Annotated in this window: 53 protein-coding genes, 1 tRNA gene and 2 pseudogenes (2 of these 56 running past the window's edge); 22 read left to right on the top strand and 34 right to left on the bottom strand. The window is 59.4% G+C overall.

The window, feature by feature from the left end:
• Together FS804_RS19900 and FS804_RS19895 are read left to right on the top strand one after the other, a co-directional pair.
• Positions 1-552: the 3' portion of a hypothetical protein gene (locus tag FS804_RS19900; protein WP_144578615.1), read on the top strand. It extends 147 nt beyond the left edge of the window; only the last 552 of its 699 coding nucleotides appear in the window; the start codon falls outside the window, past its left edge; it ends in the stop codon at positions 550-552.
• Positions 553-751: 199 nt separating this feature from the next.
• Entirely contained in the window at positions 752-1,327 is a 576-nt protein-coding gene (locus FS804_RS19895; protein WP_144578614.1) for a DUF1349 domain-containing protein, read from the top strand.
• A 355-nt stretch (positions 1,328-1,682) separates the two neighbouring features.
• Here FS804_RS19895 and FS804_RS25200 read toward each other — a convergent pair whose 3' ends face one another.
• The 6 genes and pseudogenes from FS804_RS25200 to FS804_RS19885 all read right to left on the bottom strand — a co-directional run bounded on the left by FS804_RS25200 (position 1,683) and on the right by FS804_RS19885 (position 6,209).
• Positions 1,683-2,018 (bottom strand): hypothetical protein, encoded by a 336-nt coding sequence (locus tag FS804_RS25200; protein WP_246665910.1) that lies wholly within the window; start codon positions 2,016-2,018, stop codon positions 1,683-1,685.
• On the bottom strand, positions 2,015-3,523 hold the full coding sequence (locus FS804_RS25025; RefSeq protein WP_186376918.1) for a hypothetical protein: 1,509 nt from the start codon (positions 3,521-3,523) through the stop codon (positions 2,015-2,017). Before FS804_RS25025 ends, FS804_RS25200 begins: the two co-directional genes overlap by 4 nt.
• Positions 3,524-3,553: 30 nt before the next feature.
• Positions 3,554-3,628 (bottom strand): annotated as a pseudogene (locus FS804_RS25195) (hypothetical protein); the annotation flags it as partial.
• Positions 3,629-3,653: 25 nt separating this feature from the next.
• Positions 3,654-4,565: pseudogene (locus FS804_RS25020) on the bottom strand (ice nucleation-like protein); the annotation flags it as partial.
• 104 nt (positions 4,566-4,669) lie between these two features.
• The gene (locus FS804_RS25015) at positions 4,670-5,164 is read right to left on the bottom strand and encodes a hypothetical protein (protein ID WP_186376916.1); all 495 of its coding nucleotides are present in this window, start codon (positions 5,162-5,164) and stop codon (positions 4,670-4,672) included.
• Between the two features lie 145 nt (positions 5,165-5,309).
• Entirely contained in the window at positions 5,310-6,209 is a 900-nt protein-coding gene (locus tag FS804_RS19885; protein ID WP_063947063.1) for a LysR family transcriptional regulator, read from the bottom strand.
• Between the two features lie 119 nt (positions 6,210-6,328).
• Here FS804_RS19885 and FS804_RS19880 point away from each other — a divergent pair, with 119 nt between their 5' ends.
• From FS804_RS19880 to FS804_RS19855, 6 genes are all read left to right on the top strand, one after another.
• On the top strand, positions 6,329-7,261 hold the full coding sequence (locus tag FS804_RS19880) for a ring-cleaving dioxygenase (protein ID WP_144578637.1): 933 nt from the start codon (positions 6,329-6,331) through the stop codon (positions 7,259-7,261).
• A gap of 140 nt (positions 7,262-7,401) precedes the next feature.
• Positions 7,402-8,094, top strand: coding sequence for a hydrolase (locus FS804_RS19875; RefSeq protein ID WP_063947064.1), 693 nt, complete (start codon positions 7,402-7,404; stop codon positions 8,092-8,094).
• Positions 8,095-8,164: 70 nt separating this feature from the next.
• The gene (locus FS804_RS19870) at positions 8,165-8,455 is read left to right on the top strand and encodes a XapX domain-containing protein (RefSeq protein ID WP_144578613.1); all 291 of its coding nucleotides are present in this window, start codon (positions 8,165-8,167) and stop codon (positions 8,453-8,455) included.
• On the top strand, positions 8,455-10,437 hold the full coding sequence (locus tag FS804_RS19865; RefSeq protein ID WP_144578612.1) for an amidohydrolase: 1,983 nt from the start codon (positions 8,455-8,457) through the stop codon (positions 10,435-10,437). The genes FS804_RS19870 and FS804_RS19865 overlap by 1 nt, the downstream gene beginning before the upstream one ends.
• Positions 10,438-10,647: 210 nt before the next feature.
• Positions 10,648-11,088, top strand: a complete 441-nt coding sequence (locus tag FS804_RS19860; protein ID WP_144578611.1) for a DoxX family protein — start codon at positions 10,648-10,650, stop codon at positions 11,086-11,088.
• A complete protein-coding gene (locus FS804_RS19855) occupies positions 11,085-12,683 on the top strand; it encodes an MFS transporter (protein ID WP_144578610.1) in 1,599 nt (532 codons plus the stop codon). Before FS804_RS19860 ends, FS804_RS19855 begins: the two co-directional genes overlap by 4 nt.
• A gap of 49 nt (positions 12,684-12,732) precedes the next feature.
• Here the strand turns inward: FS804_RS19855 and FS804_RS19850 are convergent, their stop codons facing one another.
• Positions 12,733-13,515, bottom strand: coding sequence for a pyrroline-5-carboxylate reductase (locus FS804_RS19850; protein ID WP_144578609.1), 783 nt, complete (start codon positions 13,513-13,515; stop codon positions 12,733-12,735).
• Between the two features lie 119 nt (positions 13,516-13,634).
• A complete protein-coding gene (locus tag FS804_RS19845; RefSeq protein WP_186376927.1) occupies positions 13,635-14,486 on the bottom strand; it encodes a LysR family transcriptional regulator in 852 nt (283 codons plus the stop codon).
• 158 nt (positions 14,487-14,644) lie between these two features.
• Between FS804_RS19845 and FS804_RS19840 the strand changes: the two genes are divergently transcribed.
• Entirely contained in the window at positions 14,645-16,138 is a 1,494-nt protein-coding gene (locus tag FS804_RS19840) for an MFS transporter (protein ID WP_371417896.1), read from the top strand.
• A 24-nt stretch (positions 16,139-16,162) separates the two neighbouring features.
• On the opposite strand, the gene FS804_RS19835 is transcribed toward FS804_RS19840, so the two are convergent.
• The 9 genes from FS804_RS19835 to FS804_RS19795 form a co-directional block, all read right to left on the bottom strand.
• Positions 16,163-17,455: a hypothetical protein gene (locus tag FS804_RS19835; protein ID WP_144578606.1), complete on the bottom strand. Its 1,293-nt coding sequence runs from the start codon at positions 17,453-17,455 to the stop codon at positions 16,163-16,165.
• Between the two features lie 22 nt (positions 17,456-17,477).
• Complete coding sequence (hutC, locus tag FS804_RS19830; protein ID WP_063947072.1) at positions 17,478-18,209, bottom strand: histidine utilization repressor; 732 nt, start codon at positions 18,207-18,209, stop codon at positions 17,478-17,480.
• 58 nt (positions 18,210-18,267) lie between these two features.
• Complete coding sequence (locus FS804_RS19825; RefSeq protein WP_144578636.1) at positions 18,268-19,281, bottom strand: zinc-binding dehydrogenase; 1,014 nt, start codon at positions 19,279-19,281, stop codon at positions 18,268-18,270.
• A 4-nt stretch (positions 19,282-19,285) separates the two neighbouring features.
• Positions 19,286-20,614, bottom strand: coding sequence for a histidinol dehydrogenase (gene hisD / locus FS804_RS19820; protein ID WP_144578605.1), 1,329 nt, complete (start codon positions 20,612-20,614; stop codon positions 19,286-19,288).
• A 37-nt stretch (positions 20,615-20,651) separates the two neighbouring features.
• On the bottom strand, positions 20,652-21,452 hold the full coding sequence (locus tag FS804_RS19815; RefSeq protein WP_063947075.1) for an ABC transporter permease: 801 nt from the start codon (positions 21,450-21,452) through the stop codon (positions 20,652-20,654).
• Positions 21,449-22,393: an ABC transporter permease gene (locus FS804_RS19810; protein ID WP_063947076.1), complete on the bottom strand. Its 945-nt coding sequence runs from the start codon at positions 22,391-22,393 to the stop codon at positions 21,449-21,451. The genes FS804_RS19815 and FS804_RS19810 overlap by 4 nt, the downstream gene beginning before the upstream one ends.
• A 126-nt stretch (positions 22,394-22,519) precedes the next feature.
• Entirely contained in the window at positions 22,520-23,635 is a 1,116-nt protein-coding gene (locus FS804_RS19805; protein WP_063947077.1) for a PotD/PotF family extracellular solute-binding protein, read from the bottom strand.
• Positions 23,636-23,668: 33 nt separating this feature from the next.
• A complete protein-coding gene (locus FS804_RS19800; RefSeq protein WP_144578604.1) occupies positions 23,669-24,799 on the bottom strand; it encodes an ABC transporter ATP-binding protein in 1,131 nt (376 codons plus the stop codon).
• A 296-nt stretch (positions 24,800-25,095) separates the two neighbouring features.
• Entirely contained in the window at positions 25,096-25,863 is a 768-nt protein-coding gene (locus FS804_RS19795) for an SDR family NAD(P)-dependent oxidoreductase (RefSeq protein WP_063947079.1), read from the bottom strand.
• 122 nt (positions 25,864-25,985) lie between these two features.
• Here FS804_RS19795 and FS804_RS19790 point away from each other — a divergent pair, with 122 nt between their 5' ends.
• Positions 25,986-27,095, top strand: a complete 1,110-nt coding sequence (locus FS804_RS19790) for a histidinol-phosphate transaminase (RefSeq protein ID WP_144578603.1) — start codon at positions 25,986-25,988, stop codon at positions 27,093-27,095.
• A gap of 103 nt (positions 27,096-27,198) precedes the next feature.
• On the opposite strand, the gene FS804_RS19785 is transcribed toward FS804_RS19790, so the two are convergent.
• From FS804_RS19785 to FS804_RS19760, 6 genes are all read right to left on the bottom strand, one after another.
• Positions 27,199-27,483 carry a copper-binding protein gene (locus FS804_RS19785; protein ID WP_144578602.1) on the bottom strand — a complete coding sequence of 95 codons (285 nt, stop codon included), beginning with the start codon at positions 27,481-27,483 and terminating at the stop codon, positions 27,199-27,201.
• Between the two features lie 23 nt (positions 27,484-27,506).
• Complete coding sequence (locus FS804_RS19780; protein WP_144578601.1) at positions 27,507-27,983, bottom strand: plastocyanin/azurin family copper-binding protein; 477 nt, start codon at positions 27,981-27,983, stop codon at positions 27,507-27,509.
• A gap of 44 nt (positions 27,984-28,027) precedes the next feature.
• A complete protein-coding gene (locus FS804_RS19775) occupies positions 28,028-29,377 on the bottom strand; it encodes a multicopper oxidase family protein (protein WP_063947083.1) in 1,350 nt (449 codons plus the stop codon).
• 15 nt (positions 29,378-29,392) lie between these two features.
• Complete coding sequence (locus FS804_RS19770) at positions 29,393-30,868, bottom strand: TolC family protein (RefSeq protein WP_144578600.1); 1,476 nt, start codon at positions 30,866-30,868, stop codon at positions 29,393-29,395.
• Positions 30,865-31,095 (bottom strand): hypothetical protein, encoded by a 231-nt coding sequence (locus FS804_RS19765; protein WP_144578599.1) that lies wholly within the window; start codon positions 31,093-31,095, stop codon positions 30,865-30,867. Before FS804_RS19765 ends, FS804_RS19770 begins: the two co-directional genes overlap by 4 nt.
• 87 nt (positions 31,096-31,182) lie before the next feature.
• A complete protein-coding gene (locus tag FS804_RS19760; protein ID WP_144578598.1) occupies positions 31,183-31,593 on the bottom strand; it encodes a hypothetical protein in 411 nt (136 codons plus the stop codon).
• Between the two features lie 277 nt (positions 31,594-31,870).
• On the opposite strand from FS804_RS19760, the gene bioB reads away from it, so the two are divergent.
• The 5 genes from bioB to FS804_RS19735 all read left to right on the top strand — a co-directional run bounded on the left by bioB (position 31,871) and on the right by FS804_RS19735 (position 37,013).
• On the top strand, positions 31,871-32,905 hold the full coding sequence (bioB, locus tag FS804_RS19755; protein WP_144578597.1) for a biotin synthase BioB: 1,035 nt from the start codon (positions 31,871-31,873) through the stop codon (positions 32,903-32,905).
• Entirely contained in the window at positions 32,896-34,047 is a 1,152-nt protein-coding gene (locus tag FS804_RS19750) for an 8-amino-7-oxononanoate synthase (RefSeq protein WP_186376926.1), read from the top strand. Before bioB ends, FS804_RS19750 begins: the two co-directional genes overlap by 10 nt.
• Positions 34,044-34,682 carry a dethiobiotin synthase gene (gene bioD, locus FS804_RS19745; RefSeq protein WP_144578595.1) on the top strand — a complete coding sequence of 213 codons (639 nt, stop codon included), beginning with the start codon at positions 34,044-34,046 and terminating at the stop codon, positions 34,680-34,682. Before FS804_RS19750 ends, bioD begins: the two co-directional genes overlap by 4 nt.
• A complete protein-coding gene (locus FS804_RS19740) occupies positions 34,679-35,944 on the top strand; it encodes an adenosylmethionine--8-amino-7-oxononanoate transaminase (RefSeq protein WP_144578594.1) in 1,266 nt (421 codons plus the stop codon). Before bioD ends, FS804_RS19740 begins: the two co-directional genes overlap by 4 nt.
• 82 nt (positions 35,945-36,026) lie before the next feature.
• Complete coding sequence (locus tag FS804_RS19735; RefSeq protein WP_144578593.1) at positions 36,027-37,013, top strand: beta-ketoacyl-ACP synthase III; 987 nt, start codon at positions 36,027-36,029, stop codon at positions 37,011-37,013.
• Positions 37,014-37,081: 68 nt separating this feature from the next.
• Here FS804_RS19735 and FS804_RS19730 read toward each other — a convergent pair.
• Positions 37,082-37,155: transfer RNA gene (locus FS804_RS19730), tRNA-Gln, on the bottom strand.
• A gap of 120 nt (positions 37,156-37,275) precedes the next feature.
• Positions 37,276-37,713, bottom strand: coding sequence for an Lrp/AsnC family transcriptional regulator (locus FS804_RS19725; protein WP_063947091.1), 438 nt, complete (start codon positions 37,711-37,713; stop codon positions 37,276-37,278).
• A gap of 128 nt (positions 37,714-37,841) precedes the next feature.
• Here FS804_RS19725 and rocF point away from each other — a divergent pair, with 128 nt between their 5' ends.
• Together rocF and FS804_RS19715 are read left to right on the top strand one after the other, a co-directional pair.
• Entirely contained in the window at positions 37,842-38,762 is a 921-nt protein-coding gene (gene rocF, locus FS804_RS19720) for an arginase (RefSeq protein ID WP_144578592.1), read from the top strand.
• 13 nt (positions 38,763-38,775) lie between these two features.
• Positions 38,776-39,831 carry an ornithine cyclodeaminase gene (locus FS804_RS19715; protein ID WP_144578591.1) on the top strand — a complete coding sequence of 352 codons (1,056 nt, stop codon included), beginning with the start codon at positions 38,776-38,778 and terminating at the stop codon, positions 39,829-39,831.
• Positions 39,832-39,860: 29 nt separating this feature from the next.
• On the opposite strand, the gene FS804_RS19710 is transcribed toward FS804_RS19715, so the two are convergent.
• A complete protein-coding gene (locus FS804_RS19710; protein WP_144578590.1) occupies positions 39,861-40,742 on the bottom strand; it encodes a DMT family transporter in 882 nt (293 codons plus the stop codon).
• Between the two features lie 44 nt (positions 40,743-40,786).
• On the opposite strand from FS804_RS19710, the gene FS804_RS19705 reads away from it, so the two are divergent.
• Positions 40,787-41,032, top strand: coding sequence for a hypothetical protein (locus tag FS804_RS19705; protein WP_144578589.1), 246 nt, complete (start codon positions 40,787-40,789; stop codon positions 41,030-41,032).
• A gap of 14 nt (positions 41,033-41,046) precedes the next feature.
• Here FS804_RS19705 and iolG read toward each other — a convergent pair whose 3' ends face one another.
• The 4 genes from iolG to FS804_RS19680 all read right to left on the bottom strand — a co-directional run bounded on the left by iolG (position 41,047) and on the right by FS804_RS19680 (position 45,315).
• Positions 41,047-42,039, bottom strand: coding sequence for an inositol 2-dehydrogenase (gene iolG, locus FS804_RS19700; protein WP_144578588.1), 993 nt, complete (start codon positions 42,037-42,039; stop codon positions 41,047-41,049).
• A 240-nt stretch (positions 42,040-42,279) separates the two neighbouring features.
• Positions 42,280-43,524, bottom strand: a complete 1,245-nt coding sequence (locus FS804_RS19690; protein ID WP_144578586.1) for an adenylate/guanylate cyclase domain-containing protein — start codon at positions 43,522-43,524, stop codon at positions 42,280-42,282.
• A 229-nt stretch (positions 43,525-43,753) separates the two neighbouring features.
• A complete protein-coding gene (locus FS804_RS19685) occupies positions 43,754-43,984 on the bottom strand; it encodes a helix-turn-helix domain-containing protein (protein ID WP_063947097.1) in 231 nt (76 codons plus the stop codon).
• A gap of 227 nt (positions 43,985-44,211) precedes the next feature.
• Entirely contained in the window at positions 44,212-45,315 is a 1,104-nt protein-coding gene (locus tag FS804_RS19680) for an RHE_PE00001 family protein (protein WP_144578585.1), read from the bottom strand.
• 291 nt (positions 45,316-45,606) lie between these two features.
• Here FS804_RS19680 and FS804_RS19675 point away from each other — a divergent pair, with 291 nt between their 5' ends.
• Positions 45,607-46,911, top strand: coding sequence for an MFS transporter (locus FS804_RS19675; RefSeq protein ID WP_186376924.1), 1,305 nt, complete (start codon positions 45,607-45,609; stop codon positions 46,909-46,911).
• A 54-nt stretch (positions 46,912-46,965) separates the two neighbouring features.
• Here FS804_RS19675 and FS804_RS19670 read toward each other — a convergent pair whose 3' ends face one another.
• The 4 genes from FS804_RS19670 to FS804_RS19655 all read right to left on the bottom strand — a co-directional run bounded on the left by FS804_RS19670 (position 46,966) and on the right by FS804_RS19655 (position 51,919).
• Positions 46,966-48,303, bottom strand: a complete 1,338-nt coding sequence (locus FS804_RS19670; RefSeq protein ID WP_144578583.1) for a HAMP domain-containing sensor histidine kinase — start codon at positions 48,301-48,303, stop codon at positions 46,966-46,968.
• A 20-nt stretch (positions 48,304-48,323) separates the two neighbouring features.
• The gene (locus tag FS804_RS19665) at positions 48,324-48,977 is read right to left on the bottom strand and encodes a response regulator transcription factor (protein WP_144578582.1); all 654 of its coding nucleotides are present in this window, start codon (positions 48,975-48,977) and stop codon (positions 48,324-48,326) included.
• 65 nt (positions 48,978-49,042) lie between these two features.
• A complete protein-coding gene (locus tag FS804_RS19660; protein ID WP_144578581.1) occupies positions 49,043-50,710 on the bottom strand; it encodes a phosphoethanolamine transferase in 1,668 nt (555 codons plus the stop codon).
• A 237-nt stretch (positions 50,711-50,947) separates the two neighbouring features.
• Positions 50,948-51,919, bottom strand: coding sequence for a LysR family transcriptional regulator (locus FS804_RS19655; protein ID WP_186376915.1), 972 nt, complete (start codon positions 51,917-51,919; stop codon positions 50,948-50,950).
• An 88-nt stretch (positions 51,920-52,007) separates the two neighbouring features.
• Here FS804_RS19655 and FS804_RS19650 point away from each other — a divergent pair, with 88 nt between their 5' ends.
• The 3 genes in view from FS804_RS19650 to fhuB are tightly spaced (at most 29 nt apart) and all read left to right on the top strand, a layout consistent with a single transcriptional unit that may run on beyond the window.
• The gene (locus tag FS804_RS19650; RefSeq protein WP_186376914.1) at positions 52,008-54,176 is read left to right on the top strand and encodes a TonB-dependent siderophore receptor; all 2,169 of its coding nucleotides are present in this window, start codon (positions 52,008-52,010) and stop codon (positions 54,174-54,176) included.
• Between the two features lie 29 nt (positions 54,177-54,205).
• On the top strand, positions 54,206-55,108 hold the full coding sequence (locus FS804_RS19645) for an iron-siderophore ABC transporter substrate-binding protein (RefSeq protein ID WP_186376913.1): 903 nt from the start codon (positions 54,206-54,208) through the stop codon (positions 55,106-55,108).
• Positions 55,105-56,928 carry the 5' portion of a Fe(3+)-hydroxamate ABC transporter permease FhuB gene (gene fhuB / locus FS804_RS19640; protein WP_144578577.1) on the top strand. The gene runs 141 nt beyond the window's last position, so the window shows 1,824 of its 1,965 coding nt (coding positions 1-1,824); its start codon is at positions 55,105-55,107; its stop codon lies beyond the right edge, outside the window. Before FS804_RS19645 ends, fhuB begins: the two co-directional genes overlap by 4 nt.

Genomic DNA, 56,928 nt, shown 5'->3' with positions numbered 1-56,928 from the left:
CCGTGCGTCTTTCTTTTCTGTCTCACACCCATTTTCGCCGTAAATCGTCGGGCATCCACCTTCATGGCAAATCGTATAACTTTTGAAGCCAGACCAGATTTACCGGATGTCCGGATGTCGAATGGCCTGGCCGCGGTCTTCATCGACGTCCTTGTTCTCGCGGGGTCGTCTCTGGCTCAGACGGTTCGGGAGCAGGCGCTGACGGCCTGGATAGCCTCGAGAGATCAAACGGTTCTCGGTATAGGCGCGGCGGGCTTCGATATCGCTCAAATCCCATGGAGTTTCGCTGATTATGCCGCGGATCGGACGTTCTTTTTCCGCATGATCAAGGCAGCGAAATCGAAAACGGCGTGGGAAAAGCTTGACTATCTGCCAAATGAACAAGTGCTGATGCCATGCCTGCACTGCTTTCAGACATTGCTGGCCGCCTTCACACTGGAAGATATTCCCGCCTACGAGCCGATTTCATCGTTCACCGTCGACTTTGAACGCTGCCAGAAACACGGCATCATCAAGCACGCCCATGGATGCGTTCTCTGCAATGGGCAATGACTGGACGATCTACCCGCGCCATCACCCTTGGCGAATGTGATGCGGCACGATGATATAACGACCGCCTTGGTCTAGCTGATCCGGATCGACGAGGGCCTTTTCGTTCGCGCGCCGTAAGATATCGCATATATCTGTTCGCTGGTAAGGACCTTACAGGTCACATATAACATCCGTCCCTTCGAATGAGGATAGGATGCCCATGTTCAAGAGTTGTGTCTGGCACAATGAACCGCAGCAATGGTCGCTTGACGATCATGCCCTCAACGTTACGACCAACAAGGGCTCTGATTTCTGGCGCGAGACCTATTACGGTTTCACGCGCGACAGCGGCCATTTCTTCGGCATGCAATGTCAGGGCGATTTTACGGCGTCGTTGCGGATAGAGGCGCGTTATGAGGAACTCTATGATCAGGCGGGCATCATGGTTCGCATCGATGAGCGGCACTGGATCAAAGCGGGTATCGAGCTGTCGGATGGTGCCGCCTGCATTGGCAATGTCCTGACGCTTGGTCGTTCCGACTGGTCGACCACGACCTATGCCGGGGACCCATCCGATCTCTATCTCCGTGTCACTGTTGCCGACGGCGTGCTGCGTATCCAGACATCCGCGGACAGGCTCCGGTGGCCGCTTCTGAAACTTTGCCCCTTCCCGAAAGCGCAGTACTATCAGGTCGGCCCCATGTGTTGCACACCGGAACGCGAGGGGCTTGAGGTCCGGTTTTCTGAGTTCCGTGTCGAGCCTCCCCTCGGCAAGGCCCTTCATGACCTCACCTGAGCGACGTTGCAACGGTCAGACGTTGAGGTAGGCCCGGATGGTCGCAGCAACGTCTGCCGATGCCTGCCTCTCGCTGGAAGCCATCGGTGATGCAGAAGCACCCGATGTGGTGGGCTGGCCGCTGATGTCTGCGCTGCCGTGGAGATGAAGGAGGCGATATCCTGCACTGAACCGTTCGTGGTTTTGGCGCTGTTCAGCGCGGAAACCTGCGCGGTCGTCATGCCTCCGACCTGGCCTGGTGTGAAGGCTGACGCTTGAGATGCCTTCAGGGCTGCGAGCGTGCCGGTGCTCAAGCCAGAGACGGCGCTCGAACTCAAGCTGATGATCTGCTCTTGGAAAACGCCATGAGATCGTCTCAGCCAAGCGCCGCTGCGTGCACGGCGTTGAGGGCACTGATCTGAGGCAGCGATAATGCGCCGACCTGCGCGGATCCCATTGCCGCGACCTGACCATAACTCAGAGATGCCACCTGGCTTGTTGTAAGAGCGGCGATGTCCTGAGAAGACAGGGAGCTCACGACGGCGGTGGTCACTCCCTTGATTGCCGTCGAACTGATGGCTGCGAGTTCCGCGGTTGAGAATGTTGCGATATCCTCCACCGTCAATCCGGCCGAACTCAGGGCGGCGATCTGGCCGGTGGAGAGCGCTTCGATCTGGTCTGTGCCAAAGGCGGAGACCTGATCGCTCGTCAGTCCGGCAATGCCAGCCGTGCCAAACGCTGCGACCTTAGATGTGCGGCGAATTCTTCGGTTGAGAAGGTCGAGAGCATCTCCACAGAAAGGCCCTTCAGAGCGTCCGAAGTCATGGCTCCGATCTGACGGACGGAGAATGCCTGAACCTGTTCGACGCTGAGCGCAGCAGCCTGCGTGCTCGTCAAACCTGCGATCGCCTTGGCGTCGAGAGCTGCAACCTGTTTCGAGGTGAGGGCGGCAATCTGGGCTGTCGCCAGAGCGCTGACCTGAGTCGTGCTGAATGCCGCGATCTGATTCGTTGTCAGTCCCGGCATGACTGCCACGCTCAAGGCATTAATCTGAGTTGTCGTTAACGAAGCCACTATTGCCGTCGAAAGGCCGGGCACCGCACTGGAGCTGATGGCGGCTAGTTCGGCGGCGGTGAATGTACCGATATCATCGACATCCAGGGCCGCAATCTGGCTTGAGCCGAGTGCGCCAATCTGAACGTTGGTGAGGGTGCCGACCTGTGCGGTGCTCAGCGCCGCGATCTGTTCGGCCGTCATGCCGGCTATGCCGGCGGCGCTGAGGGCTGCGATCTGAGAAGGTGGAAGCGACGCAATATTGCTGGCCGAAAGTGCCGCGATCTGCCGGGACGTTAGCGCGCTCATCTGTGCGCTGGTGAAGGCCTCGATCTGACTGGTTCCGAGCGCCGCGATCTGGCCGGTGGTTAGGCCGGGCAGGGTCGCCGTGCCCAGCGCCGCGATCTGAGCCATCTTCAACGACGCGATTGCCGCCGTCGACAGGCCTGAGACTGCCGATGAGCTGATGGAGGCCAGCTCTGCCGTGGTGAAGGTATCAAGTCCATCGGCGCGCAGGGCTGCAACCTCTCTGGCGCGCAGAGCGCCGATCTGAACGCTGTTTAGGGCCTCGACCTGAGACGTTTTGAGGGCCGCGATCTGGTTCGCGCTCAAGCCCGCTATGCCTGCGGTGCCGATGGCCGCGATCTGGCCCGCAGAAAAAGCGGCGATGCTGACAAGGCTGAGGGCGCCGACCTGCCGGGAGGTAAGCGCACCAACCTGAGCGCTGGTCAACACGTCCACCTGATCCTTGGTAAGGGCGGTCACCTGTCCAGTGCTCAGCGCCGCGATGCCCGCCGTACTCAAGGCTGCGATCTGAGCCGTGCTCATCGAGGCGATCATGTTCGTTGACAGCCCTGCTATGGCATTCGGATTGATCGCCGCAATATCCTTGGGCGTAAAGGTGGCAACGTGGTTAGTACCAAGAACCGCAATCTGCCGCGAGTTGAGGGCGCCAATCTGGCTTTCGGTCAACGCGTCGATCTGCCCGGGAGAGAGGGCAGCGATCTGCTCGGTGGTCAGGCCCGCGATGCCGGCTGCACTGAAGGCTGAAATCTGCGCCACCGAAAGCGCGGCGATGTCACCAACGCTGAGAGCCGCAACCTGTCTCGAAGTGAGCCCACCAATCTGCGTATCGTTCAGGATTTTCACCTGATCGGCCGTCAAGCCGGCGACTTGTCCTGATGTCATCGCTCCGATTGCAGTTGCACTCAGAGCTGCGATCTGGGCCGTGGACAGCGGCGGCGACCTGTGCGGCGGTAAGCGCGGCAACCTGTCCGCTGGTCAAAGCTTCAACCTGGGCGGCGCTCAAGGACGCGACCTGCGTGGGGCTGAGGGCGCCAATGCAGGCTGCGCTCAGTGCTGCGATCTGGCCCGTCGTCAGCGCCGCTATTGTCTCCGCCGACAATCCGGCGATGGCGCTCGAGCCGATCGCCGCAATGTCTTTGGTCGAGAATGTCGCAATGGCGTCCGCGCTTAAAGCCGCTATCTGTCTGGAGCTTAAGGCATTGATCTGCTCTGCATTCAGAGCCTCGATCTGGCCGCTGCTCAGCACAGCGATCTGCGCGATGCTTAAGGCGCCGATGCTTTGCGTGCCAAGGGCCGCGATCTGAGATGTCGTTAGAGAGGCCAGGGTTTTGGCCGACAGTCCGCCAATCGCGCCTGAACTGATCGCGGCAATGTCCTTGGTGGTGAATTTTGCGAGATCGTCCGTGCCGAGGTGCGCAATCTGAGCCGAGCTGAGATCGAGGATTTGCGCACTCGTCAGGGCCTCGGCCTGTCTTGTGCTGAAGGTGTCAAGATGCTGCGACGTCAGCCCCGCGATGCCAGCAGCACTCAGGGCGGCGATCTGGCCGGTTGAAAGGGCGGCGATGGCATCCGTGCCCAGCGTGGCGACCTGTGCCGCGCTCAATCGTGCTATCTGTTTCGTCGATAGTCTGGAGATTTGATCGGTGGTCAGAGCGGCATTCTGGTTGCTGGTAAGGCCCGCCATGCCAGAGAGGCTCACCGCCGCGAGCTGGGCCTCGGAGAGCGCCGCGATCGCGTCCGTGCTCAGCGCTGCGATCTGGCCTGAGGCGAGGGCCGCGATCTGGCCGGTCGTCAGGGCCGAGAACTGCTCGATGCTGAGAGCCGCAATCTGATCAGCGGTGAAGCCTCTGATCGCCAAGGCGTTCAGCAGGGATGTCTGGCTGGGGGACAGGGCGGCCACATCATTGCCGAGCGCGGCGACCTGCGCCGCGCTCAATGTCTTGATTTGGGCATTGGAAAACTGGCCGAGCTGGGCGCCGCTGAGCGCCTCTATCTGACCGGAGGTCAGCCCGGAAATCGCAAGGGTGTCAGGGCGGCTATCTGGCTTGCGGTCAGGGCCGCAATGACATCCGTGTTCAGACCCGCCACGGATCTGCTACTGATCGCTGCTATCTCCAAGGTCGAGAATGTCGCGAGGTCCTCGGAAGTCAGTGCTGCAATTTGCAATGCATTGAGCGAATTCACCTGTGCCCGGGAAAGGGCCTCCACTTGAAGGGTGCTCAAAGCTTCGAGCTGATCTGCGGTCAGGCCGCCAATCGCGCTTGTTGTCAGCGCCGCGATCTGGGCGATGGTCAGCGCGGCTATGGCGCCCGTGGACAGGCCCGCCAAAGCCCTGCTTGTGATCGCGGCAATATCGGCGGTCGAGAAGGTTGCAATGGCCTGCGCGCTCAGGGTCGCAAGCTGGGTCGAGCTTAGCGACCTCACCTGCGCCGATGACTGAGCCTCAACCTGCTTCGTGCTCAGGGCCTCGATCTGATCGTCAGTCAGGTTGGTGATCACCGATGTGTTGAGGCGGCGATCTGGGCGGTCGACAGCGCCGCGCTCAGTGCCCTCACCTGTGCCGGTGTCACCTCAGCGCGCGACCGGCACGCTTCGAGCGTTCCTGGCGGCTCACTCATACGGAGAAGCAGGCTGTGCGTGGGTATTAACCCAGTGTCACCATGTGGGACGGCAATTGCTCTTCGAAGAATTTCGAGAAGGTCGCTATGCGGGGCGGCAGGGCCTGATAGGGCGGATAATAGAGGGTCAGCCAGAGTTCCGGCGGCGTCCAGCCGGGCAGCACATGGACGAGGCGGCCACTGTGGATATGCTGTGCGATGTTGAAGCCCGGCAGCAAGGCGACACCTGCGCCATCCGCGGCCATGTCGGCCAGGACTTCGCCGCTATTGGCGCTGAAGGCACGGCCCGCCGTGATCGTAATGCTCGATCCACCGTCCGACAGAACCCAGTTCTCCCGCCGACTCTCACCACTATAGGCAAGGCAATCGTCAGGCGTCAGTTCGGCCGGATGCCTCATCTGTTCGAACCGGCTTCCCGGGGCCGCCACTAGGATGCGCGGCACCGCCCTGATCTTGCGCCAGATGGTGAATTTGTCCGATGGGGCGGACGAGATACGGATCGCCAGATCGTAGTCATCGTCCACAATGTTGACGAGGCCATCCGACAGCGAGATTTCAAAACACATTTTTGGATAGAGTTCCCGGAAACCCGACAGGATCGGCGGCAGCACCGTCTTGCCGAGCCATGTAGGCGCGCTGATCCGCAGGCGTCCTTCGTCGGCCTTGTGGGCGTTGCGAACATCTCGACGGGCATTCTCCAAAGCCTCGACCGCGGGCTGGATTTGTGCGGCGAAGATGGCGCCGTCCGTCGTGAGAGATACCTGACGGGTGGTGCGGACGAATAATTGTACGCCAAGATCATCTTCAAGCGCTGCAATCGCGCGTGTGACGGCCGCTGCCGTCATGCCCAGCTCACGGGCGACCTGCGCAAAGTTGCGTTTTTCGGCCGCCATCAGGAAGGTTTTCAGTGCCTTATAATCGTTCATCGCCATTATTTCAAAAATCGCAATTCATTCGACAGAAATATTGCAATTCTGCGATGCAATCAAGTGGGTTACATCTCTCTCCATCGAAACAAACACAGCGACCACGAAAGGCGCCGATGATGATCAAGGATATCAAGGGCCTGCACCACGTTACCTCGATGGCGTCGGATGCGCGGCAGAACAACAGCTTTTTCATTGATACGCTCGGCCTGCGCAGGGTCAAGAAAACCGTCAACTTCGATGAGCCAAGCGTCTATCACCTTTATTACGGTGACGAAACGGGAACCCCGGGCACGGTGATGACCTACTTTCCCTTCGCCAACATGATGGCCGGCCGTCCGGGCGTTGGCGAAGTGGGCGAGACCCAGTTTTCCGTTCCCAAGGGTTCGCTCGGCTTCTGGAAAGATCGACTGATCGCCAAGGGCACTGCCGGCCTCCAGGCTGACACGGTCTTCGGTGCCCAGCGTCTGCGCTTCACCGGTCCGGATGGCGACGGCCTCGCGCTGATCGAAACGGACAATGATGCTCGCGCTCCATGGCTTGCCGAGGGCATCTCTGAAGACCACGCCATACGCGGCTTCACCGGCGCAAGGTTTAATCTCAACGACACGGCCGCGACCGAGGAACTGCTTCGCTTCATGGGATACGAGCGCGCCGATGCAGAAGGCGATGTGACGCGCTTTGTCATCCCCGGCGGCAACGGGGCCGATACGATCGATCTTGCAGCTCTGCCGAAGACGCCGTTTGCGCGGCCCGGAGCCGGTTCAGTCCACCACATCGCTTTTGCGGTCGAAAACCGTGAAAAGCAGCTGGAGGTGCGCAAGGCGCTGATGGATACGGGCTATCAGGTAACCCCTGTCATAGACCGCGACTACTTCTGGGCGATCTACTTCCGCACACCGGGTGGCATCCTGTTCGAAATCGCTACGAATGAACCGGGTTTCGATCGCGACGAGGATACCGCGCATCTGGGCGAAGCGCTGAAGCTGCCGACCCAGTACGAGCCTTTCCGCAACCAGATCGAGGCAAACCTCACGCCTCTTGCGGCATAAAGCGGGTCTCTGATCCGCCTCCACTGACCAACTTGGCTCCAAGTTTTTGAAGCGGCTGCCCCTGCCGGGCAGTCGACCGGCGAAGCCCTGTCAATTTCACCGCCGTCGATCGGCAATCACCACCTGAACGGAGAACCACCATGTCCAAACTCGAAGTCCTTACTCCCGCCAACAGCCAGCTCATCTTCATCGACCAGCAGCCACAAATGGCTTTCGGCGTGCAGTCGATCGATCGCCAGACCCTGAAGAACAATGTTGTAGGTCTCGCCAAGGCGGCAAAAATCTTCAACATCCCGACGACAATCACCACGGTGGAAACGGAAAGCTTCTCCGGCAACACGTTCCCTGAACTACTGGCTGTCTACCCGGAGAACGACATCCTTGAGCGCACCTCCATGAACTCCTGGGACGACCAGAACGTCCGCGATGCGCTGGCGAAGAATGCCGCCAATGGCCGCAAGAAGATCGTCGTCTCCGGTCTTTGGACGGAAGTGTGCAACACGACCTTTGCGCTCTCGGCCCTGCATGATGTTCCAGATTATGAGATCTACATGGTCGCCGATGCTTCCGGCGGCACTTCGTCCGACGCCCACAAATATGCGATGGACCGCATGGTTCAGGCCGGTGTCATTCCCGTCACCTGGCAGCAGGTGCTGCTCGAATGGCAGCGCGACTGGGCACACAAGGAAACCTACGACGCCGTGACGTCGCTGGTGAAGGAACATTCCGGCGCGTACGGCATGGGCATCGATTATGCCGTCACCCATGTCCATGGCGGTGCAGAGCGTGTCAAACATGGCAAGCGCATCGGCCCGAACCCGGCCAAGAAATAAGCTTTCAACAGATCGCACCGGCAGGATCATCATCCAGCCGGTGCGGCTTCAACCTGTCGAGGAGGTTTCCATGAAAGTCTATCTTCTGTCACTTGGCGCCGGCCTATTGGTCGGCATTGTTTACAGCCTGCTCAACGTGCGCTCCCCCGCGCCGCCCGTCATCGCGCTCGTCGGTCTGCTCGGCATTCTGGTTGGAGAGCAGATCATACCCTTCGCGAAGACGATTGTCGGCAAAGAACCGGCTGCAGTCTCCTGGATCAACCAGATCAAACCGCATATGTTCGGCCATATGCCCAGAGGTGGCGCTGAAGCATCCGACCTTGCCGAAGTCAAACAGACCATCAACCGGGAGAAAAGCTGATGCCGACACGACGCACTTTCCTCGGCGCGGCATCCAGTCTCGCCTTTTCGAATCTGTTTTCACCGGCTAAGGCCGCTGATCCCATCAAGAGCGGAGCTTCGTCCATGCATCCAGATACCATCCTTCACAATGGCCGCGTCACGACACTTGATCGTGGCAATCCGAATGCAACGGCAGTCGCGATCAAGGATGGCCTGTTTCTCGAGGTGGGAAGCGATGCCGAGGTCATGGCCCTTGCCGGGCCGGAAACGAAGATCATCGATCTCAAGGGCAAGCGCGTGCTGCCCGGTCTGATCGACAACCACACTCACGTCGTGCGTGGCGGCCTGAACTTTAATATGGAACTGCGCTGGGACGGCGTGCGCTCGCTTGCAGATGCCATGGACATGCTGAAACGCCAGGTCGCGATAACGCCAGCTCCGCAATGGGTGCGCGTCGTTGGCGGTTTTACCGAGCACCAATTCGTCGAAAAGCGTCTGCCGACCATCGAAGAGATCAATGCGGTGGCGCCGGATACGCCGGTGTTCCTTCTGCATCTCTATGACCGGGCGCTGCTGAACGGTGCCGCCCTTCGCGCCGTTGGCTACACCAGGGATACGCCGAACCCGCCCGGCGGCGAGATCACCCGCGATGCCAACGGCAATCCCACAGGCCTGCTGCTCGCCAAGCCGAATGCCGGCATTCTCTATTCGACGCTTGCCAAGGGTCCAAAACTACCTCTCGATTATCAGGTCAATTCCACCCGCCATTTCATGCGCGAGTTGAACCGGCTGGGTGTGACCGGCGTGATCGACGCCGGCGGCGGCTTCCAGAACTATCCGGATGATTACGAGGTAATCCAGAAGCTGTCGGATGAGAACCAGATGACGGTTCGGCTGGCCTACAACCTCTTCACGCAGAAGCCGAAACAGGAAAGGGAAGACTTCCTCAACTGGACGCAGTCGGTCAAATACAAGCAGGGCAACGATTATTTCCGGCATAATGGTGCGGGAGAAATGCTCGTCTTTTCCGCGGCCGATTTCGAGGATTTTCGTCAGCCGCGGCCCGATATGCCGCCGGAGATGGAAGGCGAGCTTGAAGATGTTGTCCGGATACTCGCGGAAAACCGCTGGCCCTGGCGTCTGCATGCCACCTATGACGAGACCATTTCGCGGGCGCTGGATGTCTTCGAAAAGGTCAATCGTGATATCCCGCTCGAAGGACTGAACTGGTTCTTCGACCATGCTGAAACCATCTCCGATCGCTCCATCGACCGTATTGCTGCGCTTGGCGGCGGCATCGCCACCCAGCACCGCATGGCCTATCAGGGCGAATATTTCGTCGAGCGTTATGGCCAGGGCGTGGCTGAAGCTACACCACCGATCCGGCGCATGCTCGACAAGGGTGTGAACGTTTCGGCCGGAACGGACGCAACGCGCGTTGCATCCTACAATCCGTGGGTGTCGCTGTTCTGGATGGTAACCGGCAAGACAGTCGGCGGCATGCAGCTTTATCCGCGCGCCAATTGTCTCGACCGCGAAACGGCACTGCGCATGTGGACGGAAAACGTCACCTGGTTCTCCAATGAAGTAGGCAAGAAGGGCCGCATCGAGAAGGGCCAGTTCGCCGATCTCGTGGTGCCGGACAAGGACTTCTTCTCCTGCGCGGAAGACGAAATCTCCTTCCTCACCTCGGAACTAACCATGGTGGGTGGCAAGATCGTCTATGGCGCCGGGGACTTCAAGGCACTGGACGAAAGCAATATTCCGCCGGCCATGCCCGATTGGTCGCCAGTACGCAAGTTCGGCGGCTATGCAGCCTGGGGTGAACCGGATGGTGCGGGCGCCCGTTCGCTGCGCCGCACGGCCATCTCCACCTGCGGCTGTGCCAGCGATTGCGGTGTCCATGGCCATGACCATGCCGGTGCCTGGACGTCGAAACTGCCGATTGCCGATCTCAAAGGTTTCTTCGGCGCCTTGGGCTGCTCCTGCTGGGCGGTATAAGCCTGATCGACAAAGGAAACCCACTCATGGGCGGCGCATGTGCCGCCCATGGGAAAAGACCAATAGCCAAACAAAGAGAATATTTCAAAATACGCAATTATATCGAAACTATTGATGCAATTGTTGTCGATAATCCATCGCGCCAATATCGCTCCATCAGATGAACGCAAGCGCCGCTCGAACTGACCGGCCAGATCGCAGGAGCACTTTATGACCGAGCCCTCTTCAACCCTTCGCCTTCGGGGCGTCCTTGCGGATATCATTGCCGCACCCGCCACAAAAACCCTTGCGCTTCTTGCGCTTTGCTCGGCCTATATTCAGGGGCCGCTGACGAAGATTTTCGACTTTCCGGGGGCGATTGCCGAGATGAACCATTTTGGGCTCCAGCCAGCATTCGCATTCGCCGTCGTCGTCATCCTGTTCGAACTCACTGCCTCCGCTCTGGTCGTGTCGGGCTTCCTGCGCTGGGCCGGAGCCTTGGCACTCGCAGGCTTCACTCTTCTCGCCACCTTCATCGCTCTCCGCTTCTGGGAAATGTCGCCCGGCGTGGATCGCATGATGGCCACCAATGCTTTCTTTGAACATCTTGGCCTTGCTGGCGCCTTCATCACTGTCGCTGCAATCGATCTCACGAAAGGAACAGGCAAATGAGCGCCGCAAAATCCTCGGCGAGCAGTTTTGCTCCGCTTGCGCAACCCGTCTTCGCGGTCCTCTGGGCCGCCACGGTACTCGGCAATACCGGCAGCTTTATGCGCGATGTCGCCAGTTCCTGGCTGATGACCGATCTATCTGCCTCTCCGGCTGCCGTCGCCATGGTGCAGGCAGCCGGAACCCTGCCGATCTTTCTTCTGGCGATCCCGGCCGGCGTGCTGACCGATATTCTCGACCGCCGCAAGTTCCTGATCGCAGTTCAGCTGTTGCTGGCCTCTGTCAGCGTCACCCTTATGGTCCTTGCGCACACCGGCCTGTTATCCGTCAGCGCCCTGATCGGTCTCACCTTCCTCGGCGGTATCGGTGCCGCCCTGATGGGGCCGACCTGGCAGGCCATCGTGCCGGAACTGGTGAAGCGCGAGGATATCAAGAGCGCCGTGGCTCTGAACTCGCTCGGCATCAATATTGCCCGTTCCATCGGTCCGGCTGCCGGCGGCATCCTGCTTGCGGCCTTCGGCGCGGCCTTTACCTACGGCGCGGATGTCGCCAGTTACTTCGTCGTCATCGCCGCCCTTCTGTGGTGGCCGCGGGTAAAGAACGCTGATGATGCCCTGGCCGAAGGTTTCCTCGGCGCATTCCGGGCCGGCCTTCGATACACCCGTGCCAGCAAGCCACTGCATGTCGTGCTGCTGCGGGCGGCGATCTTCTTTGCTTTTGCCAGCGCGGTCTGGGCGCTGCTTCCCCTTGTTGCCCGGCAATTGCTCGGCGGAGACGCGAGCTTTTATGGCATCCTGCTCGGTGCTGTCGGCGCTGGCGCCATCGGCGGCGCGCTGGTCATGCCGAAGCTGCGCGAACGTTTCGATGCAGATGCCCTGCTTCTCGGTGCTGCCGTCATTACCGCACTGGTCATGGCCGCGCTTTCACTCGCTCCGCCAAAGTGGCTTGCGACCATCGTCCTGCTGTTCCTCGGCGGCGCATGGATCACAGCCCTGACGACGCTGAATGGGGCAGCCCAGGCAGTTCTGCCGAACTGGGTGCGTGGCCGTGGCCTTGCTGTCTATCTGACCGTCTTCAATGGCGCAATGACAGCCGGTAGCCTTGGCTGGGGTACTGTTGGTGAAGCCACGGGCGTGCCGGGAGCATTGCTGATCGGCGCTGCGGGACTGCTGGTTGCGGGCCTTATCATGCACCGCCTCAAACTGCCTGCGGGCGATGCGGATATGGTGCCTTCCAACCACTGGCCGGAACCGCTCGTCGCCGAGCCGGTGGCCCATGATCGCGGCCCGGTTCTGATCCTGATCGAATATAATGTCAAAAAGCATCACCGCTCCGCTTTCCTGCATGCACTCGACGAACTCTCCCAGGAACGTCGCCGCGATGGCGCCTATGGCTGGGGTGTGACGGAAGACTCCGCCGATCCACAGAAGATCGTCGAATGGTTCATGGTGGAATCCTGGGCGGAACATCTTCGCCAGCACAAGCGGGTCTCCAATGCCGACGCAGATTTGCAGGGCAAGGTGCTGGCTTATCATTCCGGGCTGGAAAAGCCTGTCGTGCGCCACTTCCTGACGATCAACCGTCCGGGCAAGGCATAAGCAGAAGGGGCCGAAAGGCCCCTTCCTGTTCCTGCGGTTGTAACGATTGCTATCGCGTAATCCGCTGGAGCACGCGGCTCAATGCCTCTTTCAAGGCCTTTGCACCGCCTTTCCCGTCGAAGTCGTTGAGCACTTGTTCGTTGAGGCCGCCTTTGGTGGCGAATTCACGGCTGATCTCGTGAAAGTCCGCCTTGCTTCCGGCCAACACCGCAACCTCCGAGAGGCCGGCAAAGAGCGGGGCACGATAGGCACGCGCCTTTTCTTCCGGCAGTCCGTTTTCGGACAACCATTCCGTTGCTGTCTGCATGATGCCGAAATAAGTAGCCATCAGAGCACTGCCGGCGGCCAGAAGGTCGTATTCGGCCTTGGTTTCACATTCCACAGCACCGCCGAGGACGTTGAAAATTGCGGCCGTATCCCTATCGACGGGATAAATGGCGGTAACGCCTTTACGGCGGGCAACGAAGGGCAGCGGGATCGCCTGAGTGAGATGCACATCCGCATCGATCCAGTCGAGAAAGGCTTCCCTGCTGGTTGCAGCCACGACGCTGATGACTTTCTGTCCGTCCCTGAACCGTAATGGCCGGACGACCTCTTCGGCGATCTGGGGACGGATTGCCAGCATGACGGTGTCGCAGCCATCGACGATAGCCTGATTGTCGCTTGAGACGATTACCTGCGAAAAATCGGCGGCCAATTCAGCCGAAACATCTGCGCTGCGCTGGGAAACCATGACATGTGGTACGGCGACGGGTCTGGCAAGCAGGCCGCGGACCATCGCGTCGGTGATGGCGCCTGTTCCGATAAAACCGATTTTTTGGGGAAGGGACATGAATACTCCACTGTGGCGACTGCATCGAGAGATGGTCGATTTTTCCGGTTTCGCGCGATGCTAGATTCTCCACCGGTAAATGTCGACAGGCGGCTGGGCTATCTGTAACGCCAAGGCAGTCAGGTCGGCCGATGCTCGCCAAAAGCGGCAGCGAGTGTTCGCAACGCCTCACGCGACCTGCTGTCCGTCAGGGTCGAGAACATGATGATTTCGGTGGAAGGCAGCGAAGGCAGCCCAAAACGCTGGCTCACCTCCACGGTGCCGGGTGGGGCAAGACGGCAGGAGAAGGCGGAAATCGCAAGTCCGGCCGAAACGGCCGCGGTTACCATGGACGATGTGCCGCCCAGGAAAACCTCCGTCCAGGCTATGCCAGCCCCGTCCAGGGCGCGGCTGGCAATATCACGCACGCCACACGCGGGAGACAGTGCCGCAAGCCGCAACGGTTCACCTTGGCGGTGCACGAATTGTGGAGCGGCGTACCAGCCGAAATGCTCCGGCCCGAGCACTTCGCCATCCCGCCGATCGTCCTCCCGCCTGATGATCGCTGCGTCAATTTCCCCCCTGTCAAAGGCATCGAGCAGGGAACGGGAGTTATCCATCCGCACTTCAATCGTCAGGCCGGGATCGTGGTCATTGAGACGCGCAAGCAGGGCCGGAACCTCAGGTCCCGCCACATGTGCTGCAATGCCGAGGCCAAAGCGCCTGCGAGGGGCGGAAAGTCCTGCCAGCGCCCTGTCGTGCGCAGCTAGAAACTCACGGGCGGGCGCCAGAAAGACCGCCCCTTGGGCGGAGAGACGCACAGAACGCGGCGTGCGTTCGAGCAACCGATGGCCGACCCTGTCTTCCAATCGCTTGAGCTTGACGCTGATCGCGCCCTGGGTCGTACCCAGCGCTTCGGCCGCACGGGTGAAACTTTGCATCTCGGCGATCGTGACGAAGGCCTCGACCGCCTCCACATCCAGCGCGATCATATCGATCATTCCTATTTGTTGTCTCTGAAATAGCCAATCATCCAATTCAGTTATGGTCAAGCTTTGTCTAGCTTGTGGCCCTCCGCAGTTGCGGGCCCACCAAGAAAGGCTGACATATGACCATTGCTATCAGCGAACGAACGACGAGCCGGAGCGCCATGGCGCTCACTGCCGTTTGTCTTTCCGCTCTGATGTTCGGACTGGAGATCTCCAGCGTTCCGGCCATCCTGCCCACACTTGAAGAGGTGTTAAAGGCGGATTTCCGTCAGCTTCAATGGATCATGAACGCCTATACGATTGGCGTGACCATGGTGCTGATGGCGACGGGCGCACTCGCCGACCGCTTCGGTCGTAAACGAGTCTTTATTTCAAGTATTGCCGCTTTTGCGCTTTCTTCCCTCGCCTGTGGAATGACGAATAACGTATCAGTTCTGATCGGCGCCCGTTTCCTGCAGGGTTTGAGTGGCGGAGCGATGCTGGTGTGTCAGATCGCCATCCTGTCGCATCAGTTCCGTACGGCGCGGGAGCGCGGCATGGCTTTCGGCTGGTGGGGCATCATCTCAGGCGTGGGGCTTGGTTTCGGCCCAATCATCGGTGGGGCCATGGTTGCCCTTTGGAGCTGGGAATGGGTGTTCCTCGTCCATGTGGCGCTCGGCATTCTAACGTGGCTGCTCGCTGCGGGCGGTGTCCGAGAATCGCGCGATCCGGAGGCGGCGCGCCTTGATCTTGCCGGAATGGCCACGCTTTCGCTCGCCGTTTTTTGTCTTGCCTTCTTCATCACGCAGGGGCCCGAGCTCGGTTTTTCGAGCCCGATGGCGCTTCTCATCCTTGGAGTCTCGGTTGCAAGCTTCATTGCCTTTGTGTTTGCTGAAAAGCGCACGCAGAGGCCGATGTTCGATTTCTCCGTGTTCCGCATCCGGTCTTTTTCCGGGGCGATCATTGGTTCCGCGGCGATGAATATCAGCTTTTGGCCGTTCATGATCTATCTGCCGATCTGGTTTCAGGCGGGTCTCGGTTATGACAGCGTCACCGCCGGCCTCGGCCTGCTTGCCTATACGCTGCCGGCGCTGGTGGTGCCACCCTTGGCGGAACGTCTGTCGTTGCGTTATCAGCCGCGCCTCGTCATTCCGGCAGGACTGTTCACCATCGGCCTGGGTTTTATGCTGATGAAATTTGGGAGTGGCATCGAACATGCGAGCTGGCTTACAATGCTGCCCGGCTGCATCCTCGCCGGCATCGGGCTCGGCCTGACCAATACGCCGGTGACCAACACCACCACAGGCGCGGTTTCTCCCGCCCGTTCCGGCATGGCGTCCGGCATCGACATGAGCGCGCGCATGATCTCGCTTGCCATCAACATCCCCATCATGGGCTTCATTCTAGTGGAAGGCGTCCGTGCCTCGCTACGGATCAATCTGCCCGCCGGTGTCGATACCAAAACGCTTCAGGCGGTTGCGGAACGGATCGCCGCGGGCACTGCCGGCGCCTCGGCGCAGGGCATTTCGGAGGAAGTCGTCCATCAGGCGCTTGCGGACGGTTTTGGTCTGGTCATGCTTTACGCATGCATCAGCGTCTGGATACTCGCCGCCATCAGTTACATCATCTTTGGTCCAGCGCAAAAGGATACCGCTCGTCTTGCGAGTTGGCGATAGTCGGAGACATTTGCCCGGCTTCATTCAGCCTCGATCCGGATCGATTGCGTCGAAGAAGCGGGTCAGGGCGTCCTCGCCTTCGACCGGTTCGCTCCCTGCCATGACGGCACTCGACAGGCCGATCAGGGATGACACCGGGTTATGCCTCGTTGCGCCCGCGCGCAGGTTCATCACCAATGTCGGGCACAGGAAAAGGCCGAGGCGGACAACACGGCGCCAGTCAGCAGGCAGCATGTTACGCGCCTTCAGCGCGGCAAGGAGCGGCCGCCACATCGCCTCGCCCTTCACCGCAAGCAGGTCGCGCCGAACTGCACTGGGCTCGTAGCTGGTGGTGATCCGCAGCAAGTTGCCGTCGAGCGTGGCGCTCGCTGAATAGCTCTTGGCTGCAAGGGCTGGATCGTAGAGCCAGAACGGATGGGCGAGGATGTTGTGGAACGTCGTCTTCACTTCCGCGAGGAGCGTCGGAATATTCTCACCGGCGAAAGCGGGGTCGAAGAAGGACAGGCGGGCGTCGCTGCCATCATCCTCATACCAGACATTGGCATTATGGGCATCGCCATGGGCGGTGACGCCGCCGGCATCGGCGAGCTTCGCTGGATTCAGCCGTTCATGCGCCTCGTCGAAAAGCGCCGCAAGACTGTCGCGATATGCAATGCCGTTGACGCAGAAGCGAAGCCCGGAGAGGGTTTGCCAATCCAGCGTCATGTCCGGCAGATCGAACGTCTTGTCGACGTAGAAATTTGCCAGTCTGCCACCGGGATAGATGCCTGTGGGGGGATCGATCAGGCGCTCATAGAACAATCGATGAACCGGCTCGGCGGCCACTTGCTTGGGCGTGACGCCGTGCAGCGTTTCCAGATACACTTTCAGAACCGCCTCATTCAGCCTGCGCTCGGCTTCCACCGCCTTTGCGCGAGCTGCCGGATCGTCCTTGAGGTCCAGCGTACGCAACACATCGGAAAAACGCGGGTCGCTGCGGCGGCGATAGACGAGGATCTGTTCACCAGGCAGCACGGACATGAGCAAAGGCTGGTCGACCGGCAAACCGGCGCGGGCAAGAATGTCAGCACGGTAATATTCACCGCTCATGGCCTCTTCGCCCTCCTCCTGATGGAACTTGAAGAAGAACTCACCCTCGCCTGTATCGAAGAAGCCATTGAGGGAATTGAGGCTGTACTGATCCTGATTGATCGCCACATTCCTTGCTTCGATGCTGAAAAGGTCACGCAGCAGGTCGGCAAGCATCTTTTCCGCTCTGCCGTCGGCGGCCTTGGCGATTTTTCGGATTTCCGCGGTGCGGCTGGCGGGCTGGGTCATGGCAATTGTTCCGGATGTTGTCTTATTTGCCGCCGTGCAGATAGCGGCTTCCAAGCGAGTAGCGGCTGCCGACATAGGTCAGCGTGTTGACGGTCGCGACGATCGGACCCGTCCAGGTCTTGCGGTGCAGAACGAGGCAGCTGTCGCCGACCCGGATCTGCAACAGACGCGCATGGGCCTCGCTGGCCGGCAGGGCGCTGATCAGGTGCTCCACTTCGGTGAGCGGTGTTGCGTTCTGGAGGTAGTCGTAGGTTGCCGCCATGGTGAAGTCCTGCTCGACGTAACCCGAAACGAGGCCGGGGTTGACATAGCGTTCCTCGAGCTGCACCGGCAGGTCGTTTTCAAAATGAATGACGACCGAATGGTCCACGGGCCGGCTGGTCTCAAATTCGAAGGCAAGCAGGAGTTCGGGTTCTGGCCGGGCGATGCGTTCCAGCACCACAACCTCGGCGCGGTGGCGACCACCACGGGCTCTGATTTCGGTCATGATGTTGCTGATCTCGATCAGCGTCGACTGCGGTTTTGGCGGCGCGACAAAAGTGCCTACGCCCTGGATGCGGCGCAGATGCCCTTCCGACGTGAGCTCCCGAAGCGCCCGGTTGACGGTCATGCGCGAAACGCCGAGCGTCGAAACCAGCTCGTGCTCCGAAGGCAAGCGGCTGTTGCGCGCCCATTTGCCGCTACCGATGTTGCCGAGAACGAAGTCCTTCACCTTCTCGTAGAGTGGTGAGGCGGAATCTGAAAGTGCAGTCATGGCCACTGTCTCCGCCTCCGCGTCGCCGCGCCGGCATTGTTGAAGTCAGGTGTCAGGTCTATTCCGACACGTCAATTATCGTCTTCAAAACGTTGCTTTCACCCCGCAGCAATCGGTCATAGGCGGCGGGGACATCATCGAGTGAGGGCAGCACCTCGATAAAGCGGTGAAGAGCCGGCGCGAGTTCGGTCAGAAGCCCCGTCGCCTCCGGCAGTTCGTCACAAAAGGCGTGGCAGCCGATCAGCGAAATTTCGCGCTCGACAAGAACATTGGGATCGAAATCAAGCTTGCCGTGGCTGATGCCGACAAGCGCCAGACCGCCACCACCGGAGAGCAATTCGATGGCCCGGCCTATCGCCTGAATGCTGCCGGTGGCGTCAAGCGCATAACGAAGGCGGCCACCCGAAAGCGTGGCGTCTATCGCAGCCGTGTCGAGTGTCACGAGCTTGCCGCCTGTGACGTCACTGACACGTCGGGCTCGTTCCGCATTCAGGTCGGCGAGCAGAAGCGGGCCGTTGTGCAGGCGGGAGAGGATAAGAGCGCAAAGCCCGCCGATTGTGCCGCAGCCGATGACGAGTACCGGCTCCCCTCTAGGAACAGAAAGGCGGCGTACCGCATGCAGTGCCACGGCGAGCGGTTCGGCCATGGCAGCAATATGTGGCGAGAGTTGCGGATCATGGCGAACCAGGAGCTTTGCCGGCACCTGTACCTCATCGGCGAAACCGCCATCGCACACCTCGCCGACAAAGCCCAAGCTTTCACACACATTGCTGCGGCCACTCAAGCAGGCGGGGCAGAGGCCGCACCACATGCGGGAGTCTGATGAAACAACATCGCCTATGGCAAAAGCAGTCACACCGTCGCCGATCGCCGTAATGCGCCCGCAGAACTCATGACCGGCGGTGGACGGACGACGGGAGATCCATTGTCCGGTGCGGTAATTGTGCAGGTCGGAACCGCAAATGCCCGCTGCCCTGACTTGCAGATTGACAAAGCCTGCCGGCGGCGAAGATGGGGAGGCCATCTCCTCCACACGCAGGTCGTTCGCATCGTAAAGCCGCACCGCCTTCATGGAATCAGGCACCCTTTCTCAGATAGGCGTCGCGCACCGGAGAAACCGCCAGGGCATGCGAGGAAAAGCCTTCGTAAAGAGCGAGGTTATGGGAATGTCTGGCAAATTCCGGATAGGCTGGCGGCGTGACATAGCCGATCGAACTGCGCTTCACGAAGTCGGTCACCGAAAGCGGCCCGAAGGTGCGTGCCCAGCGGCTGGTCGGCAGGACGGCGTTCGGCCCGAGCGAAAAATTGGCAATGCTGACCGGCGTGTGGGTGCCCATCAGGATTTCAGAGGCTTCGGTGATATGCCCAAGGTGAATGAACGGCTCTTCCGAGAGTAATTCGAGATGTTCCGGCGCATAGGCGTTGACGAAAGCGTAGCTCTCTTGAATGGAGGACGTCAGGACGATGCCGCCGGTCTTGCCGGTGAGAACGGTCTTGGAGAACGCGACGCGCTGCTCCGACATTTTGGCCCAGTGTTCGGGCAGGGCTGCAATCGCCTCTTCAACGACGCGCCGGCTATGGGTGACGAGATAGGCCGAAGAATCGGGGCCGTGTTCTGCTTCGATCAGCAGGTCAAGCGCCGCAAGGCCGCCATGGACCGTATCATCGGCAAGGATCATGACTTCCGAGGGACCGGCCGGCAGGCCGGTATCGATGACGCCCGACAGCGAACGCTTGGCCGCGACGACCCATGGGCTTCCCGGACCCACGATCTTGAGCGCTGGCTTCACGGTCTGCGTACCGTAGGCGACGGCGGCCACCGCCTGGGCGCCACCGACCTTGTAGACCGTATCGACGCCGGCGAGGCGCGCGGCGACGAGCGTAGCCGCATCGACCGAGCCATCGGGCGCCGGCGGTGTGACGATGGCGAGGTTCGGAACGCCGGCAACCACCGCAGGCACAGAGGTCATCATGGTAACTGACGGAAAGGAGCCCTTGCCGCGCGGAACGTAGAGCGCCACAGACTGGATTGGCGTGAAGCGGTCACCCGCAAAGGCGCCGGGACGAATTTCCTTCAGCCACATGGCTTCCGGCTTCTGCTCCTCATGGAAATGGCGAATATTGTCGATGCCGAACTGGATGGATTCGATGACACTTGCATCAACAAGCTTGAAGGCCGCATCGAATTCGGCTTCGGTAACTTTGAGATTGGCTTCGGTCACGTCGGCCTTGTCGAGTTCGCGACCGAAGCGAGCCAGTGCACTGTCGCCTTCGGTGCGAACGGCTTCGAGGATGGGGGCAACCTTTTCGATGAAGCTCGAGATGTCGCTTTCCGAACGGCGCAGCAGGGCGGCCTTCTCATCGGCATCGAGCTTGGAATAGTCATAGAAAGACACTGATGTCATCGTCTTGTCCTTGATGGCTGGCCAAACGGCCGATTGGTCACTTCGATTTCAGGAAGATGTCGAGGCCGACGAGGCGGTCGAGCAGCGCGATCGCGATCCCGGCGCAGGCGATGAAGACCACGGAAATGGCGGCCAGGTCCGGCGTGATGATCGAGCGGATGGAGTTATAGATCTGCACCGGCAGCGTGACGCTTCGCGCGTCTACCAGAAGCAGGCTAACGAGGAATTCGTTCAGCGCCAGAATGAACATTAAGAGCGAACCCGTGATCACGCCCGGCAGGACGGCGGGAAGCGTGATGTAAAGGAAACGCTGCAGAGGTGGTGCACCGCAATTTGCAGCCGCGAGCTCCAGATCCGGCGACAGGTTGCTCGCGCTTGCCGTCACTGCCCAGATCATGAAGGGCAGGTTGATCACCGAGCAGGCGATGCCGACTGGCCATAGTTTGCCGAGCACACCCATCTCTCCAAAGGCGAGCATCATGCCGATGCCAGAACCGATCAGCGGAATCGTGAAGGGAAGCAGCAGATAGATCTGGATGGAGCGGGCAAACCGCACCCGATATTTAGCGAGCGCGATACCGGCGAGCGTGCCGACGGGAATGGATACGAGGGTGCAGATCGCCGCGACGATCAGTGAGCGGAAGAAGGCTTGCCGCAGATCGGTGGCGTGGGCGATCTTGCTGTACCATTGCAAGGAAAACCCATCCGGCGGGAAGGTGATGATGTTGCCTGAGGTGAACGAGGCACCGAGAACCACGATGGTGGGTGCCGACAACATGACCAGCGCGGTCGCGACGAAGGCCCAGATGACGATGGATTTGCTGCGGCTGCCCGTCATTTGCGGTCGCCCCCCATGGCAAGCGTGCCTGCACCGAAGACCATGAAAACCACACCGACGAGAATGGAGCCGACGGCGACGAGCAGCAGCGAGAGCGTCGCGCCAAGGCCTTGGTCGGAGGTGCGGAAAAACTGGTCGTAGATCGCGTTGGCGATGAAATCCTGTGTCCCCCCGCCAAGGATGGCGGGAATGGCAAAGTCCGTGAGGGAGAGCGTGACCACGACGAGACCGGCTCCGACGAGGCCGGGGCGGGAAAGCGGCAGGACGACATGGCGGAAGGTGCGCAGCCAGCTGGCGCCGAGGGAGGCGGCGGCTGCCTCGAGTTCCGCCGGAATGGCGGTCAGGGCAGGTGCCAGCATCAAAACAGCGAAGGGCAGCATGTATTGAACAAGGCCGAACAGGACGGCCGGGTAGTTATAGAGAAGGCGTATCGGTGGGACACCGACCAGGCCGAGAGCCTCATTGACCATGCCCTGGTTGCCGAGGATTATCAGCCAGCCATAGGCGCGCACCACCTGACCGATGAAGAAAGGCAAGAACAGCGCAACGAGCAGGAATTTGCGCAGTGCCGAGGAGGACGTGCGCACCATGAGATAGGCGTAAGGGAAGGCGAATATCAGCGTGATGACGGTGACGATCAGCGAGCCTATCAGGCTGCGGCCGGCGACGGTGGCAAAGAATTTTTCCGTCAGCGCCCGCTGGTAATTTGCGAGCGTATAGGTCTCGGACATCAGAAACGTATTCGTGTCCAGCGTCCGAAGGCTCGTATCGCCGATCTGGATGAGGCCGAGGACCAGAAGGCCAACCAGCACGATGGCCGGCAGCAGCATCAGATAGGGCAGACCCTTCTTGAAGCTGGAAGGCCAGAAAATGGCTGCAAGTCGTTCGAGCATATCCATGACGCGCCACGCCAGGGGATATGCGACACGGGAAGCGCGCATGAATACCGATCCTCGAGCGGTCCCGGCAAAGGCTAGGGCGCATTTGCCAAAGCGACCGCGTTATCTCTTGACCTCAGGTGGAATGCCCGCCCGCCACCTGAACGAAGCGGCGGGCGTGGCAAGGGTTCAACCCTGCATGATCTCCTTGAACTTGGCGAACCACTGGCTCTCGTTTTCGACCTGGATTTTGGACGAAACCCGGATCAGGTGTTTGAACTCTTCTTCCGTCGTCGGATAGGAAGGATCGCCCACGAGGTCGGCCGGCGGCTTGACGCCCGGAATGACGCCGGGAAGGCCAAGGCCATCAAGCCAGACCTGCTGGGCTTCCTGGGTCAGGGCATGGTTGATGTACTGCTTCGCCCAGTAGAGTTCGTTCTCCGGCAGGCCCTTCGGAATCCAGAGGCCATCCGTATCGAATTTCGCGCCTTCCTCCGGAACCACCCATGCAATCTCGATGCCGTTCTTCTTGGCTTCGCGCGCATTGGTTGAAATGGTGCAGGCGGCGTCGATCTCGCCTTTCTGAAACCAGGTGGTGAAATCGGGGTCTTCGCCCAGCAGCGGCTGCTGCGCCTTGATCTTAGAAATGAAGTCCCAGGCGGGCTGCATGTTGCCAGGAATATCTTCGAGCTTGCCGCCACCTGCGACCTGCGCCGGGAAATGGAAGCCAATGCCGTCATTATAGAGCGCGATACGGCCCTTCAACTTCGGGTCGAGAAGATCCTTCCAGGACTTCGGTGCTCCGTTCGGGAATGCCGAAGGGCGATAGGCCAGCACATAGACATACCCATAGGTATTGACGATCGGATAGCCATCGAGACCGACGGGCTTGGCAAGATCGGTGGCGTTCTTGAGATTGGGCAGGTCCGAGAGGTCTTCGGTGACGCCACGCAGGGCCGACTTCGTGGCATTCGTCGTGGTGTCCCAGTTGATATGGATCGGCGGAACGCGCTTCTGGGCGACGGCGGCCCACACCTTCGGCTGGATTTCGTTATCCTCGGTCAGATCGTGGCGCACCGCGATGCCGGTTGCCTTGGTGAAGCTGTCGGAGACGCCCGCTTTCAGCGCATCGACCCAACTGCCACCCCAGGCACGAACGATGATTTCCGCTGGTTTTTCTGGCTCCTGCGCAAAGGCGCGGCTGACGCCGAGCGTGGACAGGCCGGCATAAGCGCCGGCTGCGGAGAACGACGCCAGCAACGTGCGACGGCGAAGCTGGGCTGTCAGAAATTTATCATGCGACATTGAACATTCTCCTCTGGTCCGACCTTCTGAGGGTCATTTTTGAAAGATATGCATATCCCGTGCATTCCAGCCCAGGCGAACGTCGTCGCCCGGAGCGAATTGCAGATGTGATTCCGGATCATGATCGAACACGCGCATCACAACGCCGCCGAGAGCCTGGACCCGAATTTCATAAACCACGCGCTCGCCTTCGAAAATGCAGTCTTCGACCTTGCCGTCTACGACGGTTGACAGTCCCTCGAGGCGACCATTGGTAGGGGCGATGCGAATTTGCTCTGCGCGAACCGCCCCGGCACAGTCCGCGCCGACCGCGAGATTCTCATCCGAAGCGACACCGACAAGATTGATGCCTGCCGCCGTGATCGTGACATTGGTTGGTGCGACTTCGGCAACGCTTCCTTCGATGAAGTTGGTGACGCCGATGAAGTTTGCAACAAAGGCATTCGACGGCGCGCGATAGGCTTCCACCGGCCGTGCCTTCTGCTGAATTTCGCCGCCGTTCATCACTATAACCTCGTCGGACACAACCAGTGCCTCGCGCTGGTCGTGAGTAACGTTGATAGTGGTGACGCCGAGTTCCTTCTGAATACGGCGGAACTCCAGCTGCATTTCCTCGCGTAGCTTGCGATCAAGTGCCGCGAGCGGCTCGTCGAGCAAAAGCAGATCCGGTTCGAACACCAGGGCGCGGGCAATTGCGACACGCTGTTGCTGGCCGCCCGAGAGTTCGTTAATGCGGCGATCACCGTAACCGCCGAGGCGAACGAGGTCGAGATACCGCTCGACCTTCTCAGGGATGGTGCGGGCATCATGCCGGCGCATTTTCAGGGGAAAGGCGACGTTTTCGGCGGCGGTCATGTGCGGAAAAAGCGCGAGCTTCTGGAACACCATACCGATGGCGCGCTGGTGTGGCGGCACGGCGCTGACCGGCTGTCCATTGATGAAGATTTCCCCGCCGGTCGGGCGATCGAAGCCGGCAATCATCCGCAGCAGCGTCGTCTTGCCTGAACCGGAAGGGCCGAGGATGGTCAGGAAGCGGCCCTTGGGAAGATCAAAAGAGGCGTGCTTGACGGCATGAACATTGCCGAAGGACATTCCCACGTCCTTAACGGATACTGCGATGGGGTCAGCGGAAGGATCGACCGGACGAAGTGCTGCTGCCCCCATGACATTTTCCCCCTGTCGCGCGTTGATGGCCGCTAATCGCCTCAAAGCTGTCTGTACGCGTTCGGCGATGTGTTATCGCCGGGTTATATGTACTTGTATATACATATATGTACAACCAGCGTCAATTGGATTTGCGTAATTTTTCGCCTGAAATCGTATTGCGCAATATTTGTGCAGGTGCGGAAAAGTTTATCGGTCAATTCAGCGACTTTGTTTCTCATCGCGCCGAATGGCAAGCGCCGAAGACCTCTATCCGGTACTATTTCACAGTCGTTCCAACGGGAGGTTTGTCCGCATCAGATCGAGGCCAGATAGCCGCCGTCCACCGGAATGCAATGACCTGTAATGTAGGCGGCCGCATCGCTGCAGAGAAAAACGGCAACGCCGCCAATGTCGCTCTCCTTGCCGAAGCGTCGTTGCGGGATCTTCTCCAGCATCCGCGATTGCCAATCGTCATTTTCGTAGAAAACCTCCGTCATGGCTGTGCGGAAGTAGCCCGGGGCAATCGCGTTTACCCTGATGTCATGCGCCGCCCATTCACTGGCAAGGGCGCGGGTTATGCCCAGCAGCCCGGATTTCGAAGCGCCGTAAGGAGCGGCGGTTGGAATGCCGACATAGGATGTCAGCGAGCAGAGGTTGACGATGGCGCCCCCGCCGCTTTCGGCCATGATGCGGCCGGCTGCCTGCGCGCAGAAAAATGCGCCCTTCAGGTTTGTTGAAAGGATCGACTCCCAGAGTGCTTCGTCAACATCGAACGACGCGCGAACGTTTTCGAAGCCGGCGTTGTTGATGAGGATGTCGAGGCCACCAAGTTTTTCCGCGGCTTCTGTCGTCACGCGGGTGCATGCTTCAACGTCGCGAACGTCCTGCGCGAGCGTCACGCAGTGTCGGCCAAGGTTGCTGATGCGCGCATGCGTTTCCGAGAGCGCCTCGACCGTGCGTGCGGTGATGGCGATATCGGCGCCAGCCTGCGCCAGGGCGACGGCAATGGCCTGGCCGATGCCGCGGCTTGCGCCGGTCACAAGCGCACGGCGGCCGGAGAGATCGAAGTTCGGCTGAGTCATGGCGGCCCCTTTGTTTGTTCACCCAGGATGACATCATTTTCGTCTTAAAATGTCTATACATATTTACGAATGTGATTTGCGGGCTTATGACTGGTTCATCCGCATCTCATGGAGACTGCAAAATGGAAAAGCCTTCAAGCCCCATTCGCGACGAAATCCGCGCCATTGCCCCCTACAATGCAGGTCTGACGATTGAAGAGGTGCGGGCGAAATATGGCGTTGGCACCATCGCGAAGCTGGGCTCCAACGAGAATCCGCTTGGGCCATCGCCTGCGCTACGTCACCTTTTTCCCGATATCGGCGAACTGGCGCGCCTCTATCCCGATCCGCAGGGGCGGGCCTTGTGCGGTCAGCTTGCTGCGCGGTTCGAGGTGGATGACAGCCAGATGATCCTCGGTAACGGCTCGGAGGATCTGATTGCAGTTATCTGCCGATCAATCGTTCGCCAGGGCGATATGGTCGCGACGCTTCATCCCTCTTTCCCGCTGCACGAAGACTACACCACGCTGATGGGCGGCGTGATCGACCGTGTGCCTGTGAAGTCCGATTTGACAATCGACGTCGATGCATTGCTCGCGGCCATCGCACGCAGACCGCGCATGCTGATCTTCTCGAATCCGATGAACCCCGTTGGTTCATGGCTGACGCCGGCTGAACTCGGTACGATCATCGCTGCGCTCGACAAGGACACAATAGTCGTCATCGACGAGGCCTATGCCGAATATGCGGCTGGCGAGAACTATCCATCCGCTGTCGAGATGCTGCGGGATGCGAATGTGAACTGGGTGGTCCTTCGCACTTTCTCCAAAGCCTTCGGCCTTGCGGGTCTTCGCATCGGTTATGGCATCGTCAGTAGCGGGGAGCTCTGCGATTTTCTCAACCGCGCCCGCACGCCCTTTAACACCAACGCCATCGCCCAGACTTCGGCCATTGCCGCTCTCAACGATGAAGCGCACTTGCGGAAATCCGTCGAACTGGCTCTTACGGAGCGCGGGCGTGTCGCAGGCGCACTGAAGGGGCTGGGTTACCGCATGGCGCCGTCGAAATGCAATTTCCTCTTCATCGATGTCGGGGTCAGCGCCGTGCATGTGGCGGAAAATCTGCTCCGCCTTGGCGTCATCGTGAAGCCATGGAAACAACCGGGCTTCGACACCTTCATTCGTGTCAGCATTGGCTCCCGCGAGGAGAATGATCACTTCCTCGACGCTTTCAGGCAAATCGCGGCTGGATAGGGCGCTGGAACCAGACCCCTCTGGAAGCGCATTCACCAAGTAACAAAAGGGGCAGAGATTTCCCGCTGCCCCTTCCGTTCACTCTGCGGCGATGACGACTGTCTTATTTCACCTGTGCGACGACAAGCTTGCCGTCGGCGCGTTCGGCGATGAACTCGATGTTGGCGCCTTCCTTGAGCTTGGCGAAGATGGCATCGTCCTTCACGCGGAACACCATGGTCATACCCGGCATGTCGAGGTTTTTCAGGTCTTCATGGGTGATGGTGACCTTCTTGCCGGCAACATCCACCTTCTTTACCGTACCTTTGGTGAACTCCTGGGCAAAAGCGCTGAGGGGTGCGGTGAGCAGAAGTGCTGCGGCCAGGGTGATGTTAACGATGGTTTTCATAGTCGTTATCCTTTTTGAATGGGTTACTTTGCCGAAACTTTAAGGTCGCCGCGCATGCCGGCTTCGTAATGCCCCGGTTTCAGGCAAGCGAATTCGAACATGCCGTCATTGGTGAATTTCCAGACGATTTCGCCGCTTTCACCCGGCGCGAGGCTGATGGCGTTTGGGTTGTCGTGCTCCATCTCCGGCGCCTTTGCCATGACGGCCTTGTGTTCGAGATTGGCCTTTTGCTCGTCCATGATGAATTCATGGTCCAACTCGCCGACATTTTTCACGGCAAAACGCACTGTCTTGCCCTTCTTGAATTCGAATTTGGCGGGCGTGAACATCATCTTGCCATCAGGCGTTTCCTTCATCGTCACCTGAATGGTCTGGGTCACCTTGGACTTGTCGCCGGGTTCGCCAACCGCCATCGCGTTGTCGCCGCCGGAGTGGGTGCCGCCTGCGAAAACAGGGGTGGCGAGCGCGGTGAGAAGCAGTGCAATTTTCAGTCTGGTCATTTTATGGTTTCCTTGGTTCTGGTGGGGGTGTGTAATCTGGACGATCAGCCGTGTTTCATCGGTTGCGGCGTGATCTGCGTTTTTGGGTCGGTGTTTTTTTGGCTGTCCGGCAGCTCGCCGGTCCATTCCCACGCCTGGGTGCCGGGCGGGTTTTCGTACCAGCCGGGATCGGTGTAATCGCCCGCCGAGATGCCTTCGCGAACCTTCACGACGGAGAACATGCCGCCCATTTCGATGGGGCCGTGCGGCCCCCAGCCGTTCATCATCGGAACGGTGTTCTCAGGGATTTCCATTTCCATCGCGCCCATGTCGGCCATGCCGGCGGTGCCCATCGGCATATAGTCCGGCCGGACCTTGCGGATCTTTTCGGTGACGGTTTTTTTGTCGACGCCGATGAAGGTGGGAACGTCATGTCCCATGGCATTCATCGTATGGTGAGACTTGTGGCAATGGATCGCCCAGTCGCCGACATATTTGGCGTCGAATTCATAGGCCCGCATGGCGCCGACGGGGATATCGATGCTGACCTCAGGCCAGCGCGCCTCCGGCCGCACCCATCCTCCATCGGTGCAGGTCACTTCAAAATCGTAACCGTGCATATGGATCGGGTGGTTGGTCATGGTCAGGTTACCGACACGGACACGCACCCGGTCATCCTTGGAAACCACCAGCGGATCGATGCCCGGAAACACCCGGCTGTTCCATGACCACAGATTGAAGTCCGTCATGGTCATGATCTTGGGCACATAGGAGCCGGGGTTGATATCATAGGCGTTGATCAGGAACACGAAATCGCGGTCCACAGGCATGAAGGCCGGGTCTTTCGGATGGATCACGAAGAACCCCATCATGCCCATCGCCATCTGCACCATCTCGTCCGAATGCGGGTGGTACATGAAGGTGCCCGACTTCACGAGGTCGAACTCGTAGACGAAGGTCTTGCCGACGGGGATATGCGGCTGCGACAGTCCACCCACGCCGTCCATGCCCGATGGCAGGATCATGCCATGCCAGTGGATCGTCGTATGCTCCGGCAGCTTGTTGGTGACGAAAATGCGCACCCGGTCGCCTTCGACGGCCTCGATGGTCGGGCCGGGCGACTGGCCGTTGTAACCCCAGAGACGAGCCGTCATGCCCTCGGCCATTTCGCGCTCCACCGGCTCGGCAACGAGGTGGAATTCCTTGACGCCGTTGTTCATCCGGAAGGGCAGGGTCCAGCCGTTCAAGGTGACGACCGGATTATAATCGGGACCGGTTGTGGGCTTCACCGGCGCCTGCGTTGCCGCGGTTTCCATCACTGCCGCTTCCGGCAGGCTGCTGTTGGAGGTTTTCGCCCAGGCCGCCGTGGAGACCATCGCGGCGCTGACGCCCAGAAGTTGTCTTCTATTGAACATGATGGTTCTCCTTTCTCAATGTCCACCACCGCCGCCGGAAGCGGCGGCAACCTCGGTCTCTCCGCCAGCTGCACCCGAACCGCCACCATAAATGGCCGGAACGAGTCCTGCTTCGGCGAGCCAGAAGTCGCGTTTGGCATCGATGGCGAGCAGATTGGAATTGACCTTTTCGCGGCTGTCGGCCAGCAACTCGAAAGTGTTGGTCAGCATGCCATTATAGGTCCGCATCGATTCTTCCTCGATCCGGTTGCGCAGCGGAACCACGCTGTTGCGGTAGTGCCGGGCGATATCGTAGGTGGACCGATACGCGTGATAGGCGGAGCGGGCTTCCGAGCGGACATTGACTGCCTTTTCCGCCAGCAGGTTGGCGGCGCGCATATAGGCGAGTTCGGATTCCCGCATGCGGGCCTGACCGGAATCGAAGATCGGAATGACGAATTCCAGTTCCGCGCGGCCGGTCGTTCGTTTGTTTATGCGGTCTTCATCTTTTTCACGCTCGGTCTCGAAACCCGATCTGAGTGCGAGATCGCTGACGTACCGGGTCGCTTCGGTAAGCTTGAAGGAGCGGGCGGTCGCCTCCAGGTCGAGCTTGGCCATCTGCAAATCCACCCGACGCTGCAGCGCCTCGGCCTCGATCATGTCACGCTGGGCGAGTGCCTTGGGAAGTGACGGCAGACGGGTGGGGATGCTGTATTCGATATCTGATCCCCATAGTCCCATCAGTCGCGTCAGTTCCTCCCGGGCAAGACGGGCTTCCAGTCTTGCCTTGGCGATCTGGCCCGTCAGTTCGGCATAGAACACCTGCTCACGGGCCTGGCCTTCCTTGTTCATCGCGCCGGACTCACCGAGTTTGGTGGCAAGTTCCGAAGCGGCGGCCGCAGCGGTCTGCGCCTGGGCCAACTGGCCGACGTTTTCCGAAGCCGCCACGGCGGAAATCCATGCGCGACGGGTGTCCGCAGCCAGTTGCAGCGTTCTCAACGCCGCACCCAATTGCGCCTTGCGAAAGCCGGTATCGGCGATTTCGACATTCTTTTTGAGCGTGGCGAGTGCCAGAATATTAGTGGTGAGGACGCCTTCGATTGTCTTGTAGGCCCTGAGGCCCGGCGTGCCGATACCCGTCAGCCCCAGACCGAAGCTCGGGTTGACCAGCAGGGTCGATTGCCATGCGGTGGCTGCCGATTCGCCCAGATCGGCGTAAGCCGCCTGCAGGCCCTTATTGTTCAGCAGCGCGACCTGCACCGCCGTTTCGACGTCGAGGGTCTTGCTGGCCGCCATCAGCGATTTGACGCGAGCCTCTGTTGCCTGTGCCTCGGCCCGGTTCTGAACCCATGCAGTCTGCTTACCTGTCGCCTCTGTTGTCTTCGCCGAAACAGTCGTGAAACCGGCGTCCCGGGAAGCATATTGTGCGGCAGATACGCAGCCGCTGAGAAAAAGCGGCAACGACAGGATTGCCGCGAGTTTTGATGCGAGTGGGAGTGAGCGTGGCATCATGATGCACCTCCTTTCGGAGCCTGCGCATCGTTCTGGTTACGCCACGGCTTCGGATCCACCGGCATGCGGGCGGTGTAGCCCGAGACCGGCGTCTGATAACGAAGCGGAGGGGCGCCAAGCGTCGGGGTTGCCGCGTCGTCATAGGAGGCGGCGTCGTTCATCATCGATGTGGCAGTGCAGCCGCCCAGTAACAGGGGCGCTGCAACCACGATATAAATCGGGTTCATAGGTATTGTCCGAACAGGAGATATAACGGCGCGAGGGCGCTGAAGCCGCTCACGCACGGTCATTGCCCAAAGGCGGGCTTTGCCTGTTCAGATATTTGGGGGGCGTTGAAGCAGTGGGGTTTGGCCCAGGGCTTTGTCGTCGTCAGGGAAGGTCCTGATGGTGCTGGCCACTCGCGTACCGATGGCTGCATGGCTCAACAACACCGCCATGCCGAGGCAGAAATCGCCGCAGCATTGCGGTTTTTCGGTCTTTTTGACGTCGCCATCAGTGTCGGCCATGTTTTGGTGGTCGTGACTGGCCTTCTTCATCTCAGAGCCGCCATGATCCATCAGCTTGCCATGATCCATCATGCCGGATTGATCATGCCGCATTCCCCCTCTGTCGGGACCATGCATGGCAGCATTGACGGTGGAAATGCTGTAGCCGGCCAGTGAAAGGATCATCACCAACCTGAACAATAGAGCCAGCAATTTCGATGCTCGCAACGTTCCACGCATGTGATTAGAAAAGCTGGTGTCTGCTGATTTGTCAATGGATATACATCATAACCATTGTCGAAAGCTTCTGGTCGAGCCCGTCGGCACCCTCTTGCTTGCGTGACCGCTGGCGAATGGGTCGTGCGGAATGGGCAGGTCTTCCTGTGCGAAACGCCAGTCTCGCCCCCCTCTTTCTCCTCCTGACGTACAACTTCCAAAAAAGTGCTTGCAAAAGGGCGTGATAAAAAAATAGATAAAAATAACTTCTATCTATTTTTATTCCGGGAAAAGTCATCCGATGCACTCATCCGCCCCGCAAATTTCGGAACTGATAGCGCCAAATGGAATCTCTCCATTGATCTGGTCAGTCGAAGACGCTAAAATTATCTATAATTTATCGTTCAATGATCTCTTGTTTCGCGCTCAGCAAGTTCACCGCTGTCATTTCGACGCCAACGCAATCCAGATGAGTCGTCTTTTGTCGATCAAGACCGGCGGTTGCCCTGAGGATTGTGGCTATTGCAGCCAGTCAGCCCGAAACCCGACTGGCCTCAAGGCGTCGAAGCTGATGGAGGTGGAGCGTGTGCTGGCAGAAGCGCGCAAGGCAAAGGAAGGCGGGGCGACGCGTTATTGCATGGGCGCGGCTTGGCGTAATCCCAAGGAGCGAGATATGGAGGCTGTTGTCGCCATGGTGGAAGGCGTTAAGGCGCTTGGCATGGAAACCTGCATGACACTCGGCATGCTGACCACAGAACAGTCCGAACGGCTGGCGGATGCCGGGCTCGATTATTACAATCACAACATCGACACCTCCGAGCGGTTCTATTCCGAGATCATCACCACCCGCACTTTCGAGGACCGGCTCGAAACGCTCGCCAATGTTCGCGATGCCGGCATCAAGGTCTGCGCCGGCGGCATTCTCGGGATGGGGGAAACAGTGGAAGACCGTATTTCGATGCTGGTGACACTGGCCAATCTGCCGGCCCCGCCGGAGAGCGTGCCGATCAACATGCTGATCCCGATCCCAGGCTCGAAACTGGCCAATGCCGGTTCTGTCGATCCCATTGATTTCGTGCGTACCATTGCTCTTGCCCGCATTCTCATGCCGCGTTCGCACGTGCGGCTCTCGGCCGGGCGCTCGGATATGACCGACGAGACGCAGGCGCTTTGTTTCCTCGCTGGCGCCAATTCCATCTTCATTGGCGAAACCCTGTTGACGGCGGATAATCCGGGTGAAGACCACGATGCGGCGCTTTTCCGCCGGCTGGGCCTGAAGCCAATGGAGTTACCAGCCGGGGAATCGAAGCCTGCGGAGGTGGGAGGCTGCCGGTGAACCACACAGTGTTTTCCCAGTACGAGGCAAAGCTTGCTGGGTTGGAGCGGAAATCGCGGCTGCGCGCACTCGCTCCCCGGCAAGGGGTCGATTTCAGCTCAAACGACTATCTTGGCTTTGCATCCGCACCACGGCTGAAGGCCGCCTTTGCCGACGCGATGGAGAGGGGCGTACCGGCGGGGGCCGGTGGCTCGCGGTTGCTGCGCGGAAACCACTGCGAACATGAAGCCCTTGAGCTGGAAGCAGCTGCTTTCTTTGGCGGCGAAAAAGCGATCTATTTCAACAGCGGTTTTGCCGCCAACGTTGCGCTGTTCGCCACATTGCCGCTGCGGCAGGACCTCGTCCTTTACGACGCCCTGATCCATGCCAGCGTCCATGATGGCATTACGGCCGGCAAGGCGCAGGCGATTGCCGTTCCGCATCATCAGGTTGAGGCATTCGAACGGGAAATCATCCGCTGGCGGGGGCAAGGTGGCAGGGGCCGCCCATGGATCGCCGTTGAAAGCCTGTATTCCATGGATGGGGATCGCGCGCCCCTTGTGGCGCTTGCCGATCTTGCCGAAAGACACGATGGTTTTCTCGTTGTCGATGAGGCCCACGCCACCGGCGTCTTCGGACCCGACGGACGTGGTCTGGCCGCGGAACTGGAAGGACGCCGTAATGTGCTGGCGTTGCACACCTGTGGAAAGGCGCTCGGTCTTTCCGGCGCGCTGTTAAGTCTTCCAGCGGTTTTCGCCGATTATCTCATCAATCGCGCCCGCGGTTTCATCTACTCCACCGCGCCTTCGCCTTTGATGGCAGCGGCGGTGCGCGAATCCTTGCGCATGATCGCCGATGAACCCTGGAGACGCCTGCGGCTGGCGGAACTCGTAATTTTTGCTGGCGAGGAATTGCGGCGGCGGCTCGGCATAACGCCCAGCGGCTCGCAGATACTGCCGGTTATGATCGGCGACAATGCCCGCTCGCTCAGGATCGCCGCATGCCTGCAGCAGGGCGGCTTCGACGTGCGGGCGATCCGCCCGCCCACGGTGCCAGAGGGAACGGCGCGCCTGCGCATTGCCGTCACGCTAAACGTCGATGAAAGTCAGATCGCCGCAATGGCCGAACTGCTTGCTCTTGCGTTACGGGAGGAAGCGGCATGAGCCCTCGTTTTGTTGTTTCCGGCACCGATACTGGTATCGGCAAGACGGTTTTTGCAGCAGCGCTAACCCACGCCCTTCGAGCCCATTACTGGAAGCCCGTGCAATCCGGGCTGGAGGAGGAGACGGACAGCGAGACGGTGCAGCGGCTGGCCGGTGTACCGCAGGCACGCATCCTGCCGGAGGCTTACCGTTTGAAACTACCAGCCTCGCCCCATCTGTCTGCTCGCCTTGAGAACATCACGATCAATCCGGCTCTGCTGTTGCCCCCACAGACGGAAGGACCGCTGGTTATCGAAGGGGCGGGCGGGCTTCTGGTACCGCTGACGGAACGGGTGGTCTTTGCCGATATCTTCGCCCGCTGGCAAGTTCCGCTTATCCTGTGCGCAAGGACGTCGCTCGGCACCATCAACCACACACTCCTCTCCCTTGATGCGTTGCGGCACCGCGCCATTCCCGTGCACGGCGTGGTTTTTATCGGCGACGAGAACAGGGAAAGCCAGGAAATCATCGTCAGTCTCGGCGCTGTTCGGCAGCTCGGTCGGTTGCCGCATCTGAAAAAGATGACTTCTCAGGCGCTGCATCAGGCATTCGCCGACCAGTTCAATCTTTCGGATTTTCTGGAGGTGCCGGCATGAGCCGTTCTCCCGTATGGCACCCTTTCACCCAGCATGGTCTGGAACCGCCGATGAAACGTATCGTATCAGCGGAAGGGGCCTTCTTGACCGATGAGGACGGCAACCGGCTGTTCGATGCCATCTCGTCCTGGTGGGTCATCACCCACGGTCACCGGCACCCGGCAATCATGGCGGCGATCCGCGCCGCCACCGAAACCTTTGATCAGGTCATTTTTGCCGAATTCTCCCACGAACCCGCCGAAACTCTGGCGCGCGGGCTGATCGAGCTTGCGCCTGCCGGACTGAGCCACGTGTTCTATTCCGATAGCGGCTCGACGGCCGTCGAGGTGGCGCTTAAAATGGCGCTTGGCTACTTCCACAATTGCGGCGAAAAGCGTGACCGTATCGTGGTTATGGAGGACGGCTATCACGGCGACACCATCGGCACCATGTCCACGGGCGAGCGTGGCGTGTTCAATGCTGCTTATGAACCGCTCCTCTTCGGTGTCGACCGGCTGGCTTTTCCGGAAGCGGGCAATAGGCAACATACGCTCGACTTGTTCGAGAGCTTCTGTCGTTCAGGCCGTATTGCCGCGCTGCTGATAGAGCCGCTGGTGCTCGGGGCGGGCGGCATGAAGATGTACAATCCGCATGTTCTCGCGGGGCTGAGAGAGATCGCCAGACGCCACGGCTGCCTCCTCATCGCCGACGAGGTGATGACGGGCTGGGGAAGAACCGGCAGCCTGTTTGCCTGCGAGCAGGCAGGCATTTCGCCGGATATCCTCTGCACCTCCAAGGGCATGACCGGCGGTTCCCTACCGCTTGCGGCGACACTCTGCAGCGCGGCAATCTTCGATGCGCATTTTTCGACCGATCGGCGCAAGACCTTTTTTCATTCCAGTTCCTATACGGCTAACCCGATCGCCTGCGCTGCCGCTGTCGCTAATCTTGACGTCTGGCGGGATGAGCCGGTGATGCAGCGTATCGGTCAGTTGCAGCAGGCTCTGAGCGTAAATCTCAAGCGATTTGCCCATGACCGGCGTTTCACCGATGTGAGGCAAATGGGGACCATCGCTGCCCTTGACCTCGCGGTTCCTGCGGGGGGGTATCTCGCAGAGGCGGGGCCACGGATGCGGCATTTATTCCGCGACCGCGGGTTCGTCATCCGCCCGCTCGGCAATGTTCTTTATCTGATGCCGCCTTATTGTTCGACGCTGGAAGACATTGCGCACGCTTGTGACGCCATCGATGAGGTGACCGGGATCGTCACCGAAACCGCATGAAATCGCGCTCGCTCGGCACCGCGTGAAAACAGGGTGCGTCGATGTTTAGCCTGTTCCAGAACCGTCTCCGAAAGTCCTGACAATGCAGACCCGCTCTTCCCGCATGGCCGGTTTTGGTCATGCCGTTCCGTCTCGATGTGTCGACAATGCCGAGATAGAGGCGAGCCTCGGGCTGGAAGCCGGCTGGATCGAGCGGCGCACCGGCATCCGTACGCGTTATTGGGCGCAAGAGGGCGACACTCTGAGTAGCCTTGCGGCGGGAGCCGGCCGCATGGCGCTGGAAGATGCGGAAATCGCCTCCGACGACATCGCATTGACGCTGCTTGCGACTTCCACGCCGGATCATCTTCTGCCACCCTCGGCACCGCTGCTTGCCCACAGGCTGGGCCTTGCCCGATCCGGCGCGATCGATCTCGCCGGCGCCTGTTCCGGCTTTCTTTATGCGCTCACCCTTGCGGATGGCTTTGTCCGCACTCACGGCCGCTCTGTCCTCATCGTTGCTGCCAATATATTGAGCCGCCGTATCAATTCGGCGGAAAGGGCGAGCGCCGTCCTGTTCGCCGATGCCGCCGGTGCCGTCGTACTCAAGCCCTCCCGCGAGGCGCAACGCGGGCTTTTGTCGGCCGATCTCGTTGCGGATGGCGGCGGTTACGATCTAATCCAGATAGCGGCGGGAGGCAGTAGCCATCCCTTTTCTGCCGATACATCCGCAGAAGACGCGTTGATGACGATGCGTGACGGCCGTGAGGTTTTCTCCCGCGCTGTGGCACTGATGACGCAGACCTCGCAAAAGGTGCTGCACGACGCCGCAATGGCCGCAGCCGATATCGACCGGTTTGTGCCGCATCAGGCCAATGCCCGCATGTTCGATGCCGTCTGCGGCAATCTCGGCATCGACAGGAAAAAAACGGTCCGCACAATCGAAACCTTTGGCAACTCTTCCGCCGCAACCATCCCACTCTCCCTCTCCGTCACAAATGCGGAACGCGTCTTCGCAGAAGGCGAAACCCTGCTTTTGACGGCGGCTGGTGCGGGCATGACCGGGGGAGCGGCTGTCTACCGTGTTTGATCGAAAGTCATTACGATTTCATGCTGAAAAGCGTCAAATCACAAGAAGCAGATTTTGTTCGAAGAGATTGGCTGGGGAACCTGGATTCGAACCAAGATCGACGGAGTCAGAGTCCGCTGTTCTACCATTGAACTATTCCCCAAAAGCTTGAAGCGCGGGGCGCGTTCGCTTTGGTGGGTCGTCATATAGATGATTTATTCCGGGGCGCAAGCCGAAAAAATTGAAAAATGCGTTTTATCCCGGTTTTGCCTCAATCAAGCGGTCAGAGGCGGGCACGGGTGGAGCGCGGGGTGGAGAGGAGGAGACTGGTTTCGCTACCGGTGATGCCCGGCACAAGGCGAATGCGGCGCAGGACCGCGTCGAATTCGCTGAGCGTCGCGGCATTGAGTTCCACGATCAGGTCCCAGCGGCCGTTGGTGCTGTGGATTTCGGAAATCTCGGGAAAACCACCGAGCGTCCGGATGACACGGTCCGTCACATGGCCTTCAATCTCGATCATCATGATTCCGCGTATCGCCGCCTCCACCGCGTCGGCGCGCAGGATGACAGTGTATCCGATGATTGTCCCTTCGTTTTCCATCTTTTCGATACGCGAGCGTACCGTCGCACGCGAGGTTTGCGTTTCGATGGCCAGATCGGAGATGCTGCGCCTGCCATTGTGGCGCAAAAGCGTGATGAGCCTTTCGTCGAGATTGTCCATGATAACCAGTTTGAGAAACAGAATTCATCAGATTGGTAGCTTAATTCGATAATTTTGCCAATATTTGATATTCGTTTCGCCAGATCACTGTGGTGAATTTGACCTCAAAGCAAGATAGCGAGGACGGGATGGAAATCAGGTTGGTCGGGGCCCCACTGCAGATCGGGGCAGGGCAATTGGGCTGCGAGATGGGACCGAGCGCCTATCGCGTCGCTGGGCTTGCCAGGGCTCTCGAAGAGCTTGGGCACAAGGTCGTCGATACCGGCAATGTGACGCCCACGCCGCTGCGAGACTTTGCCCATCCAAACCCGGCTGTGCATCATCTGGCCGAAACCGTCGCCTGGACGGAAGCGCTGACGGAGGCTGCCTATCGTGAAAGTGCCGGCGCCGTGCCGATCTTTCTCGGCGGCGATCACGCGATTTCTGCGGGAACGGTCGCCGGCATGGCGCGGCGGGTGGCCGAGAGTGGTCGGCCGTTTTTTGTCCTCTGGCTCGACGCCCATACCGATTATCACACGCTTGAAACGACACGCAGCGGCAATCTGCACGGTACGCCCGTTGCGTATTTCAGTGGGCGAGATGGTTTTGCGGGCTATTTTCCGCCGCTCTCCCATGCGGTACCGGAAGACAATATCGGCATGATCGGTATCCGCAGTGTGGATCCCGCCGAAAGAGCGGCGCTGGAGCAGAGCGGTATTACCGTTTACGACATGCGCTCGATCGATGAGCATGGCGTCGCCGTGCTGCTGCGCGCGTTTCTCGCGCAGGTTCAGGCGGCGAACGGGCTTTTGCATGTCAGCCTCGATGTCGATTTTCTTGAGCCGTCCATCGCACCGGCTGTCGGCACGACGGTGCCGGGCGGCGCAACATTTCGCGAAGCGCATCTGGTGATGGAGATGCTGCATGATAGCGGGCTGGTCTGCAGCCTCGATCTGGTGGAACTAAACCCGTTTCTCGACGAGCGCGGCCGGACTGCAACCTTGATGGTGGACCTTGCGGCCAGCCTGATGGGCAAGCGCGTCATGGACCGCCCGACGCGCGCGGGTTGAGAGGGAGAATGGAATGGCAGTGATACCGAACCTCAATATTGTACCCTTCGTCAGCGTCGATCACATGATGAAGCTTGTTCTGCGCGTGGGCATCGACACGTTCCTGCGTGAGCTTGCCGAGGTGGTGGAGGAGGATTTTCAGCGCTGGGAAAGCTTCGACAAGACCCCGCGCATCGCTTCGCATTCGAAGGAAGGCGTCATCGAGTTGATGCCGACCAGCGACGGCACGCTCTATGGCTTCAAATATGTCAACGGCCATCCGAAAAACATGAAAGAAGGTCGCCAGACGGTCACGGCTTTTGGCGTGCTCTCCGATGTCGGAAACGGTTATCCGCTGCTTCTGACCGAGATGACGATCCTGACGGCACTACGTACTGCGGCAACCTCCGCCGTCGCAGCAAAGTATCTCGCGCGTAAAAACGCCCGCTCCATGGCAATCATCGGCAATGGCGCCCAGAGCGAATTTCAGGCGCGTGCATTCAAGGCAATTCTCGGCATAGATACGTTGCGGCTATACGACATCGACCCGTCCGCCAGCGAAAAATGTGCCCGCAACCTCGCTGGTCAGGGTTTTGTCATCAAAATCTGCGACAGCGCGCAGGAGGCGGTAGAAGGGGCTGATATCATCACGACGGTCACGGCCGATAAGCAATATGCGACGATCCTGACCGACAACATGGTCGGGCCCGGCATTCACATCAACGCCGTTGGCGGCGACTGCCCCGGCAAGACGGAGTTGCACCGCGACATTCTGCTGCGATCGGATATCTTTGTTGAGTATCCGCCGCAGACGCGCATTGAAGGAGAAATCCAGCAATTGCCGGCCGACTACCCCGTCACCGAACTCTGGCAGGTTATTGCCGGCACGACGGAAGGACGGACAACGGACCGACAGATTACGCTGTTTGATAGCGTTGGTTTCGCGACGGAGGATTTTTCCGCGCTACGTTACGTGCGCTCCAAACTGCCAAACACTGGGCTCTACACGGAACTCGATCTTCTGGCCGACCCCGATGAGCCGCGTGATCTCTACGGCATGCTTCTGCGGTGCGAGGCGGCTCTCGTCTGATCAGCACGTGATTGAGAGAGCCGAGACACTCAAGCTTTCCGGCGGGCTTTCCTGCCGGTTACGTGCTCACGCCAGATGGTGAAAAGGCCGGCGGCGATGACGATTGCCGCTCCAATGACCATGTTCGGCGTTACGACCTCTCCATAAACAGCGACTCCGATGATGGAGACAAGCACGAGCTGATAATAAGAAAAGGGCTGCACGGAGGCGGCGTCCGCAAGTTCGAATGCTCGGATGAGGCAATAATGGCCGCTCATACCGGTGATGCAGAGCGCCAGCATCCAGATCCAGTCATAGGGCGCGAGATTGACCCAATAAAAGGGTCCAACCATCGTCAGCGCTGCCGCGCCAGCTACGCCCGTATAAAAGAAGCTCGTCATGGCCGTATCGCTGCGGCTGCCGAGGCGCGTCAGAACGCCATAAAGCGCAAGCATGAAGGCCGCGACGAAAGTGATGAGGAGCGTTTTGTCGAAGCCTTCGCCATCCGGTTTCAGAATGACGAGAACGCCGATGAAGCCGACAAAAATTGCGCACCATCGCCGCCACCCCACCTTTTCGCCGAGCAGCGGCACGGAAAGCGCTGCAACGATGAGCGGTGCTGAAGCAATGATAGAATGGCTGTGAGCAAGGCCCACAATCGCAAATGAAAAGATCGAAAAAACGATCTGGACGGCAAGAAGCACGCCGCGGCTGATCTGAAGCCACGGGCGGTTGGCCATGACAGCTCCGCGGATGCCGCCTGCCGATCTTGCCGCCATCAGAAGAACGAACAGGGCGAAGGCCCAATATCGCAGCATGGCGATAAAAACGGGAGGATAGGCCGTTCCCAGATGTTTCGATATGCCGTCCTGTGCTGCAAAAATCGTAAATGCTGCAAGCGCGTAGAGAAAACCGGTCCTGGCTGATGGCATCAGAAAATCGCTATCCGGCGATTGCCGGCAAAAGAGAATAAGGCATGGGTGAGGCTGGCTACTGCCATATGAAATGGCTCCAGCTTGTCAGACAACCTTATTTTTCAAATGGCAGCCATGCAAGGGCGGGCATCGGCTTTTTAGAAGCCGATCTGCGGGCTTTGGCTGATGCTGTGCGCGTCATCTGTGCATTTTCGCCTGCTTTAAGAGCGACGGCAAATTCAGCGGACGACCTGAGGCCGGATATTGTGTTTGTCCCGCTCAAGAATCGCGGGACAAAACCGGGCTGAAGATGAGAACGGTCTCAGCTAATCGTCACGGCTGCTTTCGAGGCCACCGATTTCAGGGCGGCATCGGCGAGTTTCAATGCGGTCAGGCCGTCCCTAATGGAGGGTGAGGGCGCGACGTTGTTTTCGATGCTGTCGATGAAGGCGGTGATTTCGGCGGCATAAGCAGCCGTATAGCGTGTCATAAAGAAATCATGCAGCGGTGGACGGGTGTATCCGTCCGCATTGGCGATCTCGATGGAAACCGGGCGCTGGTTTTCGGCCGCTGCCGAACCGAGCGAGCCGTGCACTTCGATGCGCTGGTCGTAACCATAGGTCGCGCGACGAGAGTTAGAGATGATTGCCTGTCTGCCGCTTTTCGTCGTCAGAATGATGCTGGCGCTATCGAAATCGCCGAGTGCGCCGATCTCCGGGTTAACGAGAACGGAGCCTGTGGCGAACACGCTTTCCACTTCTTCGCCCAGCAGGAAACGGGCCATGTCGAAATCGTGGATCGTCATGTCGCGAAATATACCGCCGGAAACCTTGATATATTCGGCTGGCGGCGGGCCGGGGTCGCGGCTGGTAATGGTGACCATCTCCACCTTGCCGATGCGGCCGTCTTCGATGGCCTTGTGAACGGCCTGAAAATGCGGGTCGAAGCGGCGGTTGAAGCCAAGCATCACTTTCGCGCCGGTCTCTTCGACCACCTTGGCGCAGGCTTCCGCGCGGGCGACATCCAGATCGACGGGCTTTTCGCAGAAGATTGCCTTGCCGGCGCGCGCAAAGCGCTCGATCAGGTCAGCGTGGGTATTGGTGGGCGTGCAGATGATGACCGCGTCGATCGTCTTATCGGCGAGAACCTCATCGATCGTGCTGACCTTGCACTGCGCTTCCCTGGCGATCGCTTCCGCAGCGCCGGGCATGGCGTCAACCACGGCCACCAGTTGCGCCCGGCTGTCGGTCGTGATCGCCTTGGCGTGGACCTTGCCTATCCGTCCAGCGCCGAGCAGTGCCAATTTCGTAACCATCTTTCCTCCGGTTTCTCATACCCGTCCCTCACTCCCGGGAAGACAGAATATGAATGCAAGCGACATTTCAATATGGAATATATGTTCTATTTTGCTAGTTCGACATCGCAGATGTGTCAAGCGTTTTGACAGTGGGGCACACCGGACAGACAAGGCACGTTCACGCGCTGATGGCCACACAGCGCCTTCGCCTCAGATCGGGCGAGCACGGGTTTCCTCAGGTCAATGGCGGGCAAGGGTTCAGTCGGATGTCGCGTCGGCGTGCGGTGAAAGAGCATAGACTTCGACGGGTGTCTCGAGGCCTCGCAGCAGCCACGGGCCAAGGCTTTCAAGCCTTTCCTTATGGCCGGCCATGCGGACGAATTCCTCGGAAAAGAGCACGTTGCGCCCTGTCTCCTTGGTCAGTGTTTCAAGCCGCGATGCGATATTGACGGCTGGGCCGATGACCGTGAAATCAAGACGTGTCTTGGAGCCGATATTGCCGTACATGACGTCGCCGACATGCACGCCGATGCCATAACCGAGGTGGTCGTGGCCTTTACGCCGATTGATTTCATTAAGCGCGGCGAGGCTCTTCTGCGCGCTGGCGATGGCTTTCAGGAGGTTCGCGCAGGCATTGGGATCACTGAGCGGGAAGATGGCAAGCAACCCGTCGCCCATGAATTTCAGGATTTCGCCGCCAAATTCCTCGATAGGATCGCACATGGCGTCGAAATAGCCGTTCAGCAGTTCGATGACGTCATCGCGTGGCCAGAGGTCAGAAATATGGGTGAAGTTGCGCAGGTCGCAGATCAGGATGGCGGCGCCGACCGTCATGCCGCTGCCGCGTGTCGTTGCGCCATTGAGGATTTTTTCGCCCGCATGCGGACCTACGTAGGTCTCCAGCAGAGTGCGCGTCATGCGGTTTTTCAAGCGTATTTCGCTGACGAGCGCGAGCGCCGGAAGCAGGTTTTTCAAAGCGAGGATTTCGCTGTCCAAAAAACCGCCCGGCCTGTCACTGGAAAATGTGGCAACGTGGCGCTTGCCGAAAGTGTGCTCGATAGGCCAGGCGCAATAATCCGTCAGGCCTTCCGCACGCAGGTCCTCATAGATGGAGTAGCCGGCATCGTCGCCGTGTCCTTCATTCAAGCGGTGGCGTACTTCGGCTGCACCCTGATGAATGTCGTTGATGGGGCTATTGAGATATTCGGGTGTGTTTTCAGCACCGTAACCATAGGTGACGATCTCGGCGGAAGCCACGCCCGCTTTCCACAGGATGCGCGCACCAAGCCATTGGGGATGACGAATGCGGAAAATCAGCGCGGCCCGCGCCACCGATATGCCATCTGCGCGCAGCCGGTCGCAGAGTTCAACGAAAATTTCATCGATAAAACGCTCGCCCTTGGTTCCGGTGACGAGCCAGTCGAGGATTTCCGTTTTCTCCGCAGGCCACAGTCGATCCAGCGCTGAAGAAACCGGTTCTTCGGTATCGAGAATGAGTGCCATGGCGGGGTTCCGGAGGTTGTTGCTGCTCTCGCACAAGCGCGGGCCATGCAGCCCTTCGGCAGCCACGGTCGCTCGTGGAACCCATGTGGTGGCGGATAACGAAAATGTTAAGAGACGAACGCGGAAAAACTTTCGGGAAAGGTGACACTCATTAGGTCGCGTGCGCCGCCCGGATGCTCGCAAGAGCATTTTCCCTGGCGGCGCTGATGGTGAGAAGACCGCGAGTGGATTAGATAACGGTCTCGACAGGGATCTGCAAAGCCGCGGCAACTCGGCGGATGCGTAGCGGATCGCTGTCTGTGCCATCTTCAAGCGCGTGGATTTCGCTGGTGGTCAGGCCACAGGTAATGGCAAGCTGTTCGACCGTATAGCCGGCGAGATGACGTGCCGCGAGAACTTTCTTTGCAAAAGGAGCGTCGGTTTCTTGATCGGAATCGGGGTGTGAGATTGAAATAGTCATTATTGCATCTCCCTCAGAATGGACACTTAAATGCGGGCGGCGGAAAAAAGTTGCCGGGACCGAATGCGACCGCGTTGCCGGAGAAAAAACAGTGCTGCAACGCAGCGAGGAACATAGCGGCTTCACCCACCTACGCAATAGTTAAATTTTGTTAAGTTTCGTGATCGCCGCATTTTCGCGACGCTAGATTTCGGAAAAAGACTGAAAATAAATGTTTTAGACGCCGCTCATAGCATGCCCCAGGCACGAAATCGTCCGCGCCCGGTAACTTCCCTTAGTTCCAGCTGGTTGGCGAGCCCGATTGCACCCTGCGGCGTGGTACCGAGTTCCTTGACGATCATGGCGGCCGAAACCACGGGCCGTGAAACGACGAGATCGACGAGATTAGGCAACCGCGAGGAGGACCGGCGACCCGCGAGCTTGCGCATCATCCGCTCGCGAGCATGGGCCAGCCGATCGTGCTCCTTCAATCCTGCCTGCGCTGCTTCATAGAAGCTATCGAGAAGAGCGACGAGACGCTGCGTCTGGTTTCGGACGTGACGGCGCTCCCGTGGAACCGCGCGCAGTCCGGCGCTGAGGGCAGGGAGGTGATCGGGCGTCACCGCGCTGTCCCGCAGGAAAGCGGCGGCGAGAAGCCGCCCGAGCCAAGGGCTGCGTTGCAGAACCTCGATCATGTTCCAGGCGTCGAGCAATATGGCGGTGCGAAGAATAGGCGGCAGTTCTTCCGAGCGGGCATGCACGCCCCACCATTCTTTCAGCCGTTCGTCTTCATCCCAGTCGGGTTCGTTGATGATCGCATGGCTTTCCTCCCTGTGCATCATCGGAGGCCTGTTGGTAGTGGTCATCGCATCGAGTGTCGCCGCGGTGCGGGCAAGCAGAGCGTCGAGCTCTGAGAAGGCGCCCTCCAAGGATGCATCGCGATCGGCAGCGGCAGCGTCTGCTTGGTCATGTGTCTGCCTGGGAGGTGCCGCCTCTTCAACGATACTTGTTCTGCCACGCAATTTTGAAAGACCCGCAGCGCTGAAGGCCCACCCGCCTGCATTGGCGAAGATTAGCCGCCGCGCGCGAAGAATCCGGTGCGCTGCCGTCATTTCATGGGTCGGCGCGCGCACATCCATATGCGCGTCATGAAGTACCAGGTCTTCCATATGCACGAGCTCGCCATCCACCCACATGGATGAGACGGCATCCGTGAAATCCTGCCTTTCGATGAAACCGTGTTTCATCGGCGACCGGTCAATCCGCTCATCCAGCCGTGCCAGAGCCTCGCCCGCGCGGGCGGCGGCAATGAGCAGCTTTTCGATCTGGATATCCGATATATCGTAAATCATTGATATTTTTTAGTTTAAGCCCGCATGCCTTACAAGGCGGTCCAGAACGGCGCCGTGTGGTTTTTTACGCTAACATGACGCGTGCTTCGCCGTAGAAACCTCGTTCTGAGGGTGGAAAAGGTGGAGACGTGGCGTATCATGACCAGACAAATCTCATGCTGCGTTGCAGCGTAAACTTGCGCATTGCAGCATGGCGGGTATATACCCCGGCCAAGAGCGACAAATTATCACACCTTCCGTTCGCCCTTCCTTCTCCAGACGAAGATGAATTGGAGTTTACACGTGAATATTATGGCAAATGGTCCCGCCGCCGCGCCGGATCAGAAAACCCGTTTGAAATCGATCATCGGCGGTTCGGCGGGCAACCTTGTCGAATGGTATGACTGGTACGTCTATTCGGCCTTCACCCTTTATTTTGCGCCGGTCTTCTTTCCCTCCGGCAATCAGACGGCAGAATTGCTGAGCGCTGCCGCCGTTTTCGCCGTCGGTTTTCTGATGCGGCCAATCGGTGCCTGGTTCATGGGGACCTATGCGGACCGCAAAGGCCGCAAGGCGGGCCTCACGCTCTCTGTCACGCTGATGTGCCTCGGCTCGCTGCTGATCGCCATCACCCCCGGTCATGATACCATCGGTATCGCGGCACCGGCCATCCTGGTTTTCGCCCGTCTTCTGCAAGGTATCAGCGTCGGCGGTGAATATGGTGCAAGCGCTACCTATCTCAGCGAGATGGCCGGCAAAAATCGCCGTGGTTTCTTCTCCAGTTTCCAATATGTCACGCTTATCTCCGGTCAGCTTCTCGCGCTTGCCGTTCTTCTGGTTTTGCAGCGGGTGTTGACCCCGGAGCAACTCAGCTCCTGGGGGTGGCGCATCCCCTTCTTCATCGGCGGCCTCCTGGCTATCGCGGTATTTTACATCAGACGCGGCCTTGCCGAGACGCAATCCTTCGAAAATGCCAAGACCGGCGCTGCCGACAAGCCGAAGTCCAGCGGTTGGGCGCTATTCAAGCATTATCCGAAGGAGGCGCTTATGGTCATGGCGCTAACGTCAGGCGGCACGCTCGCCTTCTACGCCTATACGACCTATCTGCAGAAGTTCCTCGTCAACACCTCGGGCTTCAGCAAGGAAAGCGCCACTGAAATCACCACGGCGGCACTATTCGTCTTCATGCTGTGCCAGCCGCTTGCCGGCGCACTGTCGGACAAGATCGGCCGCAAACCGCTGATGGTGGGATTCGGCATTCTCGGTACCCTGTTTACCTACGTGATCTTCAGCACGCTGGCGGCGACAACCGATCCCATCATGGCTTTCGTTCTTGTTCTGGTCGGGCTTTTGATCGTCACGGGCTACACCTCCATCAATGCTGTCGTGAAGGCCGAAATGTTCCCGGCCCATATACGTGCGCTTGGCGTGGCGCTGCCCTACGCACTGGCAAACACCATCTTTGGCGGAACGGCCGAGTTTGTAGCCCTCAAGTTCAAGCAGATCGGCCATGAAAACTGGTTCTTCTGGTACGTGACGATCATGATCGCGCTGTCGCTCGTCGTTTACGTGAAGATGCGCGATACGCGCGACCACAGCCACATCCACGAGGATTGAATTGCCGCAACCTCGCCAAAGCCCTGCCTTACCGGCGGGGCTTTTTTTCGAGAGTCAGGTGGCCTCGACGGGGATGGCAACCCTCGCCTCAAAACCGTCTTGCTGATCGGTGGCTGGTGACGACAGCGTCAGCGTCCCGCCGGTCTGTTCGACAAGGCTTTTGACGATGGCAAGGCCAAGCCCGGTGCCGTCTGCCGCGGTCTGGCCTCTGGTGAAACGTGTCGTCAGTTTGGGTAAGAGGACGGGGTCGACGGCCGCTCCGGCATTGACGACTCGGATCGTGCCGTCTGCCTCCGCGAAGACCTGAACGGGGCTTTTCGTCGGGCTGTGGATCAGCGCATTTTCGAGAAGATTGCGGATGATGATGCCGAAGGCGTCCGGGCCGATCCTGCCGCACAGGCCGCCCTCACAGCGATTGACGAAGCGGATGCGCGACACCCCGATCGCCGTTCTGCTCATATCGTCAATGATCAGTTCGAGGACGGGAATGAGATCGCTTGTCTTGTCGGTCAGGCCGATTCTGGCTTCGGCCCGCGACATCTGAAGCAGCTTTTCAGCCAGATGGGCAAGATGCTGAAGGGATATCTCGATGTTTTCGACACGTGGCGCAAGCGCCGGGGGGATATCGGTACGAAGCCGCTGCGCCTGCGCCAGAGCGCCCGCAATCGGCGTGCGCAGTTCGTGGGCGCTATTGGCAGTGAATTCCCGCTCCGCGTCGATCGTGGAACGCAACCGCCCAAGCAGCAGGTTGACCGATCGTGCAATCGGATGCAGTTCCGGTGGGAAGGGTTGCGTCGCGAGCGGCGCAAGATTGCCGCCGTCCTTCTTGCCGATCTCATCTCGCAACGTCTGCACCGGCTGCAGGGCGCGCCGCACCACGACGATAACAGCAATAATGCTGGCAGGAATGAGAATGAGGACGGGCAATACCAATGCGCTGCCCGCCTCCACGATCGCTTCGCGGCGATTGGTAAAGGCATCGGCGACCTGAAGGAAATAATTTCCATCAGGCGATATGACGGTGAAAATGCGTTGCGAGGACGTTTCCGAAAAACCGGCATCAAGGGAGACCTCGAAAGGCTCGGTCGAACTGTCGTGCGAGTGCAGCACGACCTGACCTTCGCGGTCGCGAACCTGATAGGTCAGATATTCGGCGCCTTCCGCCGACTGGTTCAGTTTTTGCGCAGCTGGCGCCGTATTGTTTTCACGCAGGTCGTCGAGCAAAAGCGGCAGCAACCTTTCCGCCGTCTCTTCAAGGCCCGCATCGAAAATCTCGGCAAACTCGTCCTGCATTACCATGATGCCCAGGCCGCAGGCGATCAGCCAGGATATGGCAACAACACTTGTCAGCGCCGTCACAAGTCTGCGCGTCATGCTGGTCGGTCTGGCCATGTGTTTCTGCCTGGGTTCGTCTACTTGATGGTGTAGCCGACGCCGCGTACGGTCTCCACGCGGTCATGGCCGATTTTCTTGCGCAGCCGGCTGATATAGACCTCGACCGTGTTGCTTTCTATTTCCGCGCCAAATTCGTAAAGCGTATCATGGAGTTGCGCCTTCGAAACAACGGCGCCCGGATGCTCTACCAATTTTTCCAGCACGGCCCATTCGCGGGCGCTGAGCGTCTGAGCCGTTCCATCGACCGTGATATTGCGTGCCACCTGGTTGATCTCAATGCCGGGCAGACGGATGACAGGTGCGGAGCGTCCTTCGTAGCGGCGGGACACGGCCAGCATGCGCGCTGAAAGTTCATTGAGATCGAAGGGCTTGACGAGATAGTCGTCCGCCCCGGCATTCAGGCCGGCAATGCGGTCAGAAACCTGGTCGTGAGCTGTCAGAATGATCACAGGCGTCGCGTCGTCGCGCTGACGCAGTGTTTGCAAGAGGGTGATCCCTTCGCCGTCCGGCAGGCGCATATCGAGCAGGATGAGCCCGTAATCCATCGTCAGCGTCGCAGCCGTGGCATCGCCGAGTGTTTTGAACCAGTCGACAGCGTGGCCCGCCGCCGCGACATGGTCCCGCAGCGCTTCTCCCAGCACATGATCGTCTTCAACAAGCAGAACCCGCAAGACAGCTCCCTCTATCGCTTCGTCTTGCGTATCTCTTTCCCCGGATAAGCGTCAAGCACCGTATTTTAGCTGTTCTGACGCTGGGTGCAGCCGCCGAAGACATCGAGCGAGGGATCGTAGACCGATGTGGAGACGTTCATCATGCCAAGGATGCTGTGGAAGTAATTATCGTGCGAGCGTCCGCCTTCTGCGGCACTCTTTGCCAGACAGGCCTTGTCGAGACCCATCGATTTGGCGAAATCGTCATCGAACCAGACCAGAAACGGCACATGGGTCTGCTGGTCTGGCGCCAGAAGGTAAGGTGCGCCATGCAGGTAAACGCCGTTTTCGCCCAGGGATTCGCCGTGGTCGGAGGCGTAAATCATGCCTGTCGCCAGCTTGTCCGACCGGGCCTTCAGCTTGTCGATCACGGTTGACAGGAAGTGGTCGGTGTAAAGAAGGGTATTGTCGTAAGAGTTGACGATTTCCGTGTCAGAGCAGTTCCCGAGCTCGGCGGTGCGGCAATCGGGTGTGAATTTCCGGAATTCATCGGTGTAGCGCAGGTAATAGGTGGGTCCATGGCTGCCCATCTGGTGAAGCACGATCACGCTGTCCTTGGTGACGTTGTTGAGCCAGGCATCGAGCTTGTCGAAGAAGATGTCGTCGCGGCATTCGCCACCGGTGCAGAAGCGGCTGTCATTGGTCGAAGGCAGGTCGAAATAAGGGATGCGGTCGGCGACGTTCTTGCTGCCGGTATTGTTGTCAAGCCACGTCGCCCCGATGCCGGCGTGAACGAGAACATCCATGACGTTCTCATTGGCGAGCGCCTTGCTGTGGCTATATTGCGACCTTGGGAATTTTGAGAACATGCAGGGAATGGAAATTGCCGTCGCGGTGCCGCAGCTGGTGGTGTTCGGGAAATAGACCACGTTCCGTTTGGCAAGCTCCGGATTGGTTTCACGCCCGTACCCGTTGAGCGAGAAATTTGCAGCGCGCGCCGTCTCACCGGCCACGATGACGGTGACACGCGGTTTATGAATGCCGCCGAGAGCAGGGAGGACCCTGGCGTCTTGGCCAAGCGGGCTCACCTGAATATCGACCTCCCTACCGGCCTGCGTGAAATAATGGACAGTCGACATGATCGGCGACAGGGGATTGACGCTTTTGACGATGTCCTTGTGCTGGCGGATTGCGGTGGTGAAGGTCTTGGAATTGGCGAAGCTGATGATGCCGGCGATGGTGAGGCAGACCAGGATACTGATCGTGTTCCACAGAAGCTTTTCGAGGATTGGCCGGTGCCTGACGCGAACGATGATCACGACGAGAGACGGCACCAATCCGAAAATCGCCATATGCCAGAGAAAACCGGGCGTGATCAGGTTGCCGGCCTCTGCCTGCGTCGTTTCCATGGCGTTGCGGATCATATCGCTGTCAATAACGATGCCATAACGATCCATGAACCAGGACGCCGCGGCCGAGGCGAAAATCAGGACGATTAGAAAGGGCTTGATGATATATTTTGCCGAAAAAATGATGATCAGCGCGCCAAAAAGCGCGAACATCGCGCCATAAAGCGCGACGATGGCCACCGGATAGGCGGAGAGATAGGTATCGACCTTCGACCAGAACGTCCGGTTCGCAAAAAACAGCAGATAGGCCGCCGTCAGCAGGCTGAGTGATACGCTGCCGATTTCGGGACGATATGTCGTTGTTCCCGTCGCTTTCGCCGTAAAGAGTGCCAATGCAAGATCCACCAGATTTCAGAGTGGGCGGGCGGCGATGGGACATGGCGAAAATGCCATCGTCCATGCATCCGCACCGGCCGATCAATGGCGGATGCATGATTTTGCTGACATCAACCTGAAAGCTTGTCATGAAAGCGTCACACGGCCAGATCGGCACGAAGCTGCACGTCGCGGATCCGAGCGACTTCTATCGGGTACGATTAAAGTGAGACGCGAATGTCCAGCCGATGGCTGGGCGCTCTCGCCTCAACTGCGGGTATGGAGAATGAAAGCCCTGACAGCAGGAGAGGCTTCAGTTTTGCGGTGGGCGATGGCGAGATCCGAAGTGATTGCGCTTGCTGGAAGCGGAACGTAGCGCACACCGGGCAACCGCAGACACTCCAGCGAGCGCGGCACCAGTGCCACGCCAAGGCCGATGGCCACAAGGCTGGCGATGGTCGTGTAGTCCCGTCCTTCTGCGCTGATACGTGGCTGGAAGCCTGCTTCGTGGCAGGCTTCGATCGTGTTGTGATGAAAGCCGACATCTGGTGGCTGTCTGGGAGTTATGAACGTTTCGTTGGCGAGGGACTTGAGATCGAGTTGTCGCGCATGGGCCGCGGGGTGGCTTTCGGGAAGTGCTGCCATCAGCGATTCGCGCAGAATGACATGTGTCGTGACACCTTCCGGAACGGGTGCGGGCGGGCGGATGAAGGCAACGTCCAGATTGCCATCCGCGATATTGGCGAGCTGCAAACGCATTTCCATCTCCGTCAGTTGAAGCTCTACATCGGGATGGGAGGCACGAAAACTGGTAATGGCCTGTATCATCATGCCGGAATAGGCCGCAGAGGCGACATAACCGATGGAAATGCGACCGGTTTCGCCCCGGTCGACACGCTTTAGCGCCGCAAGCGTTGCCTCGGCACTGCCAAGAATTTTACGTGCATCCTCATAGAGAAGCTGACCCGGTGTCGTCAGCTTCACCGAACGGCGTGTACGGTCCAGCAACGGCATCCCGACGATTTGCTCCAGCGCCATGATCTGCTGGCTTAGACCCGGTTGAGCGATACCCAGACGGGCGGCCGCCCGTTCGAAATTCCGCTCATCCACCAGCGTGGTGAAGTAGCGCAGATGTCGCAGCTCAAACGACTCCGTCCTGCTTGCCGGTTTCCTGCCCACGGTGTGGCCTTCCAAGTGCCGTTTGAATAATTCCAGACTATTATCGCGGCCAAATTTCATAATCAATAATGATGAAAAAATCTTGTTTCACTTATTGGATCACGCTCGACAGCTTGCGTAATAAGATGACTGGAATTCTCCAGAAAGGATGCCGCTTGGGCAGCAGCGGATGATGAAGGGTCTTGGCGTGCAAAAAAAAACGAAACACATCTCCATTTTGATGGGCGGGTGCGCCGCCATTGCCTGCGCGGCATTCGTCAATCAGGCCGCGCTTGCCCAGGAAGCCGCATCGACAGTTTTGCAGACCATAACCGTCGATGGTTCGAGCGTTCAGGATCCAAAGGCGCCGCTCAAAGGTTACGTGGCGAAGTCAAGCGCCAGTGCCACCAAAACGGGACGATCGCTAATCGAAACGCCGCAATCGGTATCCGTCATCACCAGAGACCAGATGGATGCGCAGAATGTCCGTAATCTCAGCGAAGCGCTGAATTATGTGCCGGGTGTCGTCGCGCAGCCGTTTGGCGCTGATCCGCGTTTCGACGCACCTCGCATTCGTGGTTTCCAGGGCAATCAGCTGCAGTTTTTGAATAGCCTGCGGCTGATGCGCACGGCTGGTGCGCCCTCTTACGAAGTCTACGGGCTTGAGCGGGTGGAGGTCATCCGCGGGCCGGCTTCAGTCCTTTATGGCCAGGGCAATCCCGGCGGTCTCATCAATCTTATCAGCAAGCGGCCTACATTCGAGCGCTTTGGCGAAGTTGGCGCGCAGGTCGGCAGCTATGATCAATATCAGTCGATGTTCGACATTGGCGGTCCGGTTGGGGAGAGTGACACTTTTGCCTATCGCCTGACGGGCGTTGCACGACATGCCCATCTTCAGACGGACGGGCTGGAAAACGACCGTTATTTCATCGCCCCGGCGCTGACATGGCAGCCGGACGAGGATACGAAGCTCACAGTGCTCGCCTCGTATCAGCACGATAATCCAAGTTCTCCCTCGGGTCTTCCGGCCGCTCTCACCTACTTCAGGCCCGGCAACATGCTGGATCGCAGCTTTTCCGTTGGCGATCCGTCCTTCGATACGTCAAACCGCAAGTTCGCGACGATTGGTTACGAATTCGAGCACCGTTTCGACGATACCTTCACGTTCCGCCAGAATGTCCGTTACTCGAATTTCGACTGGTCTTACCGGGCGCTCGGCACGTCTTCGACGGGCGGCGGAATGATCGGCAGCCTCATTCGCCGCAACGCGACGTTCCAGGACGAGCTGTTGAACACCTTCAACATCGACAACAGCCTGCAGGCCGATTTTGCCACAGGACCGATCGACCACACGTTGCTCGTCGGGCTGGACTACCGCTATTTCGATAATAACGTCAAAACAGAGTTCTGGACCGCAACGCCGCTCAATCCAGTCAACCCAACCTATGGCGGGCCGATCAGCCTCACCGCGCGCACACTGTATGCCGATGTGAAAACGGATATTTCCCAGATCGGTCTTTACGCGCAGGATGAGATGGCGATCGAAAACTGGCGGATCACCGCCGGTCTGCGACAGGATTGGGCAAGCACCAGCGGCACGACGTTCAACGGCACCACCTACCGCTCGCTCGACAAGGATGATCACAAACTGACAGGCCGCGTCGGCGTGAGCTACCTCTTCGATGGCGGCATCGCCCCCTATGTCAGTTACGCGACCTCCTTCGAGCCCGTGCCGCAGCCGGCTGTCGGCGATGCGCCGAAACCGACCACTGGCGAACAATGGGAAGCGGGCATTAAATATCAACCTGATGGGTTTGACGGGTTCTTTTCGGCCGCGATCTACGATTTGAAGCAGAAGAATGTGACCACGACCGTTGGCGGCGTGACGCAGCAGATGGACGAGGCACATGTGAGGGGCCTCGAGCTCGAAGGCGTCGCAAGCCTTACTGACGGGCTCGACCTGCGGGCGGCCTACACCTACATGGACAGCGAGGTTTCCGGCCGTGTGAATGACGGCAGGGAGCTTGATAGCACCCCCCGGCATGCGGCGAGTCTCTGGCTGGATTACACTTTTGCAGAAGATACGGCGCTTGAGGGTTTCGGCATCGGCGGCGGTGTCCGTTATGTCGGGAAGCGCTATGGCGATGCCGCAAACGCCTTTGAGATGAAGGGCATCGCTCTTCTCGATCTCGGTGTGCATTATGAGAAGAATGGTTACCGTGCTGCGCTTCTCGTGCAAAACTTGACTGATAAAGAATATATTTCTAATTGCTCCACTTTCGGATGCTACTACGGTGACGGCAGAACCATCATGGGCAAGCTGACCTATCGTTGGTAACGCCATATCGAAAGTGAAACAGCACGGGCATGGGACGCAGGGATCGATGGATGTCCCCTTTGTGGGGACGGCGGGAGTTTTTAGGTCTGCTCGCCGCGTCGGCTTTCGTGAGGACGGCGCGGGCGGCTGCGACGCCGCGTATCGCGGCCATTGACTGGGCGATGCTCGAGACATCTGTGGCTCTCGGGGTCATGCCCGTCGCGGCGACGGAGCTGATTCAGTTCAGGGCCGGCGCGGTCGAGCCGACACTTCCTCGCAGCGTCGCGGATCTTGGCCTTCGGGGTGCCCCGAACTTCGAGCTTTTGCAACTCTCCAGACCCGACCTCATCCTGATATCGCCCTTCTACACCCGCTATACCAGCAGGCTGGAGACGATTGCCCCCGTCTTCTCCCTGCCGTTTTATGTGAGAGGCGAGCCACCCTTCGGCAAGGCGCTCGCGGCGGTAACGGCACTTGGTCAGAGACTCGACCGGACGGAGGAAGCGAAACGGGTTCTCGCAGAGACGGAAGCGGCGCTACAAACCATGCGCGCCCGGCTCGCGGCTTTTTCCGGGCGGCCGACCTACGTCATCAATATCGGTGATGCCAGGCATTTTCGTGCTTTTGGTTCGGACAGCATGTTCGGGGACATTCTCGGCCGGCTGGGGCTGGCCAATGCCTGGGTCAATCGTTCGCAGTTTACCTTCGCAGCGCCCGTGCCGATCGAAAATCTCGCAGCGTCGCCGGAAGCGCGCATCGTCATCGTCTCCGACATTCCGGTAGAGGCGCGTGAAAGCCTGCGAAATAGCGCCATCTGGCGGGCCTTGCCAGCCGTGCGGGACGGTCGGGTCGTCGAACTTGCCAATGTCGCGCCTTATGGCGGTATCACTGCCGGCAGGCGTTTCGCGCGGCTCTTGACGGAAGCCATGCTTGCCAGGGGAGACAGCCTTTGACGGCGAGGCCACTGCAGATTTTTCTGGGGTTCATCTTCATTCTGGCCTCGGCTCTTTCGCTGCATGCCGGGTTGCAACGGCTGCCTTTCGATGCATGGCCAAGCCTGCCCTTCGACGCCGCTTCCATGTCGATGGATCAGGTCATTCTTGCCTTCAGCCTGATGCCACGTATGGCGGTCGCCATTCTGGCGGGCGCGATGCTGGGTCTTTCGGGTGCGCTTTTCCAGCAGTTGCTGCGCAATCCGATCGCCGATCCTTCCACGCTCGGGATCTCGGCTGGGGCCCAGCTCGCCATCGTGATCGCCACCCTGTTCTTTCCGTCTGTTCTCGACGGTAACCGAGTGTGGGTGGCGCTCGCCGGAGCTTCGGTGGCGGCGAGCATCGTATTCCTTCTCGGCTGGCGGCGCTCCTTCGAGCCTGTGACGATGGTGGTCTCCGGCCTGCTGGTCGGCATCACCGCCGCCTCCCTTGCCGCGGCGCTCACACTTGCGCAGGGCGAATATCTCATGTCGTTGGTCGTCTGGAACGGCGGCTCGCTTAGCCAGCAGGACTGGTCCAACGTTATCCTGCTGGGCTTCCAGCTTTTGGCGGGACTTGTGCTGACCGCACTGTTGATCCGACCGCTGACGGTTCTCGGGCTCGGCGATTACGGCGCGCAGTCCCTTGGTCTATCGCTTTTTTCCGTCAGGCTTGCGGTCGCGGCAGTTGCCGTCATGCTGGCGGCCTTTGTTGCTGCTGCAGTCGGCCTTGTCAGCTTCATTGGCCTTGCGGCGCCCGCACTCACCCGGGCGTTTGGCGTTCGCCGCTCGTCCTCCGTGCTTTTCCTGTCGCCGCTTCTGGGCGGCTTGCTGCTCTGGTTCTGCGATGGTCTCGTTCAGCTCCTGGCGAGCACGACGGCGGAGGTTTTCCCAACGGGTGCAGTCACGGCGCTGATCGGCGGTCCATTGCTTCTCTGGCTGCTTCCAAAAATCCGGCCGACGGATGTCACCAGCGGCGAGGGGGCGGAGCCGGCAAAAAGACGGCAGCTTGCGGCGCTCCTGCCGGTGCTTGTCTTGATGGCTGTGCTGGTTTTCGCAGGGCTTGTTATCGGCAGGGGACCTGAAGGCTGGACAATGCTGACGACGGGAGACCTTGAAAGCCTCTTGCCGTTCCGCTGGCCGCGTTTGGCGGCCGCCATGGCCGCGGGCGGTCTTCTGGCGATGGCAGGTGCACTTCTGCAACGCCTCACCGGCAACCCCATGGCGAGCCCGGAGGTGATCGGCGTTAGTGGGGGCGCGGGCCTCGGCTTCGCTGCCGCCATTACGATTTTTCCGGCAGCCGGATTGTTCGAACTGTTTAGCGGCGCCGGCATAGGCGCCGCACTGGTCATGATCCTTGTGCTGTTCTTCGCCGTGCGCCGCCACCTTGCATCGGAAAAAATCCTGCTCGCCGGCATCGCCGTCAGTTCGCTCTGCTCGGCCGTCCTTTCAGCCCTGCTTGCCATAGGCGACCAGCGTGCCTGGCAAATTCTCGCCTGGCTGAGCGGGTCCGGCTCGACGGCGACCCCGGCATCGGCGGTCTTTCTCGCGATCATGTCCGCCGTACTTCTGGCCGCGTCTCTGTCGTTGACGCGATGGCTGACGATCCTTCCCCTCGGCCGTGACGTACCAGTCTCGTTGGGCCTTCCGCTGAGTGGTGCACGCATTGCGGTGATCGCCGTTGCCGGCATTGCCACAGGTGCTGCCTCGCTACTCGTCGGGCCGCTGAGCTTCGTCGGATTAATGGCGCCGCATATTGCGCTGCGCGCCGGGTTCACGATGCCACGCGGCCACCTGCTTGCT

Source organism: Agrobacterium sp. DE0009 (assembly GCF_007680755.1).
Classification (GTDB): domain Bacteria; phylum Pseudomonadota; class Alphaproteobacteria; order Rhizobiales; family Rhizobiaceae; genus Agrobacterium; species Agrobacterium tumefaciens_B.
This window is presented reverse-complemented; position numbering and strand designations above follow the sequence as displayed.

What these genes read in the sequence shown, in the direction of transcription:
- FS804_RS19895 (WP_144578614.1), top strand. Translation starts at nt 752, where the DNA reads ATGTTCAAGAGTTGTGTCTGGCACAATGAACCGCAGCAATGGTCGCTT.
- FS804_RS19885 (WP_063947063.1), bottom strand. Translation starts at nt 6,209, where the DNA reads ATGAACGATTATAAGGCACTGAAAACCTTCCTGATGGCGGCCGAAAAA.
- FS804_RS19880 (WP_144578637.1), top strand. Translation starts at nt 6,329, where the DNA reads ATGATCAAGGATATCAAGGGCCTGCACCACGTTACCTCGATGGCGTCG.
- FS804_RS19875 (WP_063947064.1), top strand. Translation starts at nt 7,402, where the DNA reads ATGTCCAAACTCGAAGTCCTTACTCCCGCCAACAGCCAGCTCATCTTC.
- FS804_RS19870 (WP_144578613.1), top strand. Translation starts at nt 8,165, where the DNA reads ATGAAAGTCTATCTTCTGTCACTTGGCGCCGGCCTATTGGTCGGCATT.
- FS804_RS19865 (WP_144578612.1), top strand. Translation starts at nt 8,455, where the DNA reads ATGCCGACACGACGCACTTTCCTCGGCGCGGCATCCAGTCTCGCCTTT.
- FS804_RS19860 (WP_144578611.1), top strand. Translation starts at nt 10,648, where the DNA reads ATGACCGAGCCCTCTTCAACCCTTCGCCTTCGGGGCGTCCTTGCGGAT.
- FS804_RS19855 (WP_144578610.1), top strand. Translation starts at nt 11,085, where the DNA reads ATGAGCGCCGCAAAATCCTCGGCGAGCAGTTTTGCTCCGCTTGCGCAA.
- FS804_RS19850 (WP_144578609.1), bottom strand. Translation starts at nt 13,515, where the DNA reads ATGTCCCTTCCCCAAAAAATCGGTTTTATCGGAACAGGCGCCATCACC.
- FS804_RS19845 (WP_186376927.1), bottom strand. Translation starts at nt 14,486, where the DNA reads ATGATCGCGCTGGATGTGGAGGCGGTCGAGGCCTTCGTCACGATCGCC.
- FS804_RS19840 (WP_371417896.1), top strand. Translation starts at nt 14,645, where the DNA reads ATGGCGCTCACTGCCGTTTGTCTTTCCGCTCTGATGTTCGGACTGGAG.
- FS804_RS19835 (WP_144578606.1), bottom strand. Translation starts at nt 17,455, where the DNA reads ATGACCCAGCCCGCCAGCCGCACCGCGGAAATCCGAAAAATCGCCAAG.
- hutC (WP_063947072.1), bottom strand. Translation starts at nt 18,209, where the DNA reads ATGACTGCACTTTCAGATTCCGCCTCACCACTCTACGAGAAGGTGAAG.
- FS804_RS19825 (WP_144578636.1), bottom strand. Translation starts at nt 19,281, where the DNA reads ATGAAGGCGGTGCGGCTTTACGATGCGAACGACCTGCGTGTGGAGGAG.
- hisD (WP_144578605.1), bottom strand. Translation starts at nt 20,614, where the DNA reads ATGACATCAGTGTCTTTCTATGACTATTCCAAGCTCGATGCCGATGAG.
- FS804_RS19815 (WP_063947075.1), bottom strand. Translation starts at nt 21,452, where the DNA reads ATGACGGGCAGCCGCAGCAAATCCATCGTCATCTGGGCCTTCGTCGCG.
- FS804_RS19810 (WP_063947076.1), bottom strand. Translation starts at nt 22,393, where the DNA reads ATGCGCGCTTCCCGTGTCGCATATCCCCTGGCGTGGCGCGTCATGGAT.
- FS804_RS19805 (WP_063947077.1), bottom strand. Translation starts at nt 23,635, where the DNA reads ATGTCGCATGATAAATTTCTGACAGCCCAGCTTCGCCGTCGCACGTTG.
- FS804_RS19800 (WP_144578604.1), bottom strand. Translation starts at nt 24,799, where the DNA reads ATGGGGGCAGCAGCACTTCGTCCGGTCGATCCTTCCGCTGACCCCATC.
- FS804_RS19795 (WP_063947079.1), bottom strand. Translation starts at nt 25,863, where the DNA reads ATGACTCAGCCGAACTTCGATCTCTCCGGCCGCCGTGCGCTTGTGACC.
- FS804_RS19790 (WP_144578603.1), top strand. Translation starts at nt 25,986, where the DNA reads ATGGAAAAGCCTTCAAGCCCCATTCGCGACGAAATCCGCGCCATTGCC.
- FS804_RS19785 (WP_144578602.1), bottom strand. Translation starts at nt 27,483, where the DNA reads ATGAAAACCATCGTTAACATCACCCTGGCCGCAGCACTTCTGCTCACC.
- FS804_RS19780 (WP_144578601.1), bottom strand. Translation starts at nt 27,983, where the DNA reads ATGACCAGACTGAAAATTGCACTGCTTCTCACCGCGCTCGCCACCCCT.
- FS804_RS19775 (WP_063947083.1), bottom strand. Translation starts at nt 29,377, where the DNA reads ATGTTCAATAGAAGACAACTTCTGGGCGTCAGCGCCGCGATGGTCTCC.
- FS804_RS19770 (WP_144578600.1), bottom strand. Translation starts at nt 30,868, where the DNA reads ATGATGCCACGCTCACTCCCACTCGCATCAAAACTCGCGGCAATCCTG.
- FS804_RS19765 (WP_144578599.1), bottom strand. Translation starts at nt 31,095, where the DNA reads ATGAACCCGATTTATATCGTGGTTGCAGCGCCCCTGTTACTGGGCGGC.
- FS804_RS19760 (WP_144578598.1), bottom strand. Translation starts at nt 31,593, where the DNA reads ATGCGTGGAACGTTGCGAGCATCGAAATTGCTGGCTCTATTGTTCAGG.
- bioB (WP_144578597.1), top strand. Translation starts at nt 31,871, where the DNA reads ATGCACTCATCCGCCCCGCAAATTTCGGAACTGATAGCGCCAAATGGA.
- bioD (WP_144578595.1), top strand. Translation starts at nt 34,044, where the DNA reads ATGAGCCCTCGTTTTGTTGTTTCCGGCACCGATACTGGTATCGGCAAG.
- FS804_RS19740 (WP_144578594.1), top strand. Translation starts at nt 34,679, where the DNA reads ATGAGCCGTTCTCCCGTATGGCACCCTTTCACCCAGCATGGTCTGGAA.
- FS804_RS19735 (WP_144578593.1), top strand. Translation starts at nt 36,027, where the DNA reads ATGCAGACCCGCTCTTCCCGCATGGCCGGTTTTGGTCATGCCGTTCCG.
- FS804_RS19725 (WP_063947091.1), bottom strand. Translation starts at nt 37,713, where the DNA reads ATGGACAATCTCGACGAAAGGCTCATCACGCTTTTGCGCCACAATGGC.
- rocF (WP_144578592.1), top strand. Translation starts at nt 37,842, where the DNA reads ATGGAAATCAGGTTGGTCGGGGCCCCACTGCAGATCGGGGCAGGGCAA.
- FS804_RS19715 (WP_144578591.1), top strand. Translation starts at nt 38,776, where the DNA reads ATGGCAGTGATACCGAACCTCAATATTGTACCCTTCGTCAGCGTCGAT.
- FS804_RS19710 (WP_144578590.1), bottom strand. Translation starts at nt 40,742, where the DNA reads ATGCCATCAGCCAGGACCGGTTTTCTCTACGCGCTTGCAGCATTTACG.
- FS804_RS19705 (WP_144578589.1), top strand. Translation starts at nt 40,787, where the DNA reads ATGGGTGAGGCTGGCTACTGCCATATGAAATGGCTCCAGCTTGTCAGA.
- iolG (WP_144578588.1), bottom strand. Translation starts at nt 42,039, where the DNA reads ATGGTTACGAAATTGGCACTGCTCGGCGCTGGACGGATAGGCAAGGTC.
- FS804_RS19690 (WP_144578586.1), bottom strand. Translation starts at nt 43,524, where the DNA reads ATGGCACTCATTCTCGATACCGAAGAACCGGTTTCTTCAGCGCTGGAT.
- FS804_RS19685 (WP_063947097.1), bottom strand. Translation starts at nt 43,984, where the DNA reads ATGACTATTTCAATCTCACACCCCGATTCCGATCAAGAAACCGACGCT.
- FS804_RS19680 (WP_144578585.1), bottom strand. Translation starts at nt 45,315, where the DNA reads ATGATTTACGATATATCGGATATCCAGATCGAAAAGCTGCTCATTGCC.
- FS804_RS19675 (WP_186376924.1), top strand. Translation starts at nt 45,607, where the DNA reads ATGGCAAATGGTCCCGCCGCCGCGCCGGATCAGAAAACCCGTTTGAAA.
- FS804_RS19670 (WP_144578583.1), bottom strand. Translation starts at nt 48,303, where the DNA reads ATGGCCAGACCGACCAGCATGACGCGCAGACTTGTGACGGCGCTGACA.
- FS804_RS19655 (WP_186376915.1), bottom strand. Translation starts at nt 51,919, where the DNA reads ATGAAATTTGGCCGCGATAATAGTCTGGAATTATTCAAACGGCACTTG.
- FS804_RS19650 (WP_186376914.1), top strand. Translation starts at nt 52,008, where the DNA reads ATGCCGCTTGGGCAGCAGCGGATGATGAAGGGTCTTGGCGTGCAAAAA.
- FS804_RS19645 (WP_186376913.1), top strand. Translation starts at nt 54,206, where the DNA reads ATGGGACGCAGGGATCGATGGATGTCCCCTTTGTGGGGACGGCGGGAG.